At 64.8% G+C, this 55,254-nt stretch carries 57 protein-coding genes and 1 tRNA gene (1 of these 58 only partly in view); 29 read left to right on the top strand and 29 right to left on the bottom strand.

Annotation, left to right across the window (positions count from 1 at the left end):
- Positions 1-812: the end of a dihydrolipoyl dehydrogenase gene (lpdA, locus tag KT882_RS25715; RefSeq protein ID WP_228893629.1), read on the top strand. The gene continues 979 nt to the left of window position 1, outside the view; only the last 812 of its 1,791 coding nucleotides appear in the window; the start codon falls outside the window, past its left edge; the stop codon is at positions 810-812.
- Positions 813-862: 50 nt separating this feature from the next.
- Here the strand turns inward: lpdA and KT882_RS25710 are convergent, their stop codons facing one another.
- Positions 863-1,171, bottom strand: coding sequence for a hypothetical protein (locus KT882_RS25710; protein ID WP_161073395.1), 309 nt, complete (start codon positions 1,169-1,171; stop codon positions 863-865).
- Between the two features lie 11 nt (positions 1,172-1,182).
- A complete protein-coding gene (locus tag KT882_RS25705; protein ID WP_161073396.1) occupies positions 1,183-1,761 on the bottom strand; it encodes a peptidoglycan-binding domain-containing protein in 579 nt (192 codons plus the stop codon).
- Between the two features lie 38 nt (positions 1,762-1,799).
- On the opposite strand from KT882_RS25705, the gene KT882_RS25700 reads away from it, so the two are divergent.
- Positions 1,800-2,000 (top strand): hypothetical protein, encoded by a 201-nt coding sequence (locus KT882_RS25700; protein ID WP_161073397.1) that lies wholly within the window; start codon positions 1,800-1,802, stop codon positions 1,998-2,000.
- An 83-nt stretch (positions 2,001-2,083) separates the two neighbouring features.
- Here KT882_RS25700 and KT882_RS25695 read toward each other — a convergent pair whose 3' ends face one another.
- The 5 genes from KT882_RS25695 to KT882_RS25675 form a co-directional block, all read right to left on the bottom strand.
- Positions 2,084-2,371, bottom strand: a complete 288-nt coding sequence (locus KT882_RS25695) for a DUF3144 domain-containing protein (protein WP_161073398.1) — start codon at positions 2,369-2,371, stop codon at positions 2,084-2,086.
- Positions 2,372-2,478: 107 nt separating this feature from the next.
- Positions 2,479-3,084 (bottom strand): redoxin domain-containing protein, encoded by a 606-nt coding sequence (locus KT882_RS25690; RefSeq protein WP_161073399.1) that lies wholly within the window; start codon positions 3,082-3,084, stop codon positions 2,479-2,481.
- A 16-nt stretch (positions 3,085-3,100) separates the two neighbouring features.
- Entirely contained in the window at positions 3,101-5,314 is a 2,214-nt protein-coding gene (locus KT882_RS25685) for a protein-disulfide reductase DsbD family protein (protein ID WP_228893628.1), read from the bottom strand.
- 18 nt (positions 5,315-5,332) lie between these two features.
- On the bottom strand, positions 5,333-6,565 hold the full coding sequence (locus KT882_RS25680; RefSeq protein WP_228893627.1) for an RNA polymerase sigma factor: 1,233 nt from the start codon (positions 6,563-6,565) through the stop codon (positions 5,333-5,335).
- A 114-nt stretch (positions 6,566-6,679) separates the two neighbouring features.
- Positions 6,680-7,348: a TetR/AcrR family transcriptional regulator gene (locus KT882_RS25675; RefSeq protein WP_228893626.1), complete on the bottom strand. Its 669-nt coding sequence runs from the start codon at positions 7,346-7,348 to the stop codon at positions 6,680-6,682.
- Between the two features lie 179 nt (positions 7,349-7,527).
- On the opposite strand from KT882_RS25675, the gene KT882_RS25670 reads away from it, so the two are divergent.
- The 7 genes from KT882_RS25670 (at position 7,528) to KT882_RS25640 (ending at position 16,747) form a co-directional block, all read left to right on the top strand.
- The gene (locus KT882_RS25670) at positions 7,528-8,613 is read left to right on the top strand and encodes an HlyD family secretion protein (RefSeq protein ID WP_161073401.1); all 1,086 of its coding nucleotides are present in this window, start codon (positions 7,528-7,530) and stop codon (positions 8,611-8,613) included.
- Positions 8,614-8,620: 7 nt separating this feature from the next.
- Complete coding sequence (locus tag KT882_RS25665; RefSeq protein WP_228893625.1) at positions 8,621-10,213, top strand: DHA2 family efflux MFS transporter permease subunit; 1,593 nt, start codon at positions 8,621-8,623, stop codon at positions 10,211-10,213.
- Positions 10,214-10,241: 28 nt separating this feature from the next.
- Positions 10,242-11,693 carry an efflux transporter outer membrane subunit gene (locus KT882_RS25660; RefSeq protein ID WP_228893624.1) on the top strand — a complete coding sequence of 484 codons (1,452 nt, stop codon included), beginning with the start codon at positions 10,242-10,244 and terminating at the stop codon, positions 11,691-11,693.
- Between the two features lie 189 nt (positions 11,694-11,882).
- Positions 11,883-13,640 (top strand): methyl-accepting chemotaxis protein, encoded by a 1,758-nt coding sequence (locus KT882_RS25655; protein ID WP_161073404.1) that lies wholly within the window; start codon positions 11,883-11,885, stop codon positions 13,638-13,640.
- Positions 13,641-13,750: 110 nt separating this feature from the next.
- On the top strand, positions 13,751-14,449 hold the full coding sequence (locus tag KT882_RS25650) for a hypothetical protein (RefSeq protein ID WP_228893623.1): 699 nt from the start codon (positions 13,751-13,753) through the stop codon (positions 14,447-14,449).
- An 86-nt stretch (positions 14,450-14,535) separates the two neighbouring features.
- Complete coding sequence (locus KT882_RS25645) at positions 14,536-15,297, top strand: BON domain-containing protein (RefSeq protein ID WP_161073406.1); 762 nt, start codon at positions 14,536-14,538, stop codon at positions 15,295-15,297.
- Positions 15,298-15,433: 136 nt separating this feature from the next.
- Entirely contained in the window at positions 15,434-16,747 is a 1,314-nt protein-coding gene (locus KT882_RS25640) for an MFS transporter (protein ID WP_228893622.1), read from the top strand.
- Positions 16,748-16,766: 19 nt separating this feature from the next.
- Here the strand turns inward: KT882_RS25640 and KT882_RS25635 are convergent, their stop codons facing one another.
- Positions 16,767-17,207: a hypothetical protein gene (locus tag KT882_RS25635; RefSeq protein ID WP_228893621.1), complete on the bottom strand. Its 441-nt coding sequence runs from the start codon at positions 17,205-17,207 to the stop codon at positions 16,767-16,769.
- A gap of 190 nt (positions 17,208-17,397) precedes the next feature.
- Here KT882_RS25635 and KT882_RS25630 point away from each other — a divergent pair, with 190 nt between their 5' ends.
- Positions 17,398-18,432 (top strand): lysozyme inhibitor LprI family protein, encoded by a 1,035-nt coding sequence (locus KT882_RS25630; protein ID WP_161073409.1) that lies wholly within the window; start codon positions 17,398-17,400, stop codon positions 18,430-18,432.
- A 79-nt stretch (positions 18,433-18,511) separates the two neighbouring features.
- Here KT882_RS25630 and KT882_RS25625 read toward each other — a convergent pair whose 3' ends face one another.
- Both KT882_RS25625 and KT882_RS25620 read right to left on the bottom strand, forming a co-directional pair.
- On the bottom strand, positions 18,512-20,644 hold the full coding sequence (locus KT882_RS25625; protein ID WP_228893620.1) for a dipeptidyl-peptidase 5: 2,133 nt from the start codon (positions 20,642-20,644) through the stop codon (positions 18,512-18,514).
- Between the two features lie 58 nt (positions 20,645-20,702).
- A complete protein-coding gene (locus KT882_RS25620) occupies positions 20,703-22,358 on the bottom strand; it encodes a GMC family oxidoreductase (protein WP_228893619.1) in 1,656 nt (551 codons plus the stop codon).
- Positions 22,359-22,524: 166 nt separating this feature from the next.
- Between KT882_RS25620 and KT882_RS25615 the strand changes: the two genes are divergently transcribed.
- The 3 genes from KT882_RS25615 (at position 22,525) to KT882_RS25605 (ending at position 24,068) form a co-directional block, all read left to right on the top strand.
- Entirely contained in the window at positions 22,525-22,803 is a 279-nt protein-coding gene (locus KT882_RS25615; RefSeq protein ID WP_161073782.1) for a type II toxin-antitoxin system RelE/ParE family toxin, read from the top strand.
- Between the two features lie 7 nt (positions 22,804-22,810).
- Entirely contained in the window at positions 22,811-23,098 is a 288-nt protein-coding gene (locus KT882_RS25610; protein WP_223149369.1) for a HigA family addiction module antitoxin, read from the top strand.
- A gap of 112 nt (positions 23,099-23,210) precedes the next feature.
- Positions 23,211-24,068 carry a polysaccharide deacetylase family protein gene (locus KT882_RS25605; protein WP_228893618.1) on the top strand — a complete coding sequence of 286 codons (858 nt, stop codon included), beginning with the start codon at positions 23,211-23,213 and terminating at the stop codon, positions 24,066-24,068.
- Positions 24,069-24,091: 23 nt separating this feature from the next.
- Here the strand turns inward: KT882_RS25605 and KT882_RS25600 are convergent, their stop codons facing one another.
- Genes KT882_RS25600 through KT882_RS30680 form a run of 3 tightly spaced genes read right to left on the bottom strand, consistent with a single transcriptional unit; the run spans position 24,092 to position 28,578 of the window.
- Complete coding sequence (locus KT882_RS25600) at positions 24,092-27,364, bottom strand: two-component regulator propeller domain-containing protein (protein WP_228893617.1); 3,273 nt, start codon at positions 27,362-27,364, stop codon at positions 24,092-24,094.
- A 3-nt stretch (positions 27,365-27,367) separates the two neighbouring features.
- Positions 27,368-28,444, bottom strand: coding sequence for a rod shape-determining protein RodA (gene rodA / locus KT882_RS25595; RefSeq protein ID WP_228893616.1), 1,077 nt, complete (start codon positions 28,442-28,444; stop codon positions 27,368-27,370).
- On the bottom strand, positions 28,444-28,578 hold the full coding sequence (locus tag KT882_RS30680; protein WP_260048860.1) for a hypothetical protein: 135 nt from the start codon (positions 28,576-28,578) through the stop codon (positions 28,444-28,446). The genes rodA and KT882_RS30680 overlap by 1 nt, the downstream gene beginning before the upstream one ends.
- Before the next feature lie 210 nt (positions 28,579-28,788).
- On the opposite strand from KT882_RS30680, the gene KT882_RS25590 reads away from it, so the two are divergent.
- Both KT882_RS25590 and KT882_RS25585 read left to right on the top strand, forming a co-directional pair.
- Positions 28,789-29,604, top strand: coding sequence for a LamG-like jellyroll fold domain-containing protein (locus KT882_RS25590; protein WP_228893615.1), 816 nt, complete (start codon positions 28,789-28,791; stop codon positions 29,602-29,604).
- 64 nt (positions 29,605-29,668) lie between these two features.
- On the top strand, positions 29,669-29,977 hold the full coding sequence (locus KT882_RS25585) for a DUF1272 domain-containing protein (RefSeq protein ID WP_228893614.1): 309 nt from the start codon (positions 29,669-29,671) through the stop codon (positions 29,975-29,977).
- Between the two features lie 37 nt (positions 29,978-30,014).
- On the opposite strand, the gene KT882_RS25580 is transcribed toward KT882_RS25585, so the two are convergent.
- From KT882_RS25580 to KT882_RS25535, 10 genes are all read right to left on the bottom strand, one after another.
- Positions 30,015-30,710, bottom strand: coding sequence for a hypothetical protein (locus KT882_RS25580; RefSeq protein ID WP_228893613.1), 696 nt, complete (start codon positions 30,708-30,710; stop codon positions 30,015-30,017).
- 38 nt (positions 30,711-30,748) lie between these two features.
- Positions 30,749-31,507 (bottom strand): helix-turn-helix domain-containing protein, encoded by a 759-nt coding sequence (locus KT882_RS25575; protein WP_228893612.1) that lies wholly within the window; start codon positions 31,505-31,507, stop codon positions 30,749-30,751.
- Between the two features lie 108 nt (positions 31,508-31,615).
- A complete protein-coding gene (locus KT882_RS25570; RefSeq protein WP_228893611.1) occupies positions 31,616-33,082 on the bottom strand; it encodes an aminotransferase-like domain-containing protein in 1,467 nt (488 codons plus the stop codon).
- 9 nt (positions 33,083-33,091) lie between these two features.
- Complete coding sequence (locus tag KT882_RS25565) at positions 33,092-33,676, bottom strand: LysE family translocator (RefSeq protein WP_228893610.1); 585 nt, start codon at positions 33,674-33,676, stop codon at positions 33,092-33,094.
- A gap of 130 nt (positions 33,677-33,806) precedes the next feature.
- On the bottom strand, positions 33,807-34,082 hold the full coding sequence (locus KT882_RS25560) for a type II toxin-antitoxin system RelE/ParE family toxin (RefSeq protein ID WP_161073709.1): 276 nt from the start codon (positions 34,080-34,082) through the stop codon (positions 33,807-33,809).
- On the bottom strand, positions 34,057-34,260 hold the full coding sequence (relB, locus tag KT882_RS25555; protein WP_161073710.1) for a type II toxin-antitoxin system RelB family antitoxin: 204 nt from the start codon (positions 34,258-34,260) through the stop codon (positions 34,057-34,059). Before relB ends, KT882_RS25560 begins: the two co-directional genes overlap by 26 nt.
- Before the next feature lie 101 nt (positions 34,261-34,361).
- Positions 34,362-34,437, bottom strand: a tRNA-Lys gene (locus tag KT882_RS25550).
- An 84-nt stretch (positions 34,438-34,521) separates the two neighbouring features.
- Entirely contained in the window at positions 34,522-36,288 is a 1,767-nt protein-coding gene (locus KT882_RS25545) for a GspE/PulE family protein (protein ID WP_228893609.1), read from the bottom strand.
- An 18-nt stretch (positions 36,289-36,306) separates the two neighbouring features.
- A complete protein-coding gene (locus tag KT882_RS25540; RefSeq protein WP_228893608.1) occupies positions 36,307-37,122 on the bottom strand; it encodes a spermine/spermidine synthase domain-containing protein in 816 nt (271 codons plus the stop codon).
- 108 nt (positions 37,123-37,230) lie between these two features.
- Positions 37,231-37,740, bottom strand: coding sequence for a glycine zipper 2TM domain-containing protein (locus tag KT882_RS25535; protein ID WP_161073713.1), 510 nt, complete (start codon positions 37,738-37,740; stop codon positions 37,231-37,233).
- Positions 37,741-38,098: 358 nt separating this feature from the next.
- Between KT882_RS25535 and KT882_RS25530 the strand changes: the two genes are divergently transcribed.
- From KT882_RS25530 to KT882_RS25505, 6 genes are all read left to right on the top strand, one after another.
- Positions 38,099-38,497, top strand: coding sequence for a barstar family protein (locus KT882_RS25530; protein WP_057157449.1), 399 nt, complete (start codon positions 38,099-38,101; stop codon positions 38,495-38,497).
- Between the two features lie 58 nt (positions 38,498-38,555).
- Entirely contained in the window at positions 38,556-39,167 is a 612-nt protein-coding gene (gene purN / locus KT882_RS25525; protein ID WP_161073714.1) for a phosphoribosylglycinamide formyltransferase, read from the top strand.
- A 16-nt stretch (positions 39,168-39,183) separates the two neighbouring features.
- Positions 39,184-40,503, top strand: a complete 1,320-nt coding sequence (locus tag KT882_RS25520) for an RsmB/NOP family class I SAM-dependent RNA methyltransferase (protein ID WP_161073715.1) — start codon at positions 39,184-39,186, stop codon at positions 40,501-40,503.
- A 55-nt stretch (positions 40,504-40,558) separates the two neighbouring features.
- Positions 40,559-41,881: a mechanosensitive ion channel family protein gene (locus KT882_RS25515; RefSeq protein WP_161073716.1), complete on the top strand. Its 1,323-nt coding sequence runs from the start codon at positions 40,559-40,561 to the stop codon at positions 41,879-41,881.
- Between the two features lie 125 nt (positions 41,882-42,006).
- Complete coding sequence (locus KT882_RS25510) at positions 42,007-43,209, top strand: DesA family fatty acid desaturase (protein WP_228893607.1); 1,203 nt, start codon at positions 42,007-42,009, stop codon at positions 43,207-43,209.
- Positions 43,210-43,527: 318 nt separating this feature from the next.
- Positions 43,528-44,316, top strand: coding sequence for a prohibitin family protein (locus KT882_RS25505; protein WP_228893606.1), 789 nt, complete (start codon positions 43,528-43,530; stop codon positions 44,314-44,316).
- 47 nt (positions 44,317-44,363) lie between these two features.
- Here the strand turns inward: KT882_RS25505 and rpmG are convergent, their stop codons facing one another.
- The 5 genes from rpmG to KT882_RS25480 all read right to left on the bottom strand — a co-directional run bounded on the left by rpmG (position 44,364) and on the right by KT882_RS25480 (position 47,123).
- A complete protein-coding gene (gene rpmG / locus KT882_RS25500; RefSeq protein ID WP_056393804.1) occupies positions 44,364-44,531 on the bottom strand; it encodes a 50S ribosomal protein L33 in 168 nt (55 codons plus the stop codon).
- Positions 44,532-44,546: 15 nt separating this feature from the next.
- A complete protein-coding gene (gene rpmB / locus KT882_RS25495) occupies positions 44,547-44,783 on the bottom strand; it encodes a 50S ribosomal protein L28 (RefSeq protein ID WP_008451488.1) in 237 nt (78 codons plus the stop codon).
- Positions 44,784-44,965: 182 nt separating this feature from the next.
- Positions 44,966-45,640, bottom strand: coding sequence for a RadC family protein (gene radC / locus KT882_RS25490; protein WP_161073719.1), 675 nt, complete (start codon positions 45,638-45,640; stop codon positions 44,966-44,968).
- Positions 45,641-45,763: 123 nt separating this feature from the next.
- Positions 45,764-46,105: a DMT family transporter gene (locus KT882_RS25485; RefSeq protein WP_161073720.1), complete on the bottom strand. Its 342-nt coding sequence runs from the start codon at positions 46,103-46,105 to the stop codon at positions 45,764-45,766.
- Between the two features lie 13 nt (positions 46,106-46,118).
- Positions 46,119-47,123: a hypothetical protein gene (locus tag KT882_RS25480; protein WP_228893605.1), complete on the bottom strand. Its 1,005-nt coding sequence runs from the start codon at positions 47,121-47,123 to the stop codon at positions 46,119-46,121.
- 140 nt (positions 47,124-47,263) lie between these two features.
- On the opposite strand from KT882_RS25480, the gene KT882_RS25475 reads away from it, so the two are divergent.
- From KT882_RS25475 to KT882_RS25440, 8 genes are all read left to right on the top strand, one after another.
- Positions 47,264-47,719, top strand: coding sequence for an FKBP-type peptidyl-prolyl cis-trans isomerase (locus tag KT882_RS25475; RefSeq protein ID WP_161073722.1), 456 nt, complete (start codon positions 47,264-47,266; stop codon positions 47,717-47,719).
- A 13-nt stretch (positions 47,720-47,732) separates the two neighbouring features.
- Positions 47,733-48,686 carry a 4-hydroxy-3-methylbut-2-enyl diphosphate reductase gene (gene ispH, locus KT882_RS25470; protein ID WP_228893604.1) on the top strand — a complete coding sequence of 318 codons (954 nt, stop codon included), beginning with the start codon at positions 47,733-47,735 and terminating at the stop codon, positions 48,684-48,686.
- Positions 48,687-48,851: 165 nt separating this feature from the next.
- Complete coding sequence (locus KT882_RS25465; protein ID WP_161073724.1) at positions 48,852-49,781, top strand: branched-chain amino acid ABC transporter permease; 930 nt, start codon at positions 48,852-48,854, stop codon at positions 49,779-49,781.
- 12 nt (positions 49,782-49,793) lie between these two features.
- Entirely contained in the window at positions 49,794-51,011 is a 1,218-nt protein-coding gene (locus KT882_RS25460; protein WP_161073725.1) for an ABC transporter permease subunit, read from the top strand.
- Between the two features lie 9 nt (positions 51,012-51,020).
- Positions 51,021-51,791, top strand: a complete 771-nt coding sequence (locus KT882_RS25455) for an ABC transporter ATP-binding protein (RefSeq protein WP_161073726.1) — start codon at positions 51,021-51,023, stop codon at positions 51,789-51,791.
- Complete coding sequence (locus KT882_RS25450) at positions 51,791-52,513, top strand: ABC transporter ATP-binding protein (protein WP_161073727.1); 723 nt, start codon at positions 51,791-51,793, stop codon at positions 52,511-52,513. The genes KT882_RS25455 and KT882_RS25450 overlap by 1 nt, the downstream gene beginning before the upstream one ends.
- A 109-nt stretch (positions 52,514-52,622) precedes the next feature.
- The gene (locus KT882_RS25445; protein ID WP_161073728.1) at positions 52,623-53,660 is read left to right on the top strand and encodes a M14 family zinc carboxypeptidase; all 1,038 of its coding nucleotides are present in this window, start codon (positions 52,623-52,625) and stop codon (positions 53,658-53,660) included.
- Entirely contained in the window at positions 53,657-54,427 is a 771-nt protein-coding gene (locus KT882_RS25440; protein ID WP_228893603.1) for an alpha/beta fold hydrolase, read from the top strand. Before KT882_RS25445 ends, KT882_RS25440 begins: the two co-directional genes overlap by 4 nt.
- A 152-nt stretch (positions 54,428-54,579) precedes the next feature.
- Here the strand turns inward: KT882_RS25440 and KT882_RS25435 are convergent, their stop codons facing one another.
- Positions 54,580-55,143, bottom strand: coding sequence for a phasin family protein (locus KT882_RS25435; protein WP_161073730.1), 564 nt, complete (start codon positions 55,141-55,143; stop codon positions 54,580-54,582).
- Positions 55,144-55,254 lie beyond the last annotated feature (111 nt).

Raw genomic sequence — 55,254 nt, 5'->3', positions numbered from 1 at the left:
TGGACGGCCTGATGCAAGGCGCGGACCGCGACGCGGTCAAGGTCTGGCAGAAGTTCAACGAGAAGCGCTTCGACAACATCATGACCAAGACCAAGACGGTTGCGGTCGAGGCCCTGCCGGAAGGCATCAAGGTCACGTTCGAAGCAGCGGAAGCCGGCGCCACCGCGCCAGCGCCGCAGATCTACGACCTGGTGCTGGTGGCCGTGGGCCGCAGCCCGAACGGCAAGAAGATCGCCGCTGAAAAAGCCGGCGTGATCGTCACCGATCGCGGCTTCATCAACGTCGACAGCCAGATGCGCACCAACGTGCCCAACATCTTCGCCATCGGCGACCTGGTGGGCCAGCCCATGCTGGCGCACAAGGCGGTGCACGAAGGCCACGTTGCAGCGGAAGCTGCGGCAGGCCAGAAGTCGCACTTCGACGTGAAGGTGATTCCGTCGGTGGCCTACACCGATCCGGAAGTGGCATGGGCCGGCATTACCGAAGACGAAGCGAAAGCAAAGGGCATCAAGGTCGAGAAGGGCCACTTCCCTTGGGCGGCAAGCGGCCGCGCCGTGGCCAACGGCCGCGCCGAAGGCTTCACCAAGCTGCTGTTCGACGCTGAAACGCACCGCATCATCGGCGGCACCATCGTCGGCACGCACGCTGGCGACATGATCGGCGAAATCGCGCTGGCCATCGAAATGGGCTGCGACGGCACCGACATCGGCAAGACCATCCACCCGCACCCAACCCTGGGCGAGTCGATCGGCATGGCCGCCGAAGTGTACGAAGGCGTCTGCACCGACCTGCCTCCGCCGCGCAAGCGTTAAGCTGCAAGCATCTCCCTAAAGCCCGGTGTCCGCACCGGGCTTTTTTCGTCTTACCGAAAGCTGGTTACAGAATCGTTTGTTTGAGCGCGAATTATTTCTGACACGCGGGGATCATTTTTGTATTTGGCGCTTAGCTGCTCAAGTTGTTTTTGAGCGGCTTGACAATGCTTGACGACAGACCGCTCGATTTCCCGCTGCCGCTTTTCGCTTAAACTGCCGTCAAATTCTCCCGCGAAATGTTCGCAAGCATTGGCGTTGCGAATGAATGCCTGGACATCTTTCGGTGTGGCGCTGCTCGCTTGCGTGGTGCCGGACGCCATAAAGCATGCAAGCACAGCCAAGGTTTTCATCTGCATCATTTTCCCCTGCGCTAGCGCCCGTTGTTTGACCAATGAGGTACATCTCTCCCGCTGCCAGCGTATTTCTTCACGCCGTAGGTCGCTCCGACTTCGATCAGTTGCCGATTCATTCCGTTGCGAGGCAGTGATTTGATTTGAACCAGCTTCCCGTTTGCATCCTTCACTGATACGGCGCCACGCCAAGTCAGTGACATGTCGATTGCCAGCCCCAGGTTATGTTGGGAGCGAAGGGCCGGCTTTGTGCGCAGGCGTCGCAGCGAAAGGGCGTCAACCATATCTTTTGCTGCGCGCATGGATTCAGCAGATGCCGGATGCTGCCATTCTATATCCACGCCAACCATAGCTGGAATTGAGCTGGCGTCCGTCTTGTCATTCGCTATGCGCCAAGCCCAATGCATCAGGTAGGATCGTTTTGCCGGCCTGTAGGTGGCATCTATTTCAACCTTGATGCCAGCTTCAGTCATGGCATGTATAAAGTCTTCAACCGCGTGGCGGAATGTGCCGTTTAGGTCTTTGGTGTCTCTGCTACCCGGAAAGCGCCGCGCCCATTGAGCGCCACTTAATTCCTTGTTCTGTTTGGATGTGGCCATGTCAAACCTCCGTTTTTCGGCTTAATTAGCCGACGCTGGTGGAAGTTCAAAGGCTAGCCGAGGCCAAAGATGATGGCGTTGATCGCGGCCAAACTGCATGCGGTTTATTTTCGCATCCCAGTGATACGCGCAGCTTCCTGAGCATGGCGCAAGGCTGGTGGCGCGGCTATCTGGTGATGATGTTGCAGAGCTATCTGCTCTACAGGGCTTACCGCGCTGCTCTAAAGCGGGCTGAATGACAAACCGCCCGGCCTTGATGAGGGCCAGGCGGCTGATCGCCCCGGCGACCGGGATCCCGGGGCTGGAACTGCGTCCCGCGCGATTACTTGGTGCGGTACTTTTCGAAATTGGTTTCGAAATCGCCGAAGTTATCGTTCAACATCTTCTCGTGCTGCTCTTTGTAGTACTGCATCGCCGCTTCCTTTTGCTGGGAAAAGGCAGCTTGCTCGCCAGTGGATACGGCCAGCATGTAGGCGTTGAAGCGGGTAGCCGCGAACAGGATGGCTGGGCCGATGGTGTTGCGGTCCATGGTCTGTGCCTTGTCGTTGGCCAGGTTGATGAAGGAATCGACAAGTTGCCAGAATTGTTCGTCGTTGTTAGGGGTGGTCATTGATGTCTCGGTATGAATTTAAACGAGTGGGCATCCTGCCACGAATCGGCGCAATAGTCGAGCGGCGGCGCGCCGGGCGCCGCCTTGTACGCGGCCAGTGTTGCCGATTAGCCGTATTTCACCGAGCAGCCATAGGGCTGGGTCACTGGTTTGCTGACCGGCTTGCCCGCCGTGACTTCGTCGATGGCCTGCACCACGTAGTTGCTGGCGCCGGCGATATCGGCGGCATTGGCGCTCGGCTTGCTGTCAATGGCGCCGGCGTACACCAGTTTGCCGGCCGGATCGATCAAGTACATATGCGGCGTGGTGCGCGCGCCGTAGGCACGGCCGATCTTGCCGCTGTCGACCAGGATGGCGTTGGCCGTGGCTTTTTTCTCTTTGGCCCAGCTGGACAGCGAGGCGGCCGATTTGGGATCGCCGTCCGGCGCGGCGCTGGTGCTCACCGACAGCCACACCACCTGCTTGCCGGCGGCGTGCTTTTGCGTGCTTTGCATATTGCCGCTGTTGTAGTGCTTTTGCACGAAGGGACAATCGGGATTGACCCATTCGAGCACCACGTATTTGCCTTTCAGGCTCTCCAGCGATACCTGCTTGCCTGCGGTGTCGATGCCGGTGAATGCCGGCGCAAGCTGGCCCACCGCCGCTTGCGCCATGGCCAGTGCGCTGGCCGTCAAACCTGCGATCAATGCTGCCGTCAACGTCAGAGTTTTCATGCGATTTCCTTTCAGGTCAGAGTTGTTTCAAAGCCGTCCTTACTTGTTCCACCGTCAGCAGTTCGGACAGCAACTGCGGCGGGGCGTCCCCGGGTGCGTACAGCACGTACACCGGCACCCCGTTGCGGCCCAGCCGGGCCAATTGCTGCGTGATGGCCGGATCGCGGCGGGTCCAGTCTGCGCGCAGCAGCACGACGTTTCTGGCGTCGAAGTCCGCCAGCAGGCGGGCGTCCGCCAGCGTCGCCCGCTTGTTGAACTGGCAGGTGACGCACCACGCGGCGGTGAAGTCGACGAACACCGGCTTGCCCGCCGCGCGCGCCTGCGCCACTGCCGTTTCGGACCAGGCGGACCACCGTGCGCCTGCCTGGGTTTCTTTCTTTGCGCTGACCTCATTGCTACCGTTGCCGCTGTCGGCGCGCAGCAGCGGGCCGGCGGTGCCGACGGCGGCCGCCAGCGTCAGCAGGCCTGCGCCTGCCAGCAGCACGCGCGTACGGCGCGTGCGGACCGGCGTGCCCAGCGTCCAAGCGGCGAAGGCCAGCGCCACCAGCATGGCCAGCGCGGCTGCCATGCCGTCTATGCCGGTCTGCTGGCCGAGCACCCACGCCAGCCACACGACGGTGGCGAACATGGGGAAGGCCATCAGCACCTTGAAGCGCTGCATCCAGGCGCCCGGTTTCGGCAGCACGCGCGCCAGGCCGGGCCAGCAGGATGCGGCCAGGTAGGGCGCGGCCATGCCGAGGCCGAGCACCACGAAGATGGCCAGCGCCTTGGGGGGCGATTCCGTCAGTGCCGCGCCCATGGCGGCGCCCATGAAGGGCGCGGTGCAGGGCGACGCTACCGCCACCGCGAGCGCGCCGCTCAGGGCGTCGTCCAGCAGGCGGTTCCTGGCGCGGAAGCTGGCCAGGGCGCTGGGCAGCATGGTGCCGAATTCGAATACGCCGGCCAGGTTCAGGCCGATCAGGGTGAACAGGGCGGCCAGCAGGAACACCACCGTCGGGGACTGCAGCTGGAAGCCCCAGCCCAGCTGTTCACCGCCCGCGCGCAGGGCCAGCAGCAGCCCTGCCAGCGCGGCAAACGACAGCACCACGCCTGCAGTATAGGCAATGCCGCCGGCGACTGCCTGTTTGCGCTCGTTGGCGTGCTGCGCCAGGCTGACCAGCTTGAGCGACAGCACGGGGAACACGCAGGGCATCAGGTTCAGGATGGCGCCGCCGATGAAAGCGAAGAGCAGCGTAAGCAGGAAGGCGGGGGCGCCGCTTGCGGCACCGGCGGAGGCTGCGCCCGCCGCGCCCGAACTAATTGCTGCGCCTGCGGCAGGCGCGTTTGCGCTTGGTGCTGAACTGGCGCCAGCCGTGCCCGGATTGGCTGTGCTGGCGGTGTTGGGCCAGCCGCCTGCAAGCGGGACGGGGATGGACCAGCCGGCGGGCTGGGTGGCGGCTTTCAGGATGATCTGCAGCGCGGCGGGGCTTTCGCTGCGTTGCGCGGAGAGCGGAACGCGCAGCTGGAGCGCGCCGTCTGTCCAGCGCTGGTCTACCTTGGCGGCGTAATCGATCACGCCAATGTCTTCTACCATGAGCCGCAGCGGCTGGCCTTGCGCGGCGGCGGGCAGGCCGCGCACTTCCATGGCGAGCGCGTTGCCATCCACGCGGGCGCTGGCGCTGGCTTGCGGAACCGCTACCGGCACGGCGGCGCGGGCGGCGTTGAACAAGGCTTCGTGGGCGGACGTAGGCTGGGCGGCGGGGATGGTCAGCAGGAAGTCGCCCGATTCTGGCAGGCAGATTTCCTTGCATACCAGCCATTCGGCGTGCAGTTTGATGTCCAGCGTTTTATCCGCATAGCCGGCGGGGACGGTCACCGGCACAGGCAGCAGCACGCGGCCTTCGTAGCCGTAGTTCAGCAGGGGGCCTAGCGGCAAGTGCTGCGGCGTTGGCCAGGCGATGTCGCCGGCCGTAAAGCCGGCGGGCAGCGTCCATGCGAGCGTGGTCGGCAGGCCGGAGTCGCCGGGATTTTTCCAGTAGGTGTGCCAGTGCGGCTGATGCTCGATCGATAGCCCCAGCCACAGCGGCTTGCCGGGCTGGACGCCCTGCGGCGCGTGCGCCATCAGCTCGGCCCGCACGTGGTCCGTGACGATGGCCGTGGCTGCAGCAGCTGCATGCCCCGGCAGCGCCGCAGGCAGCGTGACCATCAGCATCCCGGCAAGCCGCGCCATTCCCAGTTTTACGCTACGCATCAAGGCAGCAGCCCTCCGTCACAGCAGGTTGAGCGTCATGTCAATATGGCTGGCCACTGGCGCGCTGTTGACCAGTTCGCGCGCGCGCAGCATGGCTGCCTGTGCGTCGCTGTTGCGACCCAGGCGCTTGAGCAGCATGCCGCGCACGCTGAAGTAGTAGGCGTAGCCGGACAATTCCGCCGCCAGCGGCTCTATCATCACCAGCGCAGCAGTGGGTCCGCGCAGCTTGTTCACCGCCACCGCCCGGTTCAGTGTGACGATGGGCGAGGGATGCACCACCTGCAGCACCGCGTACAGGCGGTCGATTTCGGCCCAGTCGGTGCCGGAGGCGGTTTCCGCCTGCGCGTGCACCGCCGCCACCGCCGCCTGGATCTGGTACGGCGTCAGCTCGCGGCAGTGCAGTGCCGTGTCCACCATGGGCAGCGCTTCGTCGATCAGGGCCAGGTCCCAGCGCCGCCGGTCCTGGTCGTCCAGCAGGATCAGGGCGCCCTTGGCGTCCACCCGCGCGCCGGAGCGTGCGTGCTGCAGCATCAGCAGGGCCGCCAGGCCCAGCGCGCCGCCGTCGTGCGGGAACATGCGCGCCAGCAGCCGCGCCAGGCGGATCGCCTCCTCGCACAGCTCCATGCGGATGTATTGCCGCCCGCTGCTCGAGGCGTAGCCTTCGCTGAACAGCAGATACACCATGGCCAGCACGGTTTTCAGCCGCGCCGCGCGCTCGTGTGCGGCCGGTTCGTCGAAGGAGGTGCCGGTTTCCGCCACGCGCCGCTTGGCGCGCGCGATGCGCTGCTCCATGGCGGGCTGGCGCAGCAGGAAGGCGTGCGCCAGCTGCGCCACCGTCAGGCCGCAGACCGTGTGCAGCAGCAGCGCGATCTGGTAGGACGGCGGCAGGCCGGGATTGGCGCAGATGTAGAGCAGGCGCAGCGTGTCGTCGCGGAAGGGCACGAAGTCCAGGTTGCGCTGCAGGCCGGGCAGGGCGTCCATGCTGTCGGCCACCAGGTCGGGGTCGGAATAGGCGCTGCTCTGGTGGCGCACCGGCGCCATGCCGGCGTTGCGGCCGCAGGCCACCAGCCAGGCCAGCGGGTCGCCGGGCAGGCCGGTGCCGGGCCATAGCAGGCGTGCGCGCATCGCCGCGTCCTGCCATGCGGCCAGGGCCAGGTCGAGGTCGCGGAAGGTGCGCAGCAGCGCCGCCAGCGTTTGCGGGCGGTGCAGGGACAGCAATTGCGCAATGGTGTCGTTGTCGGGTGGCGCCACGTCGGTTCGGTAACTCGTGCAAAGAGAGGGTAAAGGCCTAGCTTACGGCAAAGCGCGTGGCAGCGCTTAGCCGGGGGCGTAAAAAAACCGGGCCTGGCCCGGTTTCTACTGACTCTACTTTTGCAAGGCGCCGCCCAGGAACAGGTCCACGCCCACCTCCACCTGCCGCAGCACGTCGGGCATGGGCAGGGTCTGATTGATGACGAAGAGATAGCGTTTCAGCTGGTCGCCCATGATGCAGTTCAGCAGATGCACGGTCAGCGCTTCCGGCGTCATGTCCCCGCGCAGCTGGCTGCGGATGTCGGGGCGCGCGAAGAAGCGCTGCAGCGCCTCGCGGGTCTGCCTTGGGCCGGCCTCGAAGAAGGCCTGCGCCAGTTCCGGGTTGGACATGGACTCGGCGATCACCATGCGGTGCACGGCCAGCACCTGCGGTGAGGCCACCAGCTGGCCGAAGCGCAGGCCGAAGTCGAGCAGGATCTCGCGCAGCGGGCGCACCGAGGTTTCCATATCGTGCATGGTGGCGAAGAAGTGCGCGCAGCCGGCATTGATGACGGCCGTGAACAGGCCGGCCTTGCCGCCGAATTTCACGTAGATGGTGCGTACCGCCACGCGCGCCTGCTTGGCGATCATCTCCAGGCTGACCTTGCTATAGCCCTTTTCCAGGAACAGCCGGGCGGCGATTTCCACCAGCTCCTGGGTGCGCGCCTCGGCTTCGGACGCGCGCGGCCGGCCCGCCGTCTTGGCGGGGCACAGGGGCAGGCCGAACAGCTCGGGTTCTGGCAATAAGGATAATTTTTCTGGACTGGCGGGCGTCATGGCAGCTAGCGATGGATTTGATCGAGATCTTAACAGATGGGGACTGTAGTCCAAATTAAAATGAAATGCAATCGTTTCATTTCTTGACTTGGACTGGGACTTGGCGAATAATGCACCTATCCCATTTCATTATCCCGGAGCACTACATGTCCAACCAAGCAGAGCAAAAAATGCTGAGCGCAGCCCCTGCCGCCCCCGCCGCCACGCCGCCGAACCGCCGCGTGCTGGTGATCGCCGGCCTGATCGCGCTGGCCGCCATCGGCGCCGGTGCGCGCATGTGGTACCGCAGCCATCATTTCGTGGAAACCGAGAACGCCTACGTGGCCGGCCACGTGCATCCGGTGTCTGCCCGCATCTCCGGCGTGGTGACCAAGGTGCTGATCGAAGACAACCAGTTGGTAAAGCAGGGCGACGTGATCGCCGAACTGGACCCGTTCGACCAGCACGTGAAAGTGGAGCAGATCGAAGCGCAGATCGCCACCGCCGAGCAGCAAGTGTTGCAGTCGGAAGCGCAGATCGCGCAAGTGAACGCGCAGGCCGGCGCCGCCGCCGCGCAAGTGGCGCAGTCCGAAGCGCAGCTGCTGCGCGCCAGGCAGGACGCCGAGCGTTACGGCCAGCTGTACAACAGCCAGATGAAAGCCGTCTCCAAGGCTGAACTGGACGCCGCCAACGCAGGCCGCTCCAGCGCCGTGGCCGACCTGGCCGCGCGCAAGGACAGCGCCGCCGCCGCCAAGGCCCAGACCACCGCCGCCGCCGCCGCGCGCGACGTGCTGAAGGCGCAAGTGAAAGTGCTGCGCGTGCAGCTCAAGGACGCCCAGCAGCAGCTGGCCTACAACCGCATCCTGGCACCGGTGACTGGCCGCATCGGCAAGCGCTCGCTGGAAGTGGGCCAGCGCGTGCAGCCGGGCCAGCAGCTGACCGCCATCGTGCAGGACAACGTCTGGCTCACCGCCAACTTCAAGGAAACCCAGCTGGCCGACCTGAAAGTGGGCCAGCCGGTGCACGTCACCATCGACGCCATGCCGGGCAAAACCCTGGTCGGCCGCGTGGACAGCTTCGCGCCCGCCTCCGGCGCCCAGTTCGCGCTGCTGCCGGCCGATAACGCCACCGGCAACTTCACCAAGATCGTGCAGCGCGTGCCGGTGAAGGTCACCTTCAAGCCGGAAGACGTGAAAGCGCTGAGCGGCCGCCTGGTGCCCGGCATGTCCGCCATCGCCGAAGTCGAACTGTAATTAAGCCATGAGCAGCACCACTATCAACCAAGCCCCGGCGCTGCCGCAGAACGGCCAGAAGGTCGACCTGCGCACCTGGATCGCTGTCGGCGCCGGCATGCTGGGCGCCTTCATGGCGGTGCTGGACATCCAGATCACCAACGCCTCGCTGAAGGACATCCTCGGCAGCCTGTCCGCCACCCAGGAAGAAGGCTCGTGGATCTCCACCGCCTACCTGGTGGCCGAGATCATCGTCATTCCGCTGACCGCGCTGCTCACGCGCGTGTTCGGTGCGCGCCGCTACATGATGGGCACCACCGCCTTGTTCCTGCTGTTCTCCACCCTGTGCGGCGCGGCCTGGAACCTGGAAAGCATGATCGTGTTCCGCATGGCGCAAGGCTTTACCGGCGGCGCGCTGATCCCCATGGCGTTCACGCTGGTGATGCTCAAGCTGCCGCCGTCCAAGCGCGCCGCCGGCATGGCCATCTTCGGCCTGACCGCCACGCTGGCGCCCTCCATGGGTCCCACGCTGGGCGGCTACCTGAGCGAAATCTACGGCTGGCCTTCCATCTTCTACATCAACTGGGTGCCCGGCCTGCTGCTGATCGCAGGCGTGGCTTATGGCCTCGACACCGAGAAAACCAAGTGGGGCGACCTGCTCAAGACCGACTGGCTGGGCATAGGCTTCATGGCGCTGGGCCTGGGCTGCCTCACCATCTTCCTCGAAGAAGGCAACAGCAAGGACTGGTTCGACTCCGGCTTCATCATCACCTTCGCCGCGCTGGCGCTGGCGGGCTTGTTGGGCTGGGTGGTCACCAGCGCCACGCGCGCCAACCCCTTCGTCAACCTGGCGCTGTACGGCCAGCGCAACTTCCTGGTCGCCACCGCGCTGTCGGCGGTGTTCGGCATGGCGCTGTACGGCTCGTCCTTCCTGCTGCCGCTGTACCTGGGCCAGATCGCCGGCTACTCGCCGATGCAGATCGGCGAAGTCATCATGTGGGCCGGCCTGCCGCAGCTGTTCATCATGCCCTTCGTGGCCAAGCTGTCGGGCAAGGTGGACAACCGCATCCTGTGCTCCTTCGGGCTGCTGATGTTCGGCGTGTCCTGCCTGATGAACGCGTATATGGACGCGACCACCGGCTACGACCAGCTGCTGGCATCGCAGGTGGTGCGTTCGCTGGGCCAGCCCTTCGTGATGCTGACGCTGTCGAACTTCGCCATGCAGGGCATCGCACCGAAAGACATGGCCTCCGCATCGAGCCTGTTCAACATGACGCGCAACCTGGGCGGCTCGATCGGTATCGCGCTGCTGGCCACCTCGCTGTCGCAGCGCGAGCACTTCCACTCGCAGCGCCTGGGCGAAGCGGTCAACTCCTTCGCACCGGCCGCGCAAGAGCGCATCGCCGCGCTGACGCAGTCCTTCATCAGCAAGGGCTACGAAGCGGCCATGGCGGGCGAGCAGGCGCTGAAGGCGATCGACGGCATCGTGCGGCGCGAATCCTATGTGATGGCCTATAACGACGGCTTCTTCATCGTCAGCGCGATCCTGCTGGCCTGCATACCGGTGCTGTGGATGTCCGACAAGGTCAAGTCCCCGGGCGGCGGTGGCGGCGCGCACTAAGAACACCAGACGAAAAGGTATAAACGATATGTTCAGTTCATTCAAAAAAATCACGCTGGCCGCCGCCGTTGGGCTGGCGCTGGCAGGCTGCAGCACCGTGGGTTCCGATTTCAGCGCGCCGAAGAACGTGGCCGACGCAGGCTTCCGCCACGCCCCGGCGGGCGCGCAAAGCGAGGCCCGCCTGCCCGCGCAATGGTGGACCATCTACGGCGACGACACGCTAAACCGCCTGGAACAAAGCGCGCTGCGCGACAACCCCAGCGTGAAAGCCGCCGCGCAGCGCCTGCTGCAGGCGCAGGCGCAACTGGGACTGGCGCGCGCCAGCGAATCGCCGTCGCTGAGCGTGAACAGCGGCGTATCGAATTCGCGCACCTCGGCCAACACCTCGCAAGGGCTGGCGCTGGGCAACCGCTCCATCCACGGCAACAACTACTCGCTGGGCGCGTCGATGTCCTACGAAGTTGACTTGCTGGGCCGTGTGCGCCGCATGGTCGAAGCAGCGGACGCGCAGGCGCTGGCCGCCGAAGCGGACCGCGACGGCGTGCTGCTGCTGCTGTCCTCGCAAGTAGCGACCACCTACTGGCAGCTGCGCGGGCTGGACACCGAGGCCGCCATCCTGAACGGAGCGCTGGACAGCCGCCGCGAAACGGAGGAACTGGTCAACGCGCGCTTCAATGCGGGCCTGTCGAATGAGCTGGACACGTCGCGCGCGCGCATCGAACGCGCCAACGCCGAAGCGGATCTGCAGGAAGTGCAACGGCAGCGCAACACGCTCGAGCACAGCCTGGCCACGCTGACCGGCGCCTCGCCGTCGGCCATGCGGCTGCCCGCCGCTGCGGCGGCCGGCCTGCCGCAGCCGCCGGCGATACCGGTGGGCCTGCCGGCCAGTTTGCTGTCGCAGCGGCCCGACCTGGCCGGCAGCGTCGCCACGCTGCGCGCCGCCAACGCCCAGATTGGCGTGGCCGAAGGCGGGTTCTACCCGTCGATCAGCCTGACCGGCAATTTCGGCTTCGCCTCCGAGAGCCTGAGCGAGATCGCCAAGGGCGGCTCGCGGCAGTTCAGCATCGGCCCGCTGGCCTTGTCGCTGCCGATCTTCGACGGTGGCCGCAACCGCGCCAACCTGGCGCTGGCCAAGGCGCGCTACGAAGAAGCAGTAGCCAACCACGAAGGCAAGCTCCTGACCGCGCTGCGCGAAGTGGACGACGCGCTCTCGGACGTGCAGCAAAAGCAGAAGCAGGAGCTGGTGCAGGCGCAATCGCGCGAAGCCGCCGCGCGCGCCTACGTGGTCGCGCGTGCCCGCTACGAGCGCGGCGTATCGACCTACCTGGACGTGACGGACGCACAGCGCAGCAGCCTGGCAGCCGACCGCGCCGCCGCGCAAATCACCACCCAGCGCCTGCTCGCCACGGTCGCCGTCGCCCGCGCCCTCGGCGCCGGCTGGCAGCCCCAAGGCCCCCTCGCCACCATCGCCTCCCGCTAAGCAGCCTGAGCCGCATTCCCCCAACTTCGGGGTCTGACCCCGAAGTTGGGGGAATGCGGCTCAGGTCGCTTGTAGGATTCGGCTGAAAGCTTAGGAAAAGGGGCGGCGAGGGCTCTGCAAGATTGTTTCATCCGTGTTAAATTCCTTCCAGTTATTTCCGATTGTCAATAATAGGACTGGGATACCGGCATGGACATTGAACGCACTAAAATCAGCACCCGCCTGGCCACCGGCTTTGGCTTGGTTTTCCTCCTCCTTATCATCGTCACTGCGCTCGGCATCAACCGGGTGCAGAAGATCGATACCATCCTGACCAATATCAGCGACGTGAACAACGTCAAGCAGCGCTATGCCATCAATTTCCGCGGCAGCGTGCATGACCGTTCCATCGCGCTGCGCGATGTGGTGCTGGCGGCCGATGCCGCTGCGGCCCGTCCGCACGTCGAACATATCAAGACGCTGGCCGATAATTACGCCAAGTCGGCCGCGCCGCTGGACCAGATCATCCTGTCCGGCAAGGGCGTGACGCCGGAGGAGAAAAGCGCGCTGGAGGGCATCAAGGCCAGCGAGGCCAAGGCCCAGCCGCTGATCGCCAAGGTGATCGAGCTGCGCGCGGCGGACCAGCTGCCGGAAGCGACCGCGCTGCTGCAGCAGCAGGCTGCGCCGGCCTTCGTGGCGTGGCTGGCGTCGGTCAATACAATGATCGACCTGGAAGAGAAAATGAGCATGGAGCAGGCCAACAGCGCCTCCAGCGTGGCGCGCAGCTTCTTCGTGTTCATGGTGGTGCTGTGCCTGATCGCCATCGGCGTGGGCGTGGCGGCGGCGTGGTTTATCAGCCGCGGCCTGCTGCGCCAGCTGGGCGGCGAGCCCGAGTATGCGGCCTCCATCGTGGCCTGCATCGCGTCGGGCAACCTGGCGGTGCGCATCGATACCAAGCCGGGCGACGACAGCAGCCTGCTGCACGCCATGCGCGGCATGCGCGACAGCCTGGTGAATATTGTCAGCCAAGTGCGCGCGGGCACGCAGACCATCGCCACCAATTCGCGCGAGATTGCGGCCGGTAATATGGACCTGTCCAGCCGCACCGAGCAGCAGGCCGCCAACATCGAGGAGACCGCGTCGTCGATGGAGCAGCTGACCGGCACCGTCAAGCAGAATTCCGACCATGCTTACCAGGCCAACCAGCTGGCGCTGTCGGCTTCCGAGGTGGCGGTAAAGGGCGGCGCGGTGGTGAACGAGGTGGTGCACACCATGGCCTCCATCAACGAGTCGTCCAAGAAGATCGTGGACATTATCGGCGTGATCGACAGCATCGCGTTCCAGACCAATATCCTGGCGCTGAATGCGGCGGTGGAGGCGGCGCGCGCGGGCGAACAGGGCCGGGGCTTCGCCGTGGTGGCCACCGAGGTGCGCAACCTGGCGCAGCGTTCGGCCGGCGCGGCGAAAGAGATCAAGGGCTTGATCGACGATTCGGTGGAGAAGGTGGACGCGGGCGCCAAGCTGGTGGACCAGGCCGGCGCGACCATGCAGGACATCGTCAACAGCGTCAAGCGCGTGACCGACATCATGGGCGAGATCTCGACCGCCAGCGCGGAGCAGACCTCGGGCATCGAGCAGGTGAACGAGGCGGTGGGCAAGATGGACCAGGTGGTGCAGCAGAACGCCGCGCTGGTGGAGCAGGCCGCCGCCGCCGCCGCGTCGCTGCAGGACCAGGCCGGCAATCTGTCGCAGGTGGTGAGCATCTTCAAGCTGGATGAGTCGGCTGTACCGCAGCGGCCACAGTCCAGCGCCCGTCCGTCGGCTCCGGCGGCTGCCGCGCCGCGCCCGGCCCCGGCCCGCCTCGCGGCCGCGACGCCGGCCAGGGCCAGCAAGCCCGTGGCCGAGCAGGCCCGGCCGTCTCCCAAGCGCGCCGTTGCCAGCGCCGATGACGGCTGGGAAGAATTCTAAAGCGACAATTTTTAATTTGGAAAATATGCAATTCAACTAAGCAAATATTTTGTAACAGCTGTTACGAATTGACTTGCGGCATGTATTATTTCCTCTCAGAGGGGTGAAACATGCCGAAATTGATCTTACGTTCTGTGTCCGCTGCGCTGCTGTGCTTGCCGGTTTTTGCCTCGGCGGCGCCGCTGACCGACGTCGAGACGCGCTGGCTGCAAGCCGGCGCTTCCGTGCTGGCTTACGCCAAGCAGCAGCAGCTTCCCATCGACATCATCGTGCAGCCGCAAGCCCAGCCGGGCGCGGTGCCGCTGGCCATGGGCTTTGATGGCGGCCGCTGCAAGCTGGTGCTGACCATGCGCGGCAACCCCGCCGCCGAGGACGTGCTGCAAGCGCTGCCCGCTGCGCAGCGCGCGCTGATGATAGAGGCCATGACGGCGCATGAAGTGGCGCATTGCTGGCGTTATGCGCAGGGGGCCTGGCACTCGGTGCCGAGCGGCTTCCAGCAGCGCACGCCGGAGGCGGCGCTGCCGCCCGAAATCCAGAAATTGAGCCAGGAACTGCGCGATACCCGCCGCGAGGAGGGCTATGCCGACCTGGTGGCGCTGGCCTGGATGCGGGGCGCCCACCCGGAGCAATATGGGCAGGTGTATGCCTGGCTGCAACAGGTGCGCGCGGCGCAGCCGGACAGCCATGTGTCGCACGACACCGGCGCCTGGCTGGCGCTGGCGGCCGACGGCGCCGTGTTCTCGGAGGGCGCCACGCCTTTCGAGCAGGCGCGGGCCCTGTGGAAGCAGGGACTGGCGGCGGCGGAATGATGAGTTTTTGTGTTGGTTAGCGTACAGAGTGAAACGGGCGGCAGGCGTTTAATCACTACGCTAACCATCACTTAGGGGAATTCATCATGAACAAATTCGTAATCCTGGCGCTGGCTGGCGCCATCAGCAGCAGCTACGCCATGGCCGACAACGATACTGCCGCCTACAAGTCGATGAAGGACAAGGCCGCCGCCGACTACAAAGCCGCCAAGGCGCAGTGCAGCAGCCTGAAAGCCAACGCCAAGGATATCTGCCAGGAAGAGGCCAAAGTGGCCCGCGCCAAGGCCGAGGCCGACGCGGTGGCGCAGCACAAGTCCGACGCCAAGGATATCCGCAAGGCCCGCGAGGAAGTGGCGGACGCCGAGTACGGCCTGGCCAAGGAAAAATGCGACGACATGAGCGGCAACGCCAAGAGCGCCTGCAAGCTGGACGCCAAGTCCGCCAAGGATAAGGCCATCGCCGATGCGCGCCGCGCCGATCCGACTCCGACCGTAGGCGAGCGCACCGCCGCCGCCGTGGGCACCGCCCGCGACAAGACCGCCAACGCGACCGACAATATGCGTGACCGCACTGTGGCCGCCACCGGCACCGCTGCCGACACCACCCGCAACACCACGGCCGCCGCCGGCGACGCCATGAGCGACACCGTCATCACCACCAAGGTGAAAGCCGACCTGGCCGCCGATCCCGGCGTGAAGGCGCTGGATGTGCACGTGGAAACCGTGAAGGGCGTGGTCATGCTGAGCGGCTTCGTGCCGTCCAAGGCCGAGGCCGACAAGGCCGTGCAGCTGGCGCGCGGCGTGAAGGGCGTGAACGAGGTGAAAAGCTCCATCCAGATCAAGCAGTAGCAGGCTGCGCGGCCGGGCACCCCCGGCCGTGTAGTTCAGGTCCGCCGCGCGCGGGCCTTTTTTTGTTTGCTTAAATTATGATCGTAATCTAAAATGCGTGGGACGCAGCATCTTTCAACAATCCATGAGGCCGTCCATGTTTGCTCAACCCCTGTCCGCCTGGCTGGCACGCCGCGGCGTGCACTATTCCTGGGTCATCGTCGCCCTGACTTTCCTGACCGCACTAACCTCGTCCGCCGCGCTGGGCTTGCCGGGCGCGCTGCTGCAGCCGCTCAGCAAGGAGTTCGGCTGGGAGGTGGACCAGATTTCGTCCGCCCTGGCGGTGCGTTTTGCGTTGTTTGGCCTGATGGGGCCGTTCGCCGCCATCCTGATGGAGCGCTTCGGCCTGCGCAATGTGGTGGTGACGGCGCTGGGCCTGGTGGCCACCGGACTGGTGCTGGCCACCCGCATGAGCGAGTTCTGGCACCTGGTGGCGCTGTGGGGCGTGATGCTGGGCATAGGCTCGGGCATGACGGCGCTGGTGCTGAGCGCGGTGGTGGCCAACCGCTGGTTTGAAACGCGGCGCGGCCTCATTATCGGCCTGCTGACGGCCAGTTCGGCCACCGGCCAGCTGGTGTTCCTGCCGCTGGGCGCCTGGCTGATCGAGCACTACGGCTGGCGCATGGCGCTGCTGCCGGTGTTCTTTGCCTGCACGCTGGTGGCGCTGGGCGCTTTCTTCCTGATGCGCAACCGGCCGTCGGACGTGGGCCTGCTGCCGTTCGGCATGGACCCGGCCGCCGCGGCAGCAAGCGCAGCCCCGGCCGCCGCGCCGGCGAAAATCACCTTCGCCACGCCGTTCGCGGTGCTGCGTAGCGTGTCCGCCAACCGCACTTTCTGGATATTGTTCGGCACCTTCTTCATCTGCGGCCTGAGCACCAACGGCCTGATACAGACCCACTTCATTTCGCTATGCGGCGACTCCGGCCTGTCGGCCGTGCCGGCCGCGTCCGTGCTGGCCATGATGGGCGCCTTCGACCTGTTCGGCACCATCGCTTCCGGCTGGCTGTCGGACCGCTACGACAACCGCAAGCTGCTGTTCTGGTACTACGGCTTGCGCGGCTTGTCGCTGCTGTGGCTGCCGTACTCGGAGTTCACGCTGTACGGGCTGTCGCTGTTCGCCATGTTCTACGGCCTGGACTGGATCGCCACCGTGCCGCCTACGGTGAAGCTGGTCGGCGCCACGTTCGGCAAGGAGCGCGCGGGCATGGTGTTCGGCTGGGTGTTTGCCGGCCACCAGCTGGGCGCTGCGGTGGCGGCTTACGGCGCGGGCCGGGTACGCGCTTTGTGGTTCACCTACAACCCGGCGCTGTTCGCGGCGGGCGCGGCCTGCTTGCTGGCGGCGCTGCTGGTGCTGGCGATACGGCGGCAGCAGGCTGCCGCTGCTGCGGTGCCGCTGAAAGCGGCTGCCTAGCGGGGTTTAGTAAAAACGCTTAATTGGAACCGGCCGGCTGGTGCACGGCCGCTTCAGCCTGGCGCGGGGAGGGGGGCTTGGCGGCGGTGTAGCTGCGGTTGGCCATCAGGTTTTCCCAGAAGTCGCGCTCCACGCGGTTGGCGGCCAGCTTGCCATAGGGCTGGCCGTTGCTGTGTTCCACGGTCGCTTTCACCCAGGCCTCGTGCCGCGCTTTCACCTGCTGGTAGTCGTGGGTGGAGGCCACCATGTCGTCCACGCCCTGGTGCTGGGCGGCGGCGATGCGGAAGCAGGCGCGCCATTCGCGCAGCGCCTTTTCAACCAGGCGCACACTTTCCAGCGTGGTGGAGCGGACCGGGAAGTTGGGCTGCGCGCACGGCGACTTCTGCTGCGGATCGATTTCCGCGCCAACAGCGGAGGTGGCGGCAAGCGTCAGCAACAAGGCAGCGCACAGCTGTTTCATCGATGTTCCCGGGTAGTGGAGTTGCTCTAATTCTAACTTGCTCACAGGGAAATAGTATATATTTTTGTAACTTTTCCGCCACATTCACGCCGCCAGTCCGTCACATTGGCGCCACATTGCATCATCGTGGTGCTGTGGCTGTTTCGTCACTATACTGTGAGAATAATAAAACAGTGGTGGAGACGCTTAGATGAGCTGGTCCCGAATTTTCGCGGCGGCAGGGCTGCTGCCTGCGCTCGCGGGTGCGCAAGCCGATTATCCGAATACCTCCGCCATGGGCAGCATGGTTGATCCCAATTCGGCATGGTATCGCCAGTGCCTGCGCGTGCAGTCCGTGCAGCCGCCCGCGCGCGAGCTGCCCGCCAGCGGGGCCTTGCACGCGCTGCGCCAGTGCGGCGCCGAAAACCTCTATTACGACACCCGCGCGCGTCCGCACGCCACCACGTCCGACTGGGAGCATGTGCGCCATTGCGCCTACGCCGAGAGCGACGCCACCGTGCTGATGATGCTGTACGCGAACGGCTACGGCGTGTCGCGCAACCATGAGCTGGCGGTGAAATACGCCTGCTCGCTGCCGGCCTCGCCGGCCGAAATGGATGGCCGCGTGGCGCATTTGAACGAGCGCATGCAGCACCATGAAGCCACGCCTTTCGACCAGTGCGACGACATTACCAGCGGCTTTATGGGCGGGCAGTGCGCCGCCATCCAGGACAGGCTGGACAGCAAGGCGCGCGCCGGCAAGCTGGCGGTGCTGATGAAGACCTGGCTGCCGGGGCAGCAGGCGGCTGCGGCCAAGCTGCAGCAGGCGCTGGAGGAGTTTGCCGCGCACCGCGCGAGCGACGAGACCGATATGAGCGGCACCTTGCGCGGTGCGCTGGCGATCGAGGCGCACGGGGTGGAGCTGGATCTGTTTGCGCACGACGTGCAGGACGCGGAGAAGGGCAAGCTGCCGCGCTACAGCGAGCAGCAGTTCCAGCAGCTGGACAAGAAGCTGAACCAGGTCTACCAGCGCGTGATGCAGCACCCGCAGAAGGATGGCGCGCAGGGGCTGGGTTATGGCACGGTGACGAAGGAAGGCGTGAAGAGCACGCAGCGCGCATGGCTGGCCTACCGCGACGCCTGGGTGGCGCTGGGCGCGGCGCGCTACCCGGGGGTAGCGCCGCACGCGTGGAAGGCGCTGCTGACGCAGCGGCGCATAGAACAGCTGGAAGAGTTCGGCGCCTGAGCGGCGGGTTAGGAACACGGGCCGTCAAGGCCGTGTTCCGTAGGGCGGGTTAGCGCACCGCGCGTAACCCGCCACACCATCACTTCAAATACTTGGCCAGCCAGCCGTGCACTTCATTGTAGAAGTAGCGGCTGTTTTCGCCTTTCAGCACCCAGTGGTTTTCATCCGGGAACACCACCAGTTTGCTCGGCGTGTTCAGGCGCTGCTGCGCGGCGAAGTTCATCAGCGCGTTGTTGACCGGCACGCGGTAGTCCAGCTCGCCCACGGTGATCAGGATGGGCGTCTTGAAGCCCGTGCCCTTCTCATGATTGCCCGCCTGCATGATCGGGCTCTGGTCGCGCCACACCGGCAGATTGCCCCACACCGGGCCGCCACTGTTGACTTCGCGGCCGTACACGCTGTCGCTGGTGCCCCACTGCATCACCAGGTCCATTTCCCCGGCGTGCGACACGATGGCCTTGTAGCGCGTGGTGGTGGCCTGCAGCCAGTTGGCCAGGTGGCCGCCGTAGCTGGCGCCGCCGGCCGCGAGCTTGCTGCCGTCGACATAGCTGTACTTCTTGATGGCTTCGTCCACCGCCTGGTTGACCTCGTCGCCGGGGCCTTTCAGCGGGTCGAACTGGATCGAGCGGGCGAACTCTTCGCCGTAGCCGGTGGAGCCCTTGTAGTCGGTCAGCAGCACGACATAGCCCGGCTTGGCCAGCAGGTGGTAGTTCCAGCGCAGCACGAACTGGTCGCGCCACATATTGGCGGCGCCGCCGTGGATGACGGCGAATAGCGGGTATTTCTTGTTCGGGTCGAAGTTGGCCGGCTTGACGATCATATTGTGGATCTGGCGCCCGTCCGGGGTCTTGAACCAGAAGTGTTCGGGCGCCTGCCAGTCGATGGCGGCGGCTTTCTCCACGTTGAAGGAGGTCAGGCGCTTGGGCGCCTTGCCATTGAAGGCAAACACCTCGGGCGGATTGATCGCCGATTCCCACACGCCCACCAGCGCGTTGCCGCCCGCGTTGAGCGAGTTGATGCTGCCGGTGGCCGCCGACGGTTCCGCTTTCACGTCGCCGCCCGCGTAGCTGATCGAATGCAGCTGTTCCAGGCCGGCGTGCTCGAAGGTGAAGTAGATGCGCTTGCCGTCGGCCGGCAGCGCAAAGCGCGAGATGGAGCGGTCCAGCGCGGCGGTGAGGATTTTCGGCTGCGGGCTGGCGAGGGGCCAGGCGAAGCTGGCCAGGCGGTCCAGGTCGTACACCTTGCCTTCGGTTTCTGCCTGCGTCAGGCACAGCAGGGTTTTGCCGTCGGGCGAGAATTTCAGGTTGTTGTAGCTGTGCTTGTCGGCGGTCAGCTGGGTGGCTTCGCCGCCGCCGGCAGGCAGCGCGAAGATCTGCGTGTAGGCCGAGGCGCGCGCCAGTTCGTCGCGGTTGGTGGAGGCGGAGAACACCACGGTCTTGCCGTCCGGCGCCCAGATCGCGTCCAGCGACTGGCCTTCGTCGCCCTGGCCGCCGCCGAAGCCCGGCATGGCCGCCAGCTTGCTGCCGGACAGGATGTCTTTCGGCTTGGCGCCAATTTGCGCGTCCATCACGAACAGGCGCACCTGCTTGTCGTCCAGCCATTTGTCGAAGAAGCGCGGCGGGAAGGTTTCGTAGGCGCGCGCGCTGTATTTGCGGTCCTTGCGCTCCTTGGCGATCTTCTTGATGGATTCCTCGTCCGTGGCGCCGGGGAACAGGTCGCTGACGAACAGGATCTGCTTGCCGTCCGGGCTGAACTTGGGTGAACGCGCGCCCAGGGTCAAGGTGGTCAGGCGCTGGGCTTCGCCGCCGCCGGCCACGTCGATGCGGTAGATCTGGCCGGCGTCGTCGCCGTCGCGCTTGGCGATGAAGATCAGCTGCTTGCTGTCCGGCGACCAGTTCACGCTGCCTTCGCCGCCCTTGGAGAAGGTCAGGCGGCGCGGCGCGCTGTCGTCGGCCAGGGACTTGATCCACAGGTCGGACCATTGCTCCTTGCTGTCATAGGCGGTGTCGGTGACGGCGAACACGGCCCACTTGCCATCCGGGCTGGGCACCGGCGCGCCGACGCGCTTCATCAGCCATACGTCCTCGTGGGTGATGGCGTGCTTGGCGGCCGGCGCGGTAGCGTCGGCGGCGTGGGCTGCGTGGACAGCGCCCAGGCTGGCGGTGGCCAGCAGCAGGGCGGTCAGGGGATGGAGCAATCGGGTAGAGGTCATGTGCAGAGTCCGGCTGGTGGGTCGAAGCCGTAGATGTTGGACACAACCATGCCACCTGTCAATCGACCAAATGTTTCTCCAATGTATCCGTCGTGGGCCGGGCCGGCTCCGCCGGGGCTGCCAGTATCATGTCGGCGGCCTTTTCGGCGATGGCCACGGTGGGGGCGTTGGTGTTGCCGCCGATGAGCGTGGGCATGATGGACGCGTCCGCCACGCGCAGGCCTTGCAGGCCGCGCACGGCCAGCGTGTCGTCCACCACGGCCAGCGGGTCGTGGCCCATTTTGCAAGTGCCCACCGGGTGGTAGATGGTTTCCGCCTTGCGCCGCACGAAGTCGCGGATCTGCTCGTCGCTTTGCACCGGCGCGCCGGGCTGCAGCTCGGCGCCCCGATAAGCGTCAAAGGCGGGCTGGGCGAGGATGGCGCGGGCCGCTTTCACACCGCGCACCATATTCTCCATATCGTCCGGGTGCGACAGGTAGTTCGGCTCGATCAGCGCGTGCGCCATGGGATCGGCGCTGTGCAGGCCGATGCGGCCGCGGCTCTTGGGCCGCAGGTCGCACACGTGCAGCGCGTAGCCGTGGCCCAGCATGGTGGCCCTGGCGTGCGCCAGCGTGCGGCCGTGGCCGTCCAGCGTGGCGGGCGTGAAGTGGAATTGCAGGTCGGGCACGGCCAGCTCGGGACGGCTCTTGACGAAACCGCCGCCCTCGGCCGAGTTGGTGGTGAACGGTCCCCGGCGGCGGAACAGGTAGTTCAGCGTGTGCGCCGCCTGCGCCAGCAGGTTGCGCCAGGAGACGCCGAGCGAAACGGGCTGGGTGCATTTCTGCACCAGCAGCACGTCCAGGTGGTCCTGCAGGTTCTGCCCAACGCCGGGCAGCTCATGCACCAGCGGGATCCCGTGGCGCGCCAGTTCGTCGCGGGGGCCTATGCCGGACAGCAGCAGCAACTGCGGCGAGTTGATGGCACCGCCGGACAGTATCACTTCGCGGCTGGCCAGCGCTTCGTGCTGCGTGCCATTTTTCAGGTAGGCCACGCCGCGCACGCGCTTGCCGTCCATCAGGATCTTGCTGGCGTGCGCGCCGGTGATCACGGTGAGGTTGGCGCGCTGCAGCACCGGGTGCAGATAGGCGCGCGCCACGCTCCAGCGCTCGCCGTTTTTCTGCGTCAGGTGGTAGCGGCCCAGGCCTTCCTGGCTGGCGCCGTTGAAGTCGGCATTGGCGGCGTAGCCGGCCGTGCGGCCCGCGTCGAGGAAGACTTGCGTGAGCGGATTGGGCGAGCGCTGGGCGCACACGTTGAGCGGGCCGCCGCTGCCGTGGTAGGCGTCCGCGCCCGGTTCGTGGTGCTGGGAGCGCTTGAAGATGGGCAGCAGGTCGGCGTAGCTCCAGCCCTGGTTGCCGAGGGCGGCCCAGTGGTCGTAGTCGCTGCGGTGGCCGCGCGTGTAGATCATGGCGTTGCTGGAACTGCTGCCGCCCAGCGTTTTTCCGCGCGGCCAGAACAGCTTGCGGCCGTTCAGCTGCGCTTGCGGTTCGGTGTGGTAGCGCCAGTTCAGCGTCTTGCTCATCATCAGGAACAGTATGCCGATGGGCATGCGGATAAAGGGGCTGCTGTCGCGCGGCCCGGCCTCCAGCAGGCAGACTTTGACGGCCGGATCGGCCGACAGCCGGTTCGCCAGCACGCAGCCCGCCGAGCCCGCACCGACGATGATGTAGTCATACATATTCCGCTCCAGGAGACGCCGCCACGCGGCGCCCCCAGTGTTGCACAGCCAGTCCGCCTCCGCAATCGCCCCGGGAGCACGTCTACTGGCGCGGGACTTTGACGCTGCGCAAGCTGCGGCTTTCCGGTAGATGGAGCGCAATGGATGGGGCGCTACACTCGTGACTATGATCAAGAGCTTTCGACATAAGGGATTGGAGCGGTTCTTCGAGACCGGTTCGATGGCGGGTATTCAAGCCCACCATGCGCCACGTCTGCGTGCGCAATTGGCTAAGCTTGACACTGTGTATGGGCCGATCGGCATGGATTTGCCAGGCTGGCATCTGCATCCGCTAAAGGGGGCACTGAAGGATTGCTGGGCTGTATGGGTGGACAAAAATTGGCGTATGATTTTTAAGTTCGAGCACGGCGATGCGGTTTTGATAGACTACAGTGATTATCATTAGGGTGGCTATGATGCAGATGTACAATCCTCCTCATCCTGGCGAAGTACTGTTGGATGGTGTGTTCTCTGGGACTGGAATCTCCAGTGAGGATTTTGCAGAGCGCATAGGATGGCCGCACGTAGCGTTCCTCCGTGTGCTGCAGGGGCAGGATGCTATCAATGCTGAGTTGGCGTTGCGTCTTGCCGCCGCACTGGGCGGGGAGGCCGAAAGCTGGCTGCACATGCAGGCAAGCTACGACCTTTCGCAAGCTCGGCAGAAGCCGCGGCCTGCAATTGAGCGCTTGAATAGTATTTAAGGCAAGGATGTCTTCACTTTCCCCATTCAAATCACGTCCCTCACGGTATCTGATGCATTGTTGCGTCGCCTGTCTATCCGTCCTTCTTATTCAAGCGGCGCAGGCGCAGTCGGTGGCTTTCACGTTTGACGACGGACCGAATCTGGAGGCCACGCCGCGCCTGTCGGCGCAGCAGCGTAATGCGGCCATGCTGGCGGCGCTGAGGAAGCACGGGGTGCAGGCTGCGCTGTTTGTCACGGCGGGCAATGGCGCTGACCGGCCGGAAGGGCTGGCGCTGGCGCGCGCCTGGGGCGAGGCCGGCCACGCCATCGGCAACCACACCATGACGCATCCAGACCTGAACAGCGCCAAGCTGGCGCTGGCGCAGTACCAGCAGGAAGTGCTCGACTGCGACCAGATCATCCGCACGCTGCCGGGCTACCGGAAGTGGTTCCGCTACACCTTCCTGCGCGAGGGGAATACGCCGGAGAAGCGCGACGGCATGCGCGCCTTCCTGAAGCAGCAGGGTTACCGCAACGCCTACGTGAGCCTGGACACCAGCGACTGGCGGCTGAACGACGAGCTGGTGCGCGTGCTGCGCGCCGACGCCAATGCCGACGTGGCGCCCATCCGCGCCGCCTATCTGTCGCACCTAAAGCAGCGCGCGCTTGCTTACCGCGCGCTGTCGCAGCAGCTGCCGGGCCGCGACATCGCGCAGGTGATGCTGATGCACCATAACCTGATCAACCCCCTGTGGCTGGACGACGCCATCGCCATGTTCAGGGACATGGGCTGGGCCATCACCACGCCCGCCGCCGCGTATGCCGACCCGGTCTACCAGCTGGAGCCCGACCGTCCCGCTGCCGGCCAGAGCTTGCTGCTGTCGATGGCGCGCTCGCTGGGCCTGGGCAAGTTCGACGGCTGGCTGCGCCTGGTCGACGACGGCGATTTCGAAATCGAGGCGCTGAAGGCGAACGCGCAGCCGCGCTAGCTGGCGCGCAGCGTTGTGTGCCGCTACGCGGTGTGATCCAGCGTGGACCAGGCCATGGCCAGCGCGTCGTCCGCGATGCTGGCGGTGGCGGCTAGGTGGCCGGCTGCCAGCGCGCCGCCCGGCTGCTGCAGCATCTGCTGCACCTGTTCGGGCGCCGGGGCCGCCGGGCCGCAGCCCAGGCCCACCCAGGCGGCGCGGCCGCTGCGCTTGGCGGCGTACAGGCCGAGGTCGGCCAGCTTGATGGTCTGCTGCCAGCTCAGCAGGCGCGGCCGGGACGGCAGGAAGGGGAAGCTGGCATAGCCGACCGAACAGGTCTGGCGGATGCAGCTGCCGTCCTCCAGCACGAAGGGCTGCCCGGCCACCGCTTCGCACAGGCGCGCTGCCAGCGCGCCGGCGCCGGCCGGGTCGATGTCGCGCGCCACCACCAGGAACTCCTCGCCGCCCCAGCGCACCAAAAAGTCGCTGTCGCGGAACACGCGCGCCAGCCGCTCGCGCATGGCCATCAGCACGTGGTCGCCGGCCGGATGGCCATAGCGGTCGTTGACCTGCTTGAAATGGTCCAGGTCCACCAGGAAGAAGATCAGCGCGGCGCTGCGCGGCGCGGGCGCGGCCGACGCTTCGTGGCGGCGCAGTATCAGCTGCACTTCCGGCGGCAGCTTCTGTTCGATATAGCGGCGGTTGCGCAGCCCGGTGAGCGGGTCGGTCACGCTCAGGTTTTGCAGCGCCGCATAGGCCTTGGACAAGGCTTCGTTCTTGCCGGCCAGTTCGCTGGTGCGCTGCGCCACCTGGCCTTCCAGCAGCAGCTGGTGCTGGCGCAGGCTGCGCACGCGCCAGCGGTACAGCCAGCGCAGGCCCAGCACGGCCGCCAGCGCCGCCAGCGCGCGGAACCACCAGGTGGCCCAGAACGGCGGCGTGACCGTCACCGGCAGCACCAGTTCCTGGTCGCTCCACACGCCGTTCTTGGTGACCGCCTTGACGCGCAGCGTGTAGCTGCCGGGCCGCAAGCTGGTGTAGGTGGCCACGCGGTGCGCCGCGTCGGCCGCGATCCAGTCGCGGTCCAGGCCGTCGAGCCGGTAGGCGTAGCGGTTGCGTTCGGGGTCGGCGAAATGGGTGGCGGTGAATTCCAACGAGAAGGTGGCCATGTCCCACGGCAGGCGCAAGCGGCTGGGCGCGCTGAGCGTGCCTTCCAGTCCCACTGCTTCGGGGCGCGGCAGCAGGGCCAGCGAGCGGTTCATCACGCTCAGTCCGGTGACAGTCAGCTGCGGCGCGATGGTATTGCCGCGCATGGCGTCCGGATGCACGATGGTCAGCCCTTGGAAGGCGCCGAAATACAGCGTGCCGTCGGCACCGGCCAGCGAGGCGCCGTTGATGAAATTGCCCGAGGAGATGCCGTCCGACGCGTAGTGGCTGGCCACGGCGCCGCTGGCCGGGTCGAAGCGCAGCAGCGCGCCGGTGACGGTCAGCCACAGCTGGCCTTCGGCATCGCTCTCGATGGCGGTGATCTCCATGCCGGACAAGCCGTCGCGCCGGCTGGCGCTGAAGCGCAGGCTGCCGTCCGCCTGCTGGCTCACCAGGTTCAGGCCGCTGCGCGTGCCTATCCACACGCGGCCTTGCCGGTCTTCATACACGCAGTTGACGAAGTCGTTGCTCAGGCTGCCAGGCTTGCCGTCGCTGCGGTAGCTGCGCAGCGCGCCGTCCGCGCCGCGCAGGTCCAGGCCGCGCCCGTACGGACTGCCTATCCACAGGCGGCCCTTGCTGTCCTCCAGCAGCGCCCCGGCGTTGTGGATGGCGCTCAGCGCGCGGCCCGCCGGCAGTGCTTCGGCCTTGCCGCTGGCCGGGTCGAAGCGCAGCACGCCGCCGTCCGTGCCCAGCCACAGCGCGCCGCCACTGGCGCGGGCGATGCCGCGCACGAAGTTGCGGTCCTGCGCGCCGAAGCGGTATTCGCGGAAGGTGCCTCCGGCCGGATCCAGCCGGCTCAGCCCGGTCGACGTGCCGGCCCACAGCGGGCCGCCGGGCGGCTGCAGCAACGCCATCACGAAGTCGTTGGGCAGAGAGCCGGGCTGGGCCGGATCGTGGCGGTAGCTGCGCAGCACGCTGCCGCTGGCCGGATCGTACAGGCGCACGCCGCTGGGGCCGCCCAGCCACAGCCGGCCCTCGTCCGCGTGGCTCAGGCTGCCGACCACGTTGCCGCGCGGCGCGCTGTCCTGGGTGCCGGCGGCGGGCAGGAAGCGGCCCAGTCCCTGGCTGCCCAGGTCCACGCGCGCCACGCCGTTGTCCCAGGTGCCGGCCCACAGCGTGTTGCTGTGGTCCACCAGCACCGAGGGGATGCGGTTGGACGGCAGGCTGTTCGGATCGCCGAGCCGGTGCTGGTAGCTGCTGAACTGCTGCTGCGCGGCGTCCCAGCGCAGCAGGCCGGCGGGCTGGGTGCCGATCCAGACCGCGTCGCTGCGGTCCTGGTAGATGGTGTAGACGGAAAAGTCGCCTACCTCGGGCGGCGCGGGCAGGCGCTCGCGCTGCGCCCACGGGCTGCCGATGTTCCAGCGCAGCACGCCGCCGGCCGTGCCTATCCACAGCTGGCGCTGCCCGTCGAGCAGTAGTGCGCTGACGGTGTTCAGCTTGGCGTTCGGGGCGGCGCTGTCGTCAGGCTGGAAGTGCTGGAAGGCGCTGCCGCCGGGCGGCAGGTAGTCTATGCCGTGCGGCCACACGCTGAGCCACAGCCCGCCCTCCGGGTCGCGCGCCAGCGCCTCCACGCGGTCGCTGGCCGGCGTGCCGGGGCGCTGCGGATCGTGCGCATAGGCCGTGAAGCGGCCGCTGGCAGTGTCGAAGTGGTGCAGCCCGGCCGCCGTTCCCAGCCACAAGCCGTCCTTGCCGTCGCTGATGATGCTGCGTACGAACAGCGAGGGGCCGGCCGCCGGGCGGTGGCTGACGAAGGCGCCCCGTTCGGCGTCGAAGCGGGCCAGGCCGTTATTGGTGCCGAACCACATGCGCTGGCGGCTGTCGCGGAAGATGGCGCTGACGTAGTTGCCGGGCAGGCTGAGGGGATTGGCGGCATCGTTGCGGTAGATGGTGGAGCGCTGGCCGTCGTGGCGGAACAGGCCGCTCTGGGTGCCCATCCAGATCAGGCCCTGGCCGTCTTGCGCCAGCGCCAGTACCGAGCTGGCCGGCATGGTGAAGTGCAGCGCGCTCAGGTTTTCAAAGCGCAACTGGCGCACCGGTGCGGGCGCGGCGTGCGCCGGGTTCGCCAGTCCGGCGGCCAGCAGCAGCGATGCAAGCAGGAGGCGGGCTGGCCGGGCCATGGTTCAGGCGCGCTGGCGCCGTATGGCCATCAGGATGCCGGCGCCTATGCCCAGCGTGGTGAGCGCGGTGCCGCCGTAGCTGATGAAGGGCAGCGGCACGCCGACCACCGGCACCACGCCGCTCACCATGCCGATGTTGATGAAGGCGTAGGTGAAGAAAATCATGGTGACGGCGCCGCCCAGCAGGCGCGCGAACAGCGTGGTGGCGCCGGCGGTGATGGCCAGGCCGCGCGCGATCAGCAGGAAGTACAGCGTGAGCAGCACGGCGATGCCGAGCAGGCCGAATTCCTCGGCGTACACGGAGAAGATGAAGTCGGTGGTGCGCTCGGGCACGAAGCCGAGGTGGCCCTGCGTGCCTTGCAGCCAGCCTTTGCCGTCCAGCCCGCCCGAGCCGATGGCGATGCCGGCCTGCTTGATCTGGAAGCCTTTGCCCAGCGGGTCGGCTTCCGGGTTGAGCATGGTGAGCACGCGCTGGCGCTGGTAGTCGTGCAGCAGCGGCCAGGCGATGGGGATGCTGGCGGCGGCGCCCGCAACCAGCGCGCCCATGGCCTTCCACGACAGGCCCGCCAGCACGATCACATAGGCGCCCGCCGCCAGCACCAGCAGCGCGGTGCCGAGGTCGGGCTGCTTCATGATCAGCGCGGCGGGAATCAGCAGCAGCAGGGCGGCCACGGCGAAGGTTTTCCAGCGCGCCAGGCTGGCGTACTGGTGGAAGAACCAGGCCAGCATCAGCGGCATGGCGATCTTCATCATTTCGGATGGCTGGATGTCGAAGCCGATGTACAGCCAGCGGCGCGAGCCTTTCTTGATTTCGCCCATCATGAACACGGCCAGCAGCAGCAGCACGCCGGCCGCGTAGATGGGCGCGGCGTAGCGCGTCAGCGTTTGCGGCGGCACGCAGGCGACCGCCCACATGATGACCAGCGCGATCAGCACATTGCGCAGATGCATGGCGAAGCGGCCGGGGAAGTCTGCCCCGGCCGAGTACATGGTGAGCACGCCGGTGGCCAGCAGCAGCAGGACGCACAGCGTCAGCTGCGGGTCCAGTACCGCCAGTAGGGATTTGCAGCGCCGCAGCATCAGTGCGTGCCTTGCTGGCTGATCGCCTGCAGCCACACCAGCCGCCCGGCCAGTCCCAGCAGCCCCACCAGCGCAATGGCCGCCAGGATGGCGAGGCGGCGGCGGAAGTGGGGATCTTGTGGTTGCTGGTTCATTGTTATTTTCTCTCGGAAAGATAATATTTTAACATGTCGGAAAACTTTACAGCAATTTCGGCGCATTTTGCTACTTGGAAGGTATTTCCAGAGATTACGTCTATTTTCTTGTCGGAAAACTTTACAGCGGGGTCTGCGCGCCTTGGGTATAGTGGCATGGAATGGAAGTTGCTTGTATTTAGGAAATAACTTATTCCAGAAGGAAATTCCATGTCCCTTTTCCAACGCTGCCTGTCGCGCCTCGCCCTCTGCCTTCCTTTGCTGTTCGCCGCCGGCGCCAGCCACGCCACGCTTATCGGCCAGTGGACCTTCCAGGGGCCGAATGTGCTGGCTGACTCGACCGGCAACTTTGGCGCACTGGAGCTGCGCGGCAATGCCAGCATCGCCAACGGCAAGCTGACCGTGGATGGAAACGGCACCACCGAGCTGGGCTGGGCGCGCACCACCGGTTATACCGGTGCGGCGATCACCAGCAAGACGCTGGTGGTGTGGGGTGAGCTGACGGGCTTGAGCGCCGCTGCCACCGCAGGTTCGTTCATGACCATCGACAAGGTTAACAGCGACAACTTCGACGGCATTATCTATGGCGAAAACCAGGCCAACACCTGGATGAACGGCAGCAGCAACGGCTGGCGCAACCAGACCTTCAATCCCGGCTACACGGAAAGCGCGACTGGCAATCTGATCCAGATGGCGATCACCTACCAGGACTTCGGCAACGGCACGCTGCAGATCACCGGCTACCGCAACGGCCAGAGCATTGGCAGCTATCTGTCCGGCAACGCCGCCACCTGGACCGCGAACGACACCGAAATCCTGTTCGGCATCCGCCACGCCAATTCGTCCGCCAACGGCCCCGGCGGCCTGGACGCGGTGATCAGCGAAGCGCGCATTTACAACACCGCGCTGACCCAGGCTGAAATCCAGGCCCTGCACATGGTGCCGGAGCCAGGCACGCTGGCCGTGTTCGGCCTGGGCCTGGGCATGCTGGCCGTGGCCCGCAAGCGCCGCGCCAGCAAGCGGTAAGCCGGAGGTCCGTCCCAGCGCGCTCTTCTTGCTACAATGGCTTTTTATGCAACTTGGAGCCGCCATGCTGGAATTGAGACCGACCTGCGAACACTGCAACAAAAACCTGCCGCCCGAGGCGCCGGACGCGCGCATCTGCAGTTATGAATGCACGTTCTGCGCCGGCTGCGTGGAGGGTTTGCTGGCCAATGTCTGCCCCAACTGCGGCGGCGGGTTTGAAAAGCGCCCGGTGCGTCCGGTGCGCAACTGGAAGAACAACAACTACCTCGGCAACGACCCGGCGCGCACCGAGCCCAAGTACCGTCCGGTGGATGCGGCCGCGCACGCCGTCTTTGCGGCGCAGATCGCCGCGCTGCCGCCGGAATCCCGCTGAGATTGCCGGCCGCAGCGCTGCCGCCGCCGGCGGGGCGCTAGTCCTTGGAGGCCGGCGAGATGGTCTTACTGACCTTGCCGGCTTCATCCAGCATCTGGATCTCCGCCTTGCCGTCCGCGCTAACCAGCAGCATCATGCGCACGCGGCCTTTGGCGTCCTTCAGCTGCAGGGACGCGCCCTTGTCGCCGGTGTTGCCGAGCCAGATGCGGTTCTTGCTCAGGCGGCCCTGCTCGGACAGCTTCTGGTAGTAGGCCTGCTGCTCGCCGGGCGGCAGCTTTTTCGCCTCCGCGCTGAAGCCGCGCACGTCCTCCATCGAGGTCACCTGGTAGTAAGGCACGTCGTTGATCTTGATGGCGGTCTGCTGGTGCGTCTCGCTGTCGTTGTTCAGCAGCTGCAAAGCCTGGTCCTGGCGGAAGCGGTCGAAGGTCAGCGACAGGCCGGAGGAAACCTTGCCCTCGGCGCTGAGGGTGCCGCGCTGGATCAGGCCGCCGTTCTCCGTGCCCTCGTCGTTAATGAACAGCATGCCTGCGACGTTGGCGCGGTCGGGGCGGGCGTTTTCCTTGCCTTGCAGGAAGTCGCCGGGGAACTGCGCCTTGCTCGAGATGACCATGCGCTTGGTGCCGTCCGGCTCCACGATATTGATGCGGCCCACGGTGATCTCGTCGAAGCGCTCATGCTTGAGCGGCTCCCTGGCCCCGGTCAGCACGAATACGGCGGCCAGCGCGCTGGCCATGGTGCTTGCTCCTGCTAAGAAAGTCCTGATTTGCGACACTATGCGTCTCCTTTGCTTATTACTGCATTAGCCCTGCGCAAGCGCCACTCGACCAGGAAGGCGAGCACGCCGCAGAAAGTGAACAGGGCGCCGAGGTACTGCAACACCTTGTTGACCGGCGAGCGAACATAGCGCACGCCGGCCAGTTCAAACTTCCGCCGGCCCTTGCCGGCGGCTTCAAAAAACACGCTGCCCCGGTCGCCCCAGAACTCCGCCGTGGCCAGCCTGACCCTGGCCGCCTCGAACTCGGCCAGCATCCTGGCGTGTTCGGCGCTGCTGATGGTGGCAGCAGCCAGCTTCAGGTTCAGGACTTCCTTGAACTGGTCAAAGACGTTGTCCGACTCGTCCGGCAGGATCACGCCCTTGGAAATATATTTGTACTGATTGTTGGACGAGAAAATGCCGTCGTTGGCGGCCAGCATCAGCGCGAACCCCAGCGCGCAGGCCGAGGCCGCGCCGAACAGCCATTTTTTCGCATCGTGCACGCGCCGCGCGGTATTGCCGTTCAGGAAGTGGCTGACTTCGGGAATGTGGCGCAGCGAGGTCTGCAAGACCTTGCTGTCGATGCCGTTCAGGAAATCGGCCGGCGCCATTTCCAGCGCCTTGACGATGGTGCTGAACATGTCGGCCGAGGGCTGCGACTTGTCGTTTTCCAGCTTGGACAGGTAGGACTGCTCAATGCCGATGGCGGCCGCGAGCTGCGGCTGGGTGAGGTTTTTCTCGGTCCGGATGTGTTTGAGCTTTTCGCCGAAGTTCATCGGTGCGTGCCTTTTCTTGTAGAGATGGCACGTATTCTTCTGGATTCAGCGGGGAATGAGAAGCTGAATATGCGGGAATATCGATGAATATTGCAGTTTTGGCGGGGATTAGCGCTGGCGGGCCGAATTTTCCGCACTGCTGGCGCGTGCCAGGCTGGAGCGCGCACCGGCCACGGCCTGCAGGCGCTCCTGCAGATAAGTGCTCAAGCGCGGGTGCTGGCTGAAGGCAACGTTGAAGCGGATGTGCCGGTCCGGCGTGTCGTTGGCCGAGAAGGCCGCGCCGCGCATCAGCAGTATCTTGTTGCGGTAGGCGTCCTGCACCAGCAGGTCGACGTCCAGTCCGTCGGGCATGGTGCCCCACAGGAAAATGCCCGCCTCGCCGGGCTGCTCGAACAGCACGCCCGCCGCGCTCAGCTGGCGCGTGCTGGCGTTGCGCGCCGCCATGATCTTGCGCTGCATACGGTCCAGATGCTTGCGCAGGTTGCCGGCCCGCAGCACTTCCAGTAGCACATATTCATTCAGCGCCGGCGTGGTCATGAGGGAATGGATCTTGGTCCGCATCAGCACTTTGAGCAAGGCAGGGGCGGCGGCGAGATAGCCCATGCGCAAGGCCGGGCTCAGCGCCTTGCAGAAGCTGGAGTAGTAAATCACACCGTCCAGGCCGGACAGGGACGCCAGCCGGGTGCTGTGGGCGTGCTGGAAATGGCCGTGCACGTCGTCTTCCGCGATCAGGAAGCCGTATTGCTGCGCCAGGATCAGCACCTTGTGCAGATTGGCGGCGCTGCTGCTCCAGCCGGTGGGGTTGTGCAAGGCCGTCTGCACGAACAGCAGGCGGGGGCGGTGCTCGCGGCAGGCGGCCTCCAGGGCGTCCAGGTCCAGGCCGTCCGGCCCGCGCTTGATGGACACCAGGCGGATGCCGTCCTGGCGCAGCCGGCCGAACATCAGGAAATAGCCGGGGTCTTCCACCAGCACGGTGTCGCCGGGCTGCAGGAAGCTGCGGCAGATCAGGTCGATCGCATGGGTGCCGCCGAAGGTGGTGAGGATGTGGCCGGCGTCCACCGCCGCGCCCACGCCGCGCAGCAGCAGCGCGATGTGCTCGCGCAGTTCCGGCAGCCCCTGGGGCGGACAGCGCGAGGCCATGCCGGCGGCGCTGCCTGCCAGCGCCCTTTGCACGGCGGCGGCCGGCACCGCGTCCTGCAGCCAAGTGGGCGGCAAGGCGCCGCTGCTGGCCTGCAATATTCCGGCGCGCTGGTCGTTTGCCTGCTGGGCCAGCCAGACCGGTTCCTGCTCCTCGCCGGCCTCCAGCGCCACTTCGTCGGGTATAGAGCGGCTGGCGTCGGTGGCGGTGCAGACGAAAAATCCCGCCGTGCCATGCGTATCGATCACGCCTGCCGCGACCAGCCTGTCATAGGCCACCACCACGGTGTTGGTGCTCACGGCCAGCTGGGTGGCGAGCTGGCGTATCGACGGCAGCTTGGCGCCGCCGGGCAGGGCGCGGCTCTCGACCATCTGACGCAGTTTGGTTTCAATCTGCGTGGACAGGGCGACGGGAGAGGAGCGGTCGATGGCGATCATGGGGGCAGTCTAGCGCAAAATCATCACGGCCAGGACGAGCAGGATGGCGCCCATGGTCAGATTGAAGATGCGCTGCTTGCGCGGATCTTGCAGCACGTGGCGGATCGACATGCCGAACAAGGCCCAGACGGCGTTGCACGGCGCGCCCACCAGCGTGCCTATCACCGCCACCAGCAGCGCGTCGCCGAAAGCGTTGTGCCCCGCCGGCATGAACACCGACGCCACGGTAATGGTCTTGAGCCAGCTCTTGGGGTTCAGCGCCTGGAAAGCCGCCGCCTGCGCGAAGGATACCGCCTTGGCCGCCTGCGTCCCGCCCGCCGAGGCGCCGCTGAGCTTCCAGGCCAAAAATACGAGGTAGAGCGAGCCGCCCACCCGCAGCACCTGGTGCGCCATGGGGTAGGCGACAAAGACGCTGCTCAGCCCCATGCACATGAGCATGGTCTGCACGAACATGCCGGCCTGGATACCGAGGATAATGGGCAGCGCGCCGCGCCCGCCGAAATTGGCGCCGGTGGTGGCGAGCAGGACGTTGTTCGGTCCGGGCGTGGCCGACATTACAAGGCAATAGCTCATCAAGGGGAGGAGTTCGGTCATGACTGCAATTCCTGGTGTGAAGTGGCACCAGTCTAGGAGCGCAGCGTGGTGCGGACAAGGCACAAGGAGGCAGGTACAGAGCCGTGCTGTATCAGTCGTTGGGCAGTGACAGTCCGGCGGTGCCCTGCAATCAGGGGTAGTGCTGCCGCGAGTGTACGACTGCGACAATTTCTATCGCCAGCGCACCAACGCGGTACACCACAACATAATTAGGATGAACAACGAGCTCGCGCGTGCCCGCTACGCGGCCAACGCGATAGAGGTGGGGGGGATGAGGGAGTTGGGTTACTACACGCTGAATATCGTCGTACAAATCAAGCGCGGCGTGCGGATTGCGATCGGCAATGAATTTAAGGATCGCAGCGAGGTCTGCTTGCGCTTCAGCGCGCCAAAGGATCGGAAGCATGAGTGCTCCGCTTTGCATCAATGATGCCTCGCAGCTTGGCCATTACTTCGTCGTGTGGTGATGGCGGACGCTGGTCGGCCAGCGAAGCTTCTACCTTTGCCCGGAACCAGCGATCATACGCCTCGGCTTCTTCAGCCGTGGCGAATTCGGACTCTATGGGGGACAGTATGGTGCTCATGGTAAGTCAATTATAAGGCAGCCTTACCGAATCTCGTATAGCGACGCAAAAAAGGCTTACGCGCCGAAGCGGGTAAGCCTGATTTGGTACTGCTGAATTCGTGGTAGGCCGTGCGGGATTCGAACCTGCGACCAACGGATTAAAAGTCCGCTGCTCTACCAGCTGAGCTAACGACCCGAAAGAGGCCGTATTATATACAGCTCGATGCGCGCTTGCAAAGGTTTTTGCGCGCTTTCCGCGTTTTTCTCTGTCAGGCCACCGTCAGGCCAGCGCCGACGTCACTTTCAGCACTTCTTCCGCGCTGGTGACGCCCTCGGCGATCTTGTAGGCGCCGGCGATGCGCAGCGGCTTCATGCCGTCGGCCACGCTCTGGCGGCGCAGCGCGGCGATGTCGGTTTCCTCCTGCACCTGCTGGCTGAAGGCCTCCGTCACCGTCAGCAGCTCGTAGATGCCGGTGCGGCCCCGGTAGCCGGTCTGGCGGCATTCGGGGCAGCCGACCGGGCGGTACACGCGCTCCGGCTTGGGCAGGTCCCAGGCGCCGCCTATGCCTTGCCACACGTCGTCGGCGATGTGGCCGTCCGGCGATTTGCAGTCCGCGCACAGCGTGCGCACCAGGCGCTGCGCCATGATGCCGACCAGGGTCGCTTCCAGCAGGTAGTGCGGCACGCCCAGCTCCAGCAGCCGCATCACGGCCGAGGGGGCGTCGTTGGTGTGCAGCGTGGACAGAACCAGGTGGCCGGTCAGCGCGGCCTGGATCGCCATTTCGGCGGTGGCCAGGTCGCGGATCTCGCCCACCATGATGATGTCCGGATCCTGCCGCATCAGCGCGCGCACGCCGTCGGCGAAGGTCAGGTCGATGCCGGGCTGCACCTGCATCTGGTTGAAGGCCGGCTCCACCATCTCGATCGGGTCCTCCACCGTGCAGACGTTGACCTCCGACGTGGCCAGCGCCTTGAGCGTGGTGTACAGCGTGGTGGTCTTGCCCGAGCCGGTGGGGCCGGTGACCAGGATGATGCCGTGCGGGCGCTTGGTCAGCGCGTCCCAGCGCGCCGCGTCGTCCTCGGGGAAGCCCAGTTCGGGCAGGGTCTTGACCACCACTTCGGGGTCGAAGATACGCATCACCAGCTTCTCGCCGAAGGCGGTGGGCAGGGTGGACAGGCGCAGCTCGATCTCCTGGCCGCCGGCGGTGCGGGTCTTGATGCGGCCGTCCTGTGGGCGGCGCTTTTCGATCACGTCCATGCGGCCCAGCAGCTTGATGCGCGCCGTCATGGCGATCATCACCACCGCCGGCACCTGGTACACCTGGTGCAGCACGCCGTCGATGCGGAAGCGGATGGTGGCCAGGTCGCGCTTGGGCTCCAGGTGGATGTCCGAGGCGCGCTGTTCGAAGGCGTACTGCCACAGCCAGTCCACGATGTTGATCACGTGCTGGTCGTTGGCGTCCACCTGGCGGTTGCTCTTGCCCAGCTCCACCAGCTGCTCGAAGTTGTTGCGCAGCGCCAGGTCCTGGCCGTTGGACTTGTTGGCCTTCTTGATGGACTTGGCCAGCGCGAAGAACTGCGAGGTGTATTGCGCGATGTCGAGCGGGTTGGAGATCACGCGGCGCACCACGCGGCGCGAGATCTTGGCGATCTCCGCTTCCCACTCGTGCGCGAACGGGTCGGCGGTGGCCACCACCAGCGTGTCCATGCTCATTTCCACCGGCAGGATGTTGAAGCGCGCCGCGTAGTTGGCGGACATCACGTCGGCCACCTTGGTGAAGTCGATTTTCAGCGGGTCGATGCGGTAGAAGGGCAGCTGGGCGTGGCCGGCCAGCCATTCGGTGAGCATGTCCAGCGTGAGCAGTTTGTGCGGCGCCTGCGCCGACAGCAGCTTGCAGTGCGCCACCGCGCACAGCGGATGCATGGAGCCGACCGTGTTCTTGAGGATGCCCTGGGCCTGGGCGTAGGCGGCTTTGACGTTGGCTTTTTCAACCAGGCCATCGGCCAGCAGCCAGGTGAAGATTTGTTGCAGGTCTAGTGCTTTCATCTGGCTGGCTTCTCTGGTCTATTTTTGCAGCGCTTGCTGGACGGCCTTGGCCCAGGCCTTGGCGGGCAGCTTGGTCTCGGCCACGATCTGCGCGGCGCGCTCCTTCAGCGCGTCCGGGTCGATGGCGCGGGCGCGCTTGAAGGCGATCGCCACCACATTGCCATCATGCACCTGCGGCAGGCAGATCAGTTGTTCAAAGGCAAACTTCATCGCTTTGATGTTCTTGGCGTAGCTGGGGTGGTCGCCGAACAGGTTGACCGTCATGATGCCGTCGTCGGCCAGGCAGGCGTTGCAGGCCTGGTAGAACTCGGGCGTGTCCAGCACCGGGCCGCGCGCGGTGGCGTCGTACAGGTCCACCTGCAACGCGTCGAGGGCGCCGTGGTTGGCCTTGTCGTTGACGAAATCCAGCGCGTCCATTTCCAGCACGTGCAAGCGCTCGTCGTTGGGCGGCAGCTTGAACATGGACTCGCACACGGCGATCACCGACGGGTTCAGCTCGATGGCGGTGACGTCGGCCTGCGGAAACTGTTTATAGCAGAACTTGGTCAGCGCGGCCGTGCCCAGGCCCAGCTGGGCGATGCGGCGCGGCTGGCCGTTCCACAGCATCCACGCCATCATCTGCTGCGCGTACTCCAGCTCCGGCCAGTCCGGCTTGCGGATGCGCATGGCGCCCTGCACCCACTCGGTGCCGAAGTGCAGATAGCGCACGCCGTCCTGTTCCGACAGCGTTACCGGCGCGTACTTGGGCTTGCGCGCCGCCGGCGCGGCTTTCCCGGCCTTGGAGGCCGGGCGCGAGGATTCTTCTTTTTCGATGGATTTGCGTTTGATGAGCATGAAGGGCTGCCTGAGGTGAAGAGCTATTATCCCGCGCCCGCTTACCGCAAGGCAAGTTGGAATGAAAAAAGCCGGTCGGCGACCGGCTTGTGTTGGCGAACTGTCCAGTTAGTTCTGCATCGGTTCGACCGACACGCGCAGGCGCACGCGCTGGCCCGGGTCGTGCGACATGATGCTGGTGTAGTTTCGGCCGCGGTAGTCATAAGTCACTTCGTAGCCGTTGGTGCGCGATTCCCAGTGGTCCACGGTGCGGCACTGTTTTACCGCCTGCTCGCTCACGCCGCCGGGCTGGGCGTTCTGGTTGTCCACGCGGTCGCCCACCACGGCGCCGGCAATCGCGCCGGCTGCGGCGGCGGCGGTGCGGCCGTTGCCGCTGCCGATCTGGCTGCCCAGCAGGGCGCCGGCGATGCCGCCGACGATGGAGCCGCCCGCGCTGCGCTGGGCCGGCTGCTGCACCTGCACGTATTCAGTGCGGCATTCCTGGCGCGGCATATTCACTTGCTCCACCTGCGGCTGCACCCGCACCACGCGGCCGTAATCTTCGAATTCCGTCGCTTGCGCCAGTGGCAGCGCGCACAGGCACAGGGCCGACAGGAGCAGTTTGGATGGCATGTTCATGTGATACCTCTTGTTGGTGTTGGATGGTCAGGGTATGCAATCCGCTAGCGAGGGATGGCTGCATACTATGGTAATCCCGCCGTTCCCGGGATAACAGTTCTCATGGCAACAAATTGTAACAGCGCGCCAAAAGCCGAGGAAATGTTCTATTTCTTACAAAACTTGCGTGAGATATCACTTACGTGTTGATTAGCAGGATACAAAACGTTACCCTAACAACCGTATGGGATCAGATTGACATAGAGAAACGCGACTGCCGCCGGCGCAATGACCCGCCCGTGGCCTCCATGTACCGGTAACCGATAGAGTGCCATAGCGAAAAGCAAACCGTACATTAACAGGTCGATTTGAGGGAAAAATGAGTTTGTTGATAACTGTGCCGCCCAACCTTGTCCAGTCCATTCGCGCATTTCGTGTCACCGATCTGCAAGACGAGGCAGCCCGCCTGGGGCAGCACTTTTTATACGCGCATTGCAATGCCGGCCTGACCAAGCAGCAAGTACTCGGCATCATCGCGGAATCGTTTCTCTTCCCCAAACCGTGCGGCAAGAACTTCGAAGCGCTGCGCGTGACCTTGACCGACACCATGGCCAAGGCCGGCGAGCAGACCGGCTTTCTGATCGTGCTGGAACAGTTGCCGAACACCCAGAAATTCGACCGCGAAGCGCGCGAGTGCCTGCTGGACGTGTTCCGCGACGCGGCCGACTTCTGGGCCGAGAAGAAAGTGCCGTTCCGCGTCTTCTATTCCTTCGAGTAAAGCGGCGCCCAACGCCGTTTGGAAGGCCCTGTCCGCGACGCAGGTATAATAGCGGGCTATGAAAAATATCGTCATCCTCATTTCTGGACGCGGCAGCAATATGGAAGCCGTGGTCCGCGCTGCGCAAGCCGAGCAATGGCCGGCCCGCATCGCGGCTGTCATCAGCAACCGCGCCGACGCGCTGGGCCTGGCTTTCGCCGACGAGCACGGCATTCCGACGGCCGTGGTCGCCAACAAGGACTACCCCAGCCGCGAGGCCTTCGACGCCGCGCTGCAACAGGTGATCGACGGCTACCAGCCGGACCTGGTGGTGCTGGCCGGCTTCATGCGCATCCTGACCCCGGCGTTCACCGCCCATTACGCAGGCCGCATGCTGAACATCCACCCGTCGCTGCTGCCGCTGTTCCCGGGGCTGCACACGCACGAGCAGGCGCTCGCGGCCGGCATGAAGGAACACGGCGCCACGGTGCATTTCGTGACCGCCGAACTCGATCACGGCCCGATGGTGGACCAGGCCTCCGTGCCCGTGCTGCCGGGCGACACGCCGGCCACGCTGTCAGCGCGCGTGCTGGTGCAGGAACATACGCTGTATCCGCGCGCCATCCGCTGGTTTGTTGAAGACCGGCTGACGATAGCGGACGGCAAGGTCATCGTTGACCACAACAAGTAATTAACCAAGGAATTCCATGAGATTGCCACCAGCGATACTCGCCAGCACCGAAGAAGTGCTGCGCGAGATTTTGCGCTTTACCGCACCCGCCGACAGCACCCTGTCGCGCTACTTCAAAGACCATCCACGCCTGGGCGGCCGCGAACGCGGCGCCATCGCCGAGGGCGTGTATTGCGTGCTGCGCAACCGCGCCTTCTTCACCGACCAGTCGGAAGCGGGCAGCGGCGCCACCATGCGCCGTTTGACCTTGCTGGGCCTGGCCGACGCCGTGGGCGCCGACGCGCTGGGCGGCGTCACGCCCGAAGAGCTGGAGTGGATCGAGCGCGTGATGCAGATCGACCGCAAGCTGATGCACAAATCGATGCGCTCGAACATGCCCAAGTGGCTGTTCGAGAAGCTGGTGGCGCAGTTTGGCGAGGAAGACGCGCTGGCGCTGGCCGACGCGCTCAACACGCCGGCGCCGCTGGACCTGCGCGTGAACAGCATGAAAACCGGCCGCGATGAAGTGATCGCCGAACTGGCGCAAGCGCCTATCGTGGCCGAGCCGACGCCTTACGCGCCGCTGGGCCTGCGCGTGCTGCGCAAGCCGCAGCTGCAGAACCTGCCTCTGTTCAAGAGCGGCGCCATCGAAGTGCAGGACGAGGGCAGCCAGGTGCTGGCCCAGATCCTGGGCGCCAAGCGCGGCGAGATGGTGGTGGACTTCTGCGCCGGCGCGGGCGGCAAGACGCTGGCGCTGGGCGCGCTGATGCGCAACACCGGCCGCCTGTACGCCTTCGACGTGTCGGAGAAGCGTCTGGCCAAGCTCAAGCCCCGCCTGGCGCGCTCGGGCCTGTCGAACGTGCATCCGGTGCAGATCGCGCACGAGCGCGACGCCAAGATCAAGCGCCTGGCCGGCAAGATCGACCGCGTGCTGGTGGACGCGCCATGCTCGGGCATGGGCACGCTGCGCCGCAATCCGGACGTGAAGTGGCGCCAGGCTGAAGGCGCCATCGCCGAGATGCACGACAAGCAGGTTGCCATCCTGGCCGGCGCCGCGCGCCTGGTCAAAGGCGGCGGCCGGCTGGTGTACGCCACCTGCTCCTTCCTGAACGAGGAAAACGACGACGTGGCGGCCGACTTCCTGGCCAACCACCCGGACTTCGAGCTGGTGCCGATGAGCAAAGTGCTGGCCGAGCAGAAGATCGCGCTGGAAATGGGCGACTACCTGAAGCTGCTGCCGCACAAGCACCAGACCGACGGCTTCTTCGCCGCCGTGTTCGAGCGCAAGCCGATGCCGAAAAAGGCCAAGCCGGCGCCTGACGCCGACGAGAACGGCGACGCGGACAGCGCAGACTAAGTAAGATGGGGCCGGCCGCTGAGCTGGCCCTTTTTCCCTCCATCCAGTGAGAACGATGAAGCAAGAACCCCTGAAGAACCTGATTTCCGATTTGATCGCCGACCTGCGCGACCCCGGCCTGATGTGGCAGGTGGGCGCCCTGATGCTGGCCATCGTGCTGGGCTATATGCTGTCCGGCCTGCTGCGCAAGCGCGTGGCGGCGCGCGAGCCCGCCACCGGCATGGCGCGCTTCGGCATGGAGAGTTTCAGCCGCGTGATCGGCCCGCTCGCCATCGCCTGCCTGATCTTTGTTGCCCAGCTGGTCTTGGCGCGCTACCAGAAAGTGCATCTGCTGAAAGTGGCGCTGCCCATCTTCGGCTCGCTGGCGGCGATCCGCTTCGTGTTCTTCCTGCTGCGCCGGGTATTCGCGCGCCGCGGCGGCGAAATCGGCGCCACCATGCTGACGTTCGAGAAGATCTTCCAGCTGCTGGTGTGGGCCGGCGTGGCCATGTACATCACCGGGCTGTGGGACGACGTGTTCTTCTACCTCGACCACACCATGCTGCCGCTGGGCAAGCACAAGGTGACCATCGCCGACATCCTGCAGGCGGCGATTTCCGTGGTGGTGCTGCTGATGCTGGCGCTGTGGGCCGGCGCGGCGCTGGAAGAGCGCCTGATGGGCTTGCAGACCGTGCATTCCAACCTGCGCGTGGTGCTGGCGCGCACCGGCCGCGCCATCCTGATCGTGGTGGCGGTGCTGGGCAGTTTGTCCATGGTGGGCATAGACCTGACTGTGCTGTCCGTGTTCGGCGGCGCGCTGGGCGTGGGCCTTGGTTTGGGCTTGCAGAAGATCGCCAGCAACTACGTTTCCGGCTTCGTGATCCTGCTGGACCGCAGCCTGACCATAGGCGACATGATTACGGTGGACAAGTACAGCGGCCGCGTTACGCAGATCAACACCCGCTACACGGTGCTGCAAGGCCTGGACGGCGTGGAGTCCATCGTGCCGAACGAAATGCTGGTGTCGGGCGCGGTGCAGAACTCCTCGCTGTCGAACAAGAACCTGTGGCTGAGCACCAAGGTGTCGGTGGCTTACGACACCGACGTGGACTTCGTGCTGGGCTTGCTGGAGCAGGCTGCGCTGACGGTGGCGCGGGTGGACAAGGACAAAGCGCCTTCGGCCACGCTGGTCAGCTTCGGCGCCGACGGACTGGACCTGCAGGTGGGCTGGTGGATAGCGGATCCGGAAAACGGACGCGGCGGGGTCACGTCGGACGTCAACCGGGCTATCTGGAAAGCTTTGCAGGAGCACAAAATATCCGTGCCTTTCCCGCAGCGGGAGATGCGCATTATCGGTCCGCTCATGTTGCCGGAAGACTCAGAAGCGCTTAAAAAATAATCAGTGACGGGAGGCAAGCCACTCAAAGCAGGGTTGTTTCAGCGTACAATTACGCCCAACAATAGAAATTCCGGCGGGCAGTTTTTGGCTGCGCCGGCGCATGGGACACCCTCTTTGGAGTAGTAATGACCTTTAGTTTACAAACTGTACTCGATTTCCTGAGCAACGGCATCACCGGCGCGTCGGGCTGGCAAGTGTTTGCCTACACGATGATCGTCACCCACATCACCATCGCCAGCGTCACCATCTATCTGCACCGCCACCAGGCGCACCGCGCGCTGGAGCTGCACAGCATCCCCAGCCATTTCTTCCGCTTCTGGCTGTGGCTGACCACCGGTCAGGTCACCAAGGAGTGGGCCGCCATCCACCGCAAGCACCACGCCAAATGCGACACCGAGGAAGATCCGCACAGCCCGGTCACCCGCGGCATCAAGAAAGTATTCTGGGAAGGCGCCGAGCTGTACCGCGCTGAATCCAAGAACATGGAGACCATGGAGAAATACGGCCATGGGACGCCGGACGACTGGATGGAAAAGAACGTCTACACCAAATACAGCTGGATGGGTGTGGTGCTGATGGCCGTCATTAACCTGGCGCTGTTCGGTGTTATCGGTGCGACCGTATGGGCCGTGCAAATGATGTGGATTCCAGTGACCGCCGCCGGCATTATCAACGGCATTGGCCACTACTGGGGCTACCGCAATTACGACTGCGCCGATGCAGCGACCAATATTATTCCATTCGGTATTATTATCGGCGGCGAAGAGCTGCATAATAACCACCACACCTTTGCCACCTCGGCCAAGCTGTCGTCGAAATGGTATGAAGTGGATATCGGCTGGTTCTATATCCGCACGCTGGAAACCATGGGCCTGGCCAAAGTTAAGAAAGTGGCGCCTGAACCGAAATTCCAGCATGGCAAATTGGAAGCCGACCTGGAAACGCTGCAATCGGTTATCGCCAATCGCTACGACGTGATGGCCAAATACGCCAAGTCGATGAAAAGCGCCTGGAAAGAAGAGCTGGAGCATTTGAAAGATAAAGCGCAGCTGGAAGCGCGTTTCCTGAAATCGTCGCGCAAGTTCCTGACCCGGGAACCGGCCAAACTGGAAGCGCCGCAAAAGCAGCAGCTGGTGGAATTGTTCGAGCACAGCAAGGCGCTGGAAACCATGCACAATATGCGCGTGGAATTGGGCGTAATCTGGGAGCGTTCGCATTTCACCCGCGACCAATTGCTGCACAAGCTGCAAGACTGGTGCACCCGCGCGGAAGCGTCCGGTATTAAATCCCTGCAGGACTTCTCCCTGCGCCTGCGCAGCTACGCATAAGCTGCTTCAGCGCTCCAAACCAAACGGCCCGTTCGGGCCGTTTTTTATTTCCCATCGTATTACTGGCACCGCCGTAGGGCGGGTTAGCGGGCCGTGCCCGCGTAACCCGCCAACTCATGCGCCTCGACGGCACTGGCGGGTTACGCGCACGCGCTAACCCGCCCTACGCAATTCGGCGATATCACGTTCAATTCATGCCAGTTCCTGGCTTGTTCGTGCTTAAAACGGGCTTAAGCTGCTTGCCTGGCGCCGGGGATCTGCTAGTATGGGCTGGTTGCTTTTTATGAAACTGGAGCGGAGTCGATGAGGAATCAATTTGTGAGCAAGCTGGTATTGGTAGCGGCCGGTATTGCGGTGCTGCTGGTGCTGACGCCATTTGCCATAGTCCCTGCCGGGCACCGGGGCGTATTAACGACCTTTGGAAAACCATCTCCCGAAGTATTTGATGAAGGCCTGCATTTCCGCTGGCCTATTGCGCAGAGCATGCATTTGGTCGGCGTGGCCATTGAAAAAGGCGAAGGCGAGGGCGATGCCGCTTCCAAGGATTTACAGACCGTTAAAACCAAGGTGGTCATCAATTACCACGTCCGCCCGGATGCCGTGGTGGCGGTGTATCGCGACCTGGGCAATCAGCCCGGCGAACGTATTATTGTTCCTGCCGTGCATGAAGCGGTAAAAGCCGTCACCGCCCGATATACGGCGGAAGAATTAATCTCCAAGCGCGCGATAGTCCGCAATGATATTGTCGATGCCTTGCGTGAAAGAATGGCGCGGCATGGGCTGGTGATCGATGAATTCTCCATCGTCAGTTTTAATTTCAGTAAAACCTTCGATGAAGCCATTGAAGCCAAAACCACAGCCGAGCAATTGAAAATGAAAGCGGAGCGGGATTTGCAGCGGATAGAAGTGGAAGCGCAGCAGAAAATAGCGCGCGCCAAAGCGGAGGCGGAATCGCTTTCGCTGCAACGCCAGCAAGTGACGCCGGAGTTATTGCGCCTGCGTGAAACGGAGAATCAAGCCAAGGCGATTGAGAAATGGGACGGGAAATTGCCTGCCACGATGGCCGGCGGTGCAGTGCCGTTTATCAGCCTGCCAGCCAAGCAATAAAAAAAAGCCGCTCAGTGAGCGGCTTTTTTCATTGAAACAAGGATCGATTACTTGATCTTGGTTTCTTTGTACAGAACGTGCTTGCGTGCCTTAGGATCAAACTTCATGATCTCCATTTTGGTAGGCATGGTGCGCTTGTTCTTGTCGGTGGTGTAGAAGTGACCGGTACCTGCGGTCGATTCCAGCTTGATTTTGTCGCGGCCAGTTTTTGCCATGATAGTTGCTCCCTATTAGACTTTTTCGCCGCGGGCACGCATGTCGGCCAGGACGGCGTCGATGCCGACCTTGTCGATTACGCGCAGACCGGCGTTGGACAGACGCAGGGAGACCCAGCGATTTTCAGATTCAACAAAAATACGACGGTTCTGCAGGTTAGGCAGGAAACGACGTTTAGTTTTGTTGTTTGCATGGGAAACATTGTTGCCGACCATCGGCTTCTTCCCAGTGACTTGGCAAACACGTGCCATGGCGCACTCCTTGAATAGATTCCACAATTGGAAAAAACAAGAGTATATAGAAAAAACTGAGCTTTTTCAACGACTTGCGAAAAACAATTGTGTCACGATCTAGCTGTGAAATTTAACAATTGTAAAATCCGCCTCCAAACCCTTGTTTTTCATAGGTAAACTGGGCTATGGGCCTGTCGTTTTCACAGCTGTCCGTGCTCGGCGAAGGAGTGCACCTGATGGCCTGCGACGACGAAATGGTCGAGGATGCGCACGTCCACCAGCGCCAAAGCCTGCATCAGCGCCCGCGTCAGCAGCATGTCGGACTCGCTGGGCTCGGGCGTGCCGGACGGGTGGTTATGGGCCAGCATCACGCTGGCGGCGTTGCGCGCCAGCGCCTCGCGCACCACCTCGCGCGGATACACGCTGGTATGCGATAGTGTGCCGCGAAACAGTTCGCGCGAGTCGATCAGGCGGTTCTTCACGTCCAGGAACAGGACGTGGAAGGATTCGTAGGGCTGGGCGCCCAGTGTCAGGCGCAGGTATTGTTTGACGGAGGCGGGGGAACTGAGCGTCTGTCCGGCTTGCAGCTGTTCGCCGACGGCGCGGCGCGCCAGCTCCATTACGGCCTGCAACTGGGCGAATTTGGCCGCGCCCAGGCCGGGGATGCTGGAAAACTCGCGCAGCGTGGCGGCGAACAGCGCTTGCAGGGAACCGAAGTGGCCCACCATGTCGCGCGCCAGCTCCACCGCATTTTTGCCGCGCACGCCCACGCGGAGGAAGACGGCCAGCAGTTCGGCATCAGACAGGGCGTTGGCGCCCTCGCGTATCAGGCGCTCGCGCGGGCGCTGGTGTTCCGGCCAATCGGCAATTCCCATGCTGGACCTCGCAATGCCGGGAAGGCCCGGCCAAGGTTCCATTGTTGTCGGATTGTTAGCGGCGGCGTTTGTGCCTGCGCAAGCAGGCGTGAAGTTTTTACCGCGCCAGGGCGGGCGGAGTTGTCATCGCGCCAGCGCGAAGGCGCCTGCGGCCACCAGCGCCATGCCCAGCATGCGGGTCGGCGTCATGGCTTCGCCGAGCACGGCATAGCCTATCAGCAGCACGGTGGCCATGGTGATGGCGGTCATCAGTGGGTAGGCCAGCGTCATCGGCAGCTTTTGCAGCGTGATGGTGTAGCAGACGAAGCCCAGGCCGTACACGGCGCAGGCGGAGCCCAGGTAGGCCAGCCGCGTGATGCTCCAGCCGTCTCCGGCCTGGTGCGACAGTTTGATGAGGAAAGTGGCGCCGGCGCTGGCCAGGGAGGCCAGTGCGCACCAGAAATAGCCGTTGAGAAGTGTGTTCATAATGTCAATGGTATCACGCGGCCAGGCGCGGTTCCGCCTCCCCGCCGCCGGCGCCGCGTCCCAGCCAGGGCGCCAGGGCGGCGACGGCGAAGGGAATCAGCATGGGGTAGAGGCCCCACACGGCGCGCCCGTCTACCCGCACCGACAGCGCGGCGTACAGCGGCGGCAGCGCCAGCACCAGCAGCAGGCGCTTGAAGGGCTGCAACTGGGGCGCGGCGCGGCGCATGCCCAGCAGGGCCAGCGGCAGCGCCAGGCCGGCCGCCAGCGCGATGGAGGCCAGCGAGCGCGTATCGCCCAGCGCCGCCAGCAACTGTGCCATGCTGGGCTTCCAGACATAGCTGGGCAGGCCGCCTATGATCCACCAGCGCACCGCCAGTATCCATGCGGCAGCGGCGGCCAGGGCCGCGAGGCCGGCGCGCCAGCCTATCTGGCGCGCTGCAAGCAGCCAGAACAGCAGAACGATGTTTTCCTCGCGCACGCCGGTGCCCACCACGCCGGCCAGCGCCGCCAGCCAGGGCTGGCCGGACACCAGGGCCAGCACGAAGGCCGCGCGGGCGCACACGGAGCCGGGGTCGACCAATAGATAGGGCGCGTACCAGAAGGTGGGAACCGACAGGATCAGCAGCAGTCCGGCGGCAAGGGCGCCGCGATGGCCGTAGCCCAGGCGCCAGGCGCTGAGTGCCGTCATGCAGGCGGCGGCCGACACCAGTAGCCAGTTCAGCAGCGCAAAGCTGCTGCGCACGTCGCCCGGGATGGCGGCGGCGGCGGCCGGCACCAGCAAGCGGTAAGGGAAGGGGGCCACCAGCGCGCTGGCGGGGACTTCGCCGCGCAGGTAGCGCGCGGTATTAAAGTAGTGCAGCGAGTCCTCCACGGTGCCGCCCCAGCGCCACCACATGACGGCAAGGGCCAGCGCGGCAAAGCCGGCGGCGGAGGCCAGCAGCGGCCGCCACGGGCTGCGGACGGCGGTTTGGGAATAGTCGTGGGGGACGGGGAAGAGGAAGTTCAGTAAATTCATCATGGCGCGCGCATTTTATTCGATTGCGGCATGCAATGGCGGATTTGCTAACATTCGGAAACACTTGCGGCTGGCAGGCCGGGCGCGCGGCGCACTGGGCCGCCGAGTGGCTTACAATAGCGTTTTCAAGTTTTTTGCCCATCATGTCCAACGCACAACCTCCTGTCGTCACCGCATCGGCCTACCTCACGCTGCATTACCGCCTCGCCACCGTCGACGGCGCCGATATCGTCACCACCTTCAACGGCACTCCCGCCACGCTGATGCTGGGCCAGGGCCAGCTGGCGCCGGTGCTGGAAGAACTGCTGCTGGGCCTGCCGGAAGGCACGCACAAGACCTTCGACCTGGAACCGGGCGTCGGCTTCGGCCCGCGCAACCCGGATTTGGTGCGTCCCGTGTCGCGCGCCACGCTGGACGCGAACTCGGTGCCGGGCGCCGACTATAAAGTGGGCGACCTGGTGGACTTCGCCGCGCCGGGCGGCGGCCGTTTTGCCGGCGTGCTGCGCGAACTGGGCGAAACCGAAGCGCTGTTCGATTTCAACCATCCGCTGGCGGGCCAGCCGGTGCGTTTTGAAGTGAACCTGATTTCCGTGCTGTAAAAAAGGACTAAGTATGGACAAAGAAATCCTGCTGGCGCAGCCGCGCGGCTTCTGCGCCGGCGTTGACCGCGCGATTGAAATCGTCGAGCGCGCGCTGAAGCAGTTCGGCGCGCCCATCTATGTGCGCCACGAGATCGTGCACAACGCCTACGTGGTGGAGGACCTGCGCGCCAAGGGCGCCATCTTCATCGAAGACCTGGCCGACGTGCCGCCCGGCCACACCCTGGTGTTCTCGGCGCACGGCGTGTCGAAAGCGGTGCGGGCCGAAGCGGAAGCGCGCGGCTTCAGCATTTTCGACGCCACCTGCCCGCTGGTGACCAAGGTGCACGTGGAAGTGGCCAAGATGCGCAAGCAGGGTTGCGAGATCGTCATGATAGGCCACGACGGCCATCCGGAAGTGGAGGGCACCATGGGCCAGGCCGACGCCGGCATGCACCTGGTGGAAACCGTGGCCGACGTGGCCAAGCTGCAGGTGGGCAATCCGGACGCGCTGGCCTATGTTTCCCAGACAACGTTGTCGGTTGACGACACTACCGAGATTATCGCGGCGCTGAAACAAAAATATCCCAATATTATCGAGCCGAAGAAGGGCGACATCTGCTACGCCACCACCAACCGCCAGGAAGCCGTGAAATTCATAGCGCCGCAGGTGGAAGTGGTGATCGTGGTGGGCAGCCCGAACAGCTCCAATTCCAACCGCCTGCGCGAGGTGGCGGACAAGATGGGCACCCCGGCCTATATGGTCGACAATGCCGCCCAGATAGACGCCGCCTGGCTCGCGGGCAAGCAGCGCGTGGGCGTGACGGCGGGCGCGTCGGCGCCGGAAGTGCTGGTGCAGGCCGTGATCGACCGCCTGAAAGAGCTGGGCGCGCGCAGCGTGCGCGCGCTGGAAGGCGTGCAGGAGTCGGTCACCTTCCCCATGCCCAAGGGACTGGACGGTGAGAAAACCATGACGGTAGCGAATTAAATTCGGCGAACTTAATTTTTTTTCGATATTAGTTTTCGTTAAACCTCGCTATTATTGCGGACGCTTGTAATAGTAGATCGATGCACAACAGCGTCATTCAATGGCGGCACTACGGGGATAGCCTCTCCGGGTGCCGTTTTTGTTAACTCAAGAGGCAATTCCACGATGGATACATTTATCCAACAACTGATCAACGGCCTGGTGCTGGGCAGCATGTATGCGTTGATCGCACTGGGCTACACCATGGTGTACGGTGTGCTGAACCTGATTAACTTCGCCCACGGCGACGTGCTGATGGTGGGCGCCATGGCGGGCCTGACCATCCTGAACCAGCTCAACCACTATTTCCCCGACATGCCGGGCTATCTCAAGCTGGGCATCGCCATCCTGGGCGCCATCCCGGTCTGCATGGCCGTCAATGTGCTGATCGAGCGCGTGGCTTACCGCCGCCTGCGCAACGCGCCGCGCCTGGCGCCGCTGATCACCGCCATCGGCGTGTCCATCCTGCTGCAAACCTTCGCCATGATGATCTGGGGCCGCAACCCGCTGCCTTTCCCGCAGCTGCTGTCGTCCGACCCCATCATGCTGGGCAACTCGGTGATTACGCAAACGCAGGTGCTGCTGCTGGTGCTGGCCGCCGCCTCCATGTTCGGCCTGGTGATGCTGGTGGAGAAAACCAAGATGGGCCGCGCCATGCGCGCCGTCGCGGAAAACCCCCGCGTGGCCGGCTTGATGGGCGTGGACTCGAACAAGGTCATCGTCGCCACCTTCGCCATCGGCGCCGCGCTGGCGGCCGTGGCCGGTGTGATGTGGGGCGCCAACTACGCCTCCATCCAGTTCGCCATGGGATTCGTTCCCGGCCTGAAAGCCTTCTCGGCCGCGGTGCTGGGCGGTATCGGCAACATCTACGGCGCCATGATAGGCGGCATCGTGCTGGGCATTATTGAAAGCCTGGGCGCCGGCTATATCGGCGACCTGACCGGCGGCTTCCTCGGCTCCAACTACCAGGACATCTTCGCCTTCGTGGTGCTGATCCTGGTGCTGACTGTGCGTCCGTCCGGCATCATGGGCGAACGCGTGGCCGACCGCGCTTAAGAAAGGACTGATATGGCACTGTTGAACTTTGACGTCCAGAAAGACGCGAAAAAAGCCTACACCAGCATGGCCGTCGTGCTGGTGCTGATGCTGGTGTTCCCGTTTGTTGCGGCACCCTTCGGCAACTCCTGGGTCCGCATCGTGGACCTGGCGCTGCTCTACATCATGCTGGCGCTGGGCCTGAACATCGTGGTCGGCTTCGCCGGCCTGCTGGACCTGGGCTATATCGCGTTCTACGCGGTGGGCGCCTACATGACCGGCCTGCTGGCTTCGCCGCAATTCGCCACCTTGCTCGAATCGCTGATCAACCTGCATCCCGGCTTCGGCGAGGCGCTGGTGGCGGTGATGGGCGAGGAGATCCGCACCAACGGCATCCACCTGGCGGTCTGGTTCATCGTGCCGCTGGCGGCCGCGCTGGCGGGCCTGTTCGGCGCACTGCTGGGCGCACCGACGCTGAAGCTGCGCGGCGACTACCTGGCCATCGTGACGCTGGGCTTCGGCGAGATCATCCGCATCTTCATGAACAACCTGAACGAGCCGATCAACGTCACCAACGGCCCGCAGGGCATCAACCTGATCGACCCGATCCGCGTGTTCGGCACCTCGCTGGCCGGCGAAGCCGGTTCGCGCGCCACGGTCTACATTGGCGGCTTCGGCATGCCGTCCGTGAACGCCTACTACTACCTGTTCCTGTTCCTGTGCATCGCCGTGGTGTTCGTCACCAGCCGCCTGCAGCACTCGCGCCTGGGCCGCGCCTGGGTGGCCATCCGCGAAGACGAGATCGCCGCCAAGGCCATGGGCATCAACACCCGCAACGTCAAGCTGCTGGCCTTCTCCATGGGCGCCTCCTTCGGCGGCGTGGCGGGCGCCATGTTCGCGTCCTTCCAGGGCTTCGTGTCGCCGGAATCGTTCTCGCTGACCGAGTCCATCGCCGTGCTGGCCATGGTGGTGCTGGGCGGCATAGGCCACATCCCCGGCGTCATCATGGGCGGCGCGCTGCTGGCGGCCCTGCCCGAGGTGCTGCGCCACGTGGTGGAGCCGCTGCAGGAAAAGCTGTTCGGCCACGTGCTGATCGAAGCGGAAGTGCTGCGCCAGCTGCTGTACGGCCTGGCCATGGTGCTGATCATGCTGAACCGCCCGGCCGGCCTGTGGCCCGCGCCCAAGCATGAAGACCGTCCGGACGCCGACTCCGACACCAAAGATCAATCGTCCGGCGTTTTGCCAGCCTGAGGTAAGAGTATGAGCGAACAAGTTATTCTGAACATCGCCGGCGTCAACAAGCGCTTCGGCGGCTTGCAGGCGCTGACCGATGTCGGCATCAAGATCATGAAGGGCCAGATCTACGGCCTGATCGGCCCCAACGGCGCCGGCAAGACCACCTTCTTCAACGTCATCACCGGCTTGTACCAGCCGGACACCGGCACCTTCGAGCTGGCCGGCAAGCCGTACTCGCCGTCCGCGCCGCATGAAGTGGCGAAAGCCGGCATTGCGCGCACCTTCCAGAACATCCGCCTGTTCGGCGAGATGACCGCGCTGGAAAACGTCATGGTGGGCCGCCACGTGCGCTCGCACCAGGGCGTGTTCGGCGCCGTGTTCCGCCACAAGGCGGCGCGCGAGGAAGAAGCGGGCATCCGCAAGCGCGCGCAGGAGCTGCTGGACTTCGTCGGCATCGGCGCGTTCGCCAACCGCACCTCCAAGTTCCTGTCCTACGGCGACCAGCGCCGCCTGGAAATCGCCCGCGCCCTGGCCACCGACCCGCAACTGCTGGCGCTGGACGAACCGGCGGCCGGCATGAACGCCACCGAAAAGCTGGCGCTGAAAGAGCTGCTGGTCAAGATCAAGGCCGAAGGCAAGACCGTGCTGCTGATCGAGCACGACGTGAAAATGATGATGAGCTTGTGCGACCGCATCACGGTGCTGGAATACGGCAAGCCAATCGCGGAAGGCCTGCCCGCCGAGATCCAAAGCAACAAGGCGGTGATCGACGCCTACCTGGGAGGTTCGCACTAATGAGCGAGAATGTATTAAAGGTTTCCGGCCTGAAGGTGGCGTATGGCGGCATCAAGGCCGTCAAGGGCATAGACCTGGAAGTGAACAAGGGCGAGCTGGTCACGCTGATCGGCGCCAACGGCGCGGGCAAGACCACCACGCTGAAAGCCATCACCGGCACGCTGCCGGACTGCAAGGTCGAAGGCACGGTGGCCTATATGGGCCAGTCGCTGAAAGGCAGCAAGTCCTTCCACCTGGTGGAGAAAAAGCTGGCCATGGTGCCGGAAGGGCGCGGCGTGTTCACCCGCATGACCATCACAGAAAACCTGATGATGGGCGCCTATACACGTGACGACAAGGCCGGCATCGAGGCCGACATCGCCAAGTGGTTCGACATCTTCCCGCGCCTGAAAGAGCGCTCGGCGCAGCTGGCCGGCACCCTGTCCGGCGGCGAACAGCAGATGCTGGCCATGGCGCGCGCGCTGATGTGCCATCCGGCGCTGCTGCTGCTGGACGAGCCGTCGATGGGCCTGTCGCCCATCATGGTCGACAAGATCTTCGAAGTGATACGCAACGTCTCGCAGGAAGGCATCACCATCCTGCTGGTCGAGCAGAACGCCAAGCTCGCGCTGCAAGCGGCGCACCGCGGCTACGTGATGGACTCCGGCCTCATCACCATGACCGGCAAAGCCAGCGACATGCTGGACGACCCGCGCGTCAAAGCCGCCTACCTCGGCGAGTAAATTTGGCGAGCAGAAAAATGGGGTCAGGGTTGATTTTTGCGGAAATGGAAAATCAACCCTGACCCCTTTATGATTTACACTGGGTGCTCCTCAATACGGAGTTGCCGGCATGAGCGTTAAATCCCTGCCCGAACTGCTTACACTGGAACAGCTGATCGAGGATGGCGGGGACTTGCTCAATGCCAGCGTGGCCTGCACGGTGGCGGCGGACAGCCAGCAATTTCCCGTGTATGTACTGACCATGGGCAGCGCCGATCCGGCCGCGCCCGCGCTGGGTTTCTTCGGCGGCATCCACGGCCTGGAGCGCATCGGCACCCAGGTCATCCTTTCCTTTCTTCAAAGCCTGGTGGCGCGTTCGCGCTGGGACCACGGCCTGCATCATCTGCTGGAAAATGTGCGCCTGGTCTTTATGCCGCTGGTGAATCCGGGCGGCATGTGGCAGGCCACGCGCTGCAATCCGCAAGGCGTGGACCTGATGCGCAACTCGCCGGTGCAGGCCAGCGAGCGCGTGCCTTTCCTGCTGGGCGGCCAGCGCGCCAGCCCGGTGCTGCCCTGGTATCGCGGCGCCTTCGGCGCGCCCATGGAGGCGGAGAGCCGCGCCGTGTGCGAGGTGGTGGAGCGCGAGCTGCTGCCGCGCCAGTTCAGCGTCAGCATGGACTGCCATTCGGGCTTCGGCCTGCGCGACCGGATCTGGTTCCCGCACGCGCATACGCGCACGCCGATTGCGCACCTGCCGGAAATCGCGGCGCTGGAGGAGCTGTTCACGTCCAGCTATCCGCACCACAACTACACCTTCGAGCCGCAGAGCCTGCAATACCGCACCCATGGCGATTTGTGGGATTACCTGTACTTGCGCTTCGAGCGCGGCGGCGAGGGCCATGACCGCGTGTTCCTGCCGCTGACACTGGAGATGGGCTCGTGGCTGTGGGTGAAGAAGAATCCGCGCCAGCTGTTTTCCCGCCTGGGCGCGTTCAATCCCACCGCCGCGCACCGCTTGCAGCGCGTGCTGCGCAGCCATTTGCTGTGGTTCGATTTCCTGATGCGGGCGGTGAACGCCCATGCGCGCTGGGCGCCCGACGAGCCTGCGCGGCTGCAGCAGCGCAAGCGCGCGCTGGCGCGCTGGTACGGGCTGGGGACGGCGGCATGAGCTGGGTCTTGCTGCGCGGCCTGATGCGCGAGAGCCGGCACTGGGGCGAGTTTCCGGAGCAGTTCCGCGCCGCCGTGCCGGGTGCGGAGATCGTGACGCCGGATCTGCCGGGCAATGGCGTGAACTGGCGGCAGCGCAGTCCGGCGTCGGTGCGGGGCATGGTGGAGGCTTGCCGCGCGGATCTGCAGGCGCGCGGGCTGCGCGGGCCGTACAGCCTGCTGGCCTTGTCGCTGGGGGCGATGGTGGCCGTGCAGTGGCAGGCCAGCTATCCGGACGAGGTGGCGCGCTGCGTGTTGCTCAATACCAGCATGCGGCCGTTCAGCCGTTTTTACCAGCGGCTGCGCTGGCAGAATTATCCGGCCATCGTGCGGCAGTTGCTGCTGGGCGGGGCGCGGCGGCAGGAGCAGCTGGCGCTCAGGCTGACCAGCGTGGCGCATGGAGGCGATACGCGCGACAGCGAGCTGCTGAAGCGCTGGGTGGATTATCACAACGAGTTCCCGGTGTCGCGCGTGAATGCGCTGCGGCAGCTGCTGGCGGCGGCGCGCTTTCATGCGCCGCAGCGCGGAGAGGGCGGGGCGCCGCTGCTGGTGCTGGCGGGCGCGCGCGACGGGCTGGTCGATCCCTTGTGTTCGCAGCGCCTGGCGCGGGCCTGGGGGGCGGAGTTCCGCATGCATCCGGAGGCGGGGCATGATTTGCCGCTGGACGACGGACCCTGGGTGGCGCAGCAGGTGGCGCTGTGGTTGGCGGGTTACGCGCTGGCGCGCTAACCCGCCCTACGCAAGCACCGATGTACCGGGACAGGACGAAAAAAAGCCCCGGACTAGCCGGGGCTGATGAAGGACATCCGCCAGAGAGGACACCACGGATGCCGAGGAGACCTGCGCGGAGCCGGCCTCCGTGGAGGCCGGCGCTTCATGCATTACTTCTTGGCAGCGGGAGCAACCTTGGCGGCGGCGGCGGTGAACTGGTTCACGGCGGCGTTCAGGTTGGTCTCGATGGCTTCGCCAGCTTGCTTGGCGGATTTGGTGAACTGCTCGTAACCGGCGCTGGCGTTGCCCAGGGTCGATTTCAGCAGGGCGATCGCGTTTTCCGAACCGGCTGGCGCGTTCTTGCTCACTTCGTCCACCAGCGAGATGACCTTGCGGTTGGTTTCGGCGATTTGCGTTTCAGCAGCGCGGCTGAATTCAGCCTGGGTGCCGGAAGCGATGGCTGCCAGGTGACGGCCGTAGGCGATGGTTTTTTCGGCGCTAGGCTGCACTTGGGCGGCGGCCAGCGAGAAGAATTCTTGTGGATCCTTAGCCGACAGCAGCTGCTTGGCGGCAACCGAGGACTCTTCCAGCGATGCTTTGGCAGCGGTCAGGTTCAGGTCGACCAGCTTTTCCACGCCTTCGAAGGCTTTGGCGGTCAGCGACGAGAAGATGGCGAATTGGCTCTCAAAGTTGGCTTTGGTCGCATTGGAAAATTGCTCAGGGATAGAAAACATGTAAATCTCCAGTCTTGAAGTGATTTAAGCGATATAAGCGTTAGATGCTGCTGAAAGCTACCTGCAGTAAAACGGTGACGCGATTCTTTCAGGTCCGAACAACAAATTGTG

It is taken from the genome of Pseudoduganella aquatica, from assembly GCF_020865585.1.
In the GTDB taxonomy this organism is placed as follows: Bacteria; Pseudomonadota; Gammaproteobacteria; order Burkholderiales; family Burkholderiaceae_D; genus Rugamonas; species Rugamonas aquatica_A.
This window is presented reverse-complemented; position numbering and strand designations above follow the sequence as displayed.

Coding starts and splice junctions, on each gene's coding strand:
- KT882_RS25560 (WP_161073709.1), bottom strand. CDS start 34,082: ATGCTTCCGATCCTTTGGCGCGCTGAAGCGCAAGCAGACCTCGCTGCG.
- rpmG (WP_056393804.1), bottom strand. CDS start 44,531: ATGGCAAAAACTGGCCGCGACAAAATCAAGCTGGAATCGACCGCAGGT.
- KT882_RS25610 (WP_223149369.1), top strand. CDS start 22,811: ATGATGCAGATGTACAATCCTCCTCATCCTGGCGAAGTACTGTTGGAT.
- KT882_RS25485 (WP_161073720.1), bottom strand. CDS start 46,105: ATGAACACACTTCTCAACGGCTATTTCTGGTGCGCACTGGCCTCCCTG.
- ispH (WP_228893604.1), top strand. CDS start 47,733: ATGGACAAAGAAATCCTGCTGGCGCAGCCGCGCGGCTTCTGCGCCGGC.
- KT882_RS25475 (WP_161073722.1), top strand. CDS start 47,264: ATGTCCAACGCACAACCTCCTGTCGTCACCGCATCGGCCTACCTCACG.
- purN (WP_161073714.1), top strand. CDS start 38,556: ATGAAAAATATCGTCATCCTCATTTCTGGACGCGGCAGCAATATGGAA.
- KT882_RS25445 (WP_161073728.1), top strand. CDS start 52,623: ATGAGCGTTAAATCCCTGCCCGAACTGCTTACACTGGAACAGCTGATC.
- KT882_RS25705 (WP_161073396.1), bottom strand. CDS start 1,761: ATGGCCACATCCAAACAGAACAAGGAATTAAGTGGCGCTCAATGGGCG.
- KT882_RS25455 (WP_161073726.1), top strand. CDS start 51,021: ATGAGCGAACAAGTTATTCTGAACATCGCCGGCGTCAACAAGCGCTTC.
- KT882_RS25685 (WP_228893628.1), bottom strand. CDS start 5,314: ATGCGTAGCGTAAAACTGGGAATGGCGCGGCTTGCCGGGATGCTGATG.
- KT882_RS25540 (WP_228893608.1), bottom strand. CDS start 37,122: ATGCTCATCAAACGCAAATCCATCGAAAAAGAAGAATCCTCGCGCCCG.
- KT882_RS25575 (WP_228893612.1), bottom strand. CDS start 31,507: ATGAACTTCGGCGAAAAGCTCAAACACATCCGGACCGAGAAAAACCTC.
- KT882_RS25660 (WP_228893624.1), top strand. CDS start 10,242: ATGTTCAGTTCATTCAAAAAAATCACGCTGGCCGCCGCCGTTGGGCTG.
- KT882_RS25515 (WP_161073716.1), top strand. CDS start 40,559: ATGAAGCAAGAACCCCTGAAGAACCTGATTTCCGATTTGATCGCCGAC.
- KT882_RS25545 (WP_228893609.1), bottom strand. CDS start 36,288: ATGAAAGCACTAGACCTGCAACAAATCTTCACCTGGCTGCTGGCCGAT.
- KT882_RS25570 (WP_228893611.1), bottom strand. CDS start 33,082: ATGATCGCCATCGACCGCTCCTCTCCCGTCGCCCTGTCCACGCAGATT.
- KT882_RS30680 (WP_260048860.1), bottom strand. CDS start 28,578: ATGAACCAGCAACCACAAGATCCCCACTTCCGCCGCCGCCTCGCCATC.
- KT882_RS25590 (WP_228893615.1), top strand. CDS start 28,789: ATGTCCCTTTTCCAACGCTGCCTGTCGCGCCTCGCCCTCTGCCTTCCT.
- KT882_RS25530 (WP_057157449.1), top strand. CDS start 38,099: ATGAGTTTGTTGATAACTGTGCCGCCCAACCTTGTCCAGTCCATTCGC.
- KT882_RS25535 (WP_161073713.1), bottom strand. CDS start 37,740: ATGAACATGCCATCCAAACTGCTCCTGTCGGCCCTGTGCCTGTGCGCG.
- KT882_RS25440 (WP_228893603.1), top strand. CDS start 53,657: ATGAGCTGGGTCTTGCTGCGCGGCCTGATGCGCGAGAGCCGGCACTGG.
- KT882_RS25480 (WP_228893605.1), bottom strand. CDS start 47,123: ATGATGAATTTACTGAACTTCCTCTTCCCCGTCCCCCACGACTATTCC.
- KT882_RS25565 (WP_228893610.1), bottom strand. CDS start 33,676: ATGACCGAACTCCTCCCCTTGATGAGCTATTGCCTTGTAATGTCGGCC.
- KT882_RS25630 (WP_161073409.1), top strand. CDS start 17,398: ATGAGCTGGTCCCGAATTTTCGCGGCGGCAGGGCTGCTGCCTGCGCTC.
- KT882_RS25665 (WP_228893625.1), top strand. CDS start 8,621: ATGAGCAGCACCACTATCAACCAAGCCCCGGCGCTGCCGCAGAACGGC.
- KT882_RS25655 (WP_161073404.1), top strand. CDS start 11,883: ATGGACATTGAACGCACTAAAATCAGCACCCGCCTGGCCACCGGCTTT.
- KT882_RS25510 (WP_228893607.1), top strand. CDS start 42,007: ATGACCTTTAGTTTACAAACTGTACTCGATTTCCTGAGCAACGGCATC.
- KT882_RS25695 (WP_161073398.1), bottom strand. CDS start 2,371: ATGACCACCCCTAACAACGACGAACAATTCTGGCAACTTGTCGATTCC.
- rodA (WP_228893616.1), bottom strand. CDS start 28,444: ATGCTGCGGCGCTGCAAATCCCTACTGGCGGTACTGGACCCGCAGCTG.
- KT882_RS25690 (WP_161073399.1), bottom strand. CDS start 3,084: ATGAAAACTCTGACGTTGACGGCAGCATTGATCGCAGGTTTGACGGCC.
- KT882_RS25600 (WP_228893617.1), bottom strand. CDS start 27,364: ATGGCCCGGCCAGCCCGCCTCCTGCTTGCATCGCTGCTGCTGGCCGCC.
- KT882_RS25460 (WP_161073725.1), top strand. CDS start 49,794: ATGGCACTGTTGAACTTTGACGTCCAGAAAGACGCGAAAAAAGCCTAC.
- KT882_RS25650 (WP_228893623.1), top strand. CDS start 13,751: ATGCCGAAATTGATCTTACGTTCTGTGTCCGCTGCGCTGCTGTGCTTG.
- KT882_RS25580 (WP_228893613.1), bottom strand. CDS start 30,710: ATGGCCAGCGCGCTGGCCGCCGTATTCGTGCTGACCGGGGCCAGGGAG.
- KT882_RS25450 (WP_161073727.1), top strand. CDS start 51,791: ATGAGCGAGAATGTATTAAAGGTTTCCGGCCTGAAGGTGGCGTATGGC.
- KT882_RS25615 (WP_161073782.1), top strand. CDS start 22,525: ATGATCAAGAGCTTTCGACATAAGGGATTGGAGCGGTTCTTCGAGACC.
- KT882_RS25620 (WP_228893619.1), bottom strand. CDS start 22,358: ATGTATGACTACATCATCGTCGGTGCGGGCTCGGCGGGCTGCGTGCTG.
- KT882_RS25435 (WP_161073730.1), bottom strand. CDS start 55,143: ATGTTTTCTATCCCTGAGCAATTTTCCAATGCGACCAAAGCCAACTTT.
- KT882_RS25645 (WP_161073406.1), top strand. CDS start 14,536: ATGAACAAATTCGTAATCCTGGCGCTGGCTGGCGCCATCAGCAGCAGC.
- relB (WP_161073710.1), bottom strand. CDS start 34,260: ATGAGCACCATACTGTCCCCCATAGAGTCCGAATTCGCCACGGCTGAA.
- KT882_RS25710 (WP_161073395.1), bottom strand. CDS start 1,171: ATGATGCAGATGAAAACCTTGGCTGTGCTTGCATGCTTTATGGCGTCC.
- KT882_RS25520 (WP_161073715.1), top strand. CDS start 39,184: ATGAGATTGCCACCAGCGATACTCGCCAGCACCGAAGAAGTGCTGCGC.
- KT882_RS25625 (WP_228893620.1), bottom strand. CDS start 20,644: ATGACCTCTACCCGATTGCTCCATCCCCTGACCGCCCTGCTGCTGGCC.
- KT882_RS25640 (WP_228893622.1), top strand. CDS start 15,434: ATGTTTGCTCAACCCCTGTCCGCCTGGCTGGCACGCCGCGGCGTGCAC.
- rpmB (WP_008451488.1), bottom strand. CDS start 44,783: ATGGCACGTGTTTGCCAAGTCACTGGGAAGAAGCCGATGGTCGGCAAC.
- radC (WP_161073719.1), bottom strand. CDS start 45,640: ATGGGAATTGCCGATTGGCCGGAACACCAGCGCCCGCGCGAGCGCCTG.
- KT882_RS25670 (WP_161073401.1), top strand. CDS start 7,528: ATGTCCAACCAAGCAGAGCAAAAAATGCTGAGCGCAGCCCCTGCCGCC.
- KT882_RS25635 (WP_228893621.1), bottom strand. CDS start 17,207: ATGAAACAGCTGTGCGCTGCCTTGTTGCTGACGCTTGCCGCCACCTCC.
- KT882_RS25585 (WP_228893614.1), top strand. CDS start 29,669: ATGCTGGAATTGAGACCGACCTGCGAACACTGCAACAAAAACCTGCCG.
- KT882_RS25465 (WP_161073724.1), top strand. CDS start 48,852: ATGGATACATTTATCCAACAACTGATCAACGGCCTGGTGCTGGGCAGC.